Here is a 57360-nt window from a genome sequence, read left to right on the forward strand (position 1 = left end):
CACACATCATGTGAAGCACATGGCCGCCGCCGATGGAGTAGCCTGCCACCATCGCCACCACCGGTTTTGGACAGGTGCGGATCTGGCGCTGGAAATCGAGCACGTTCAGGTGGTGAACGCCAGAGTCATCCTGGTATCCGCCGTAATCGCCGCGCACTTTCTGATCGCCACCGGCACAGAACGCTTTTTCACCTTCGCCGGTCAGGACGATAACACCGATGTTGTCGTCATAGCGCGCGTCTGCCAGCGCCTGAATCATCTCTTTGACGGTCAGCGGACGGAACGCGTTACGCACCTGCGGGCGGTTGATGGTGATTTTGGCAATGCCGTCTGCGGATTTGTGGTAACGAATGTCGGAGTAACCTTCGGAGCAGTCTTGCCATTCAACCGGCGCATAGAGCATGTGTTCATCAGGATAGATCATAGAGAGTCCTTTATTCGAAGACGCAGTATCTGAGCCAGACTCGCAGCAACCGCAGCGGGGTTTTCCCGGTGGGCGTTGTGTCCGGCATGGGGGATCGCATGGCGTACGGCGTGCAGTTCAGCCGCAAGGGCTTTGAACTTCTCATCACGTTCACCATATAAATAATCAAAAGCGACGTTGCAGGCGCTCAGTCCCGGACGCAAATCAGGCTGCACGGCCAGCGAGGTGGCCTCGAGCATCATCGCCAGAGTCGCGCCATTGTTCTGGCTACGCTGACGAATAAGCGCCTGCCGCTGAACGTCCGTCAGGGAAGCAAATACGGGTTGTCGGTACCAGTCAGTGAAAACCACGTCGAGTGCCTCGGTACGAAAGCGCCGCGCCCAGCGGCGATCGGATGCCAGCCGCGCACTCCGCTCACCGGCGTCCTGTAGCCCGGGATGGCCGCCTTCCACAATAATGCCCTTCAGCCCCTCTGGCTGCTGGCAGGCATGGAACATCGCAATGCGGCCGCCGAGGGAGTACCCCACCAGCCAGAAATTCAGTATGTTGTAACTAAGCAGGGTTCGGGTCAGCAAATCGCTCATCTCCTCGAACCCGGTCACGCCAGTATTGCCGGAATCACCGTGCCCCGGCAGGTCGAGATACAGCTGCGGGTAATCGCTCAGCGCCGCCCCGACCGTCTGCCACTCGCGGCAATCCCCGGAAAAACCGTGCAAAAAGACCAGCCAGGGATAACCTGGCTTTCCAGCCTGCTGCACGCCCGCGAGGATCACAGGTGGCTTACCTGGGCCAGCAGGCTTTGCAGTTTCTGCGCGCCGTCAGCATCGTTCACCACCAGCTCGATCAGCGTCGCACCGGGCTGTCGCCAGGCGCTGCTGAGGGCCGCATCAAGCGCCTCCCAGCTTTCCGGGCGATGGTATTTCAGGCTGAACATTGCCGCGGCGTGTTCAAACTGCACGTTCTGGGGCATCAGATAGAAACGCTCACGTTCGCTCTGCGGGGTGGGCAGCAGGGAGAAAATCTGTCCACCGTTGTTGTTAACCACAATCAGCACAAACGGTGCCGAAACCTGACGCAGCAGCGCCAGGGCATTGAGGTCGTACAGTGCGGAGAGATCGCCGACGATCGCCAGCGTAGACTTCGCGCTGGCACGCTGTACGCCCGCCGCCGTGGAGATCAACCCGTCAATGCCGCTGGCCCCCCGGTTACTGTAGACCGGGTAACCGGCTGGCAGCTTTGAAAAGGCATCTATCAGGCGAACCACCAGGCTGTTGCCGACAAACAGCTGCCCCTGCTCGGGCAGATACTGACGAATACGGTGTGCCAGCCCGGCCTCACTGAACGCTTCGCAGCTCGCCTGGGTTAACGCCCAGGCCTGTTCCGAAAGCGCCGGGATCGCAACGGCCCAGGGCTTGCGTTTTTCAGCCGGATGGAGCGCAAGCCAGGCGTCAATCTCACTGACCAGACGACGACCACGATGGTGTGCCGGGTCGAGCCGCCCTTCCAGCGAGTCCACCAGCCAGTACTCTTCTGGATCACAGGTAGCCTGCCACTGCAGTAACCGTTTACCGGTCAGGCTTGAGCCGAGCTGGACAATAATCTGCGCCTGCGAAAGCTCGGTGACCGCCTTCGCATTCCCCAGCCAGAGGTCGGCACACGGCAGCGGCTGACCGGTCTGGGAAAGCACGTCGCCAATCAGCGGCCAGCCAAGGGTTTGCGCCCATTCCGCAACCAGCTTGCCTTGCGCGGCGCTCATGCGCCCGGCAACCACCACGCCACGCTTCTGCCGCCAGAAGAACCAGTCACGTTGTCTGGCGCTTTCAGGATGCGGTTGTGCACGCAGCCACGGCTTTTCACTTTGCCACCACTCACCCAGGGTGCGCTGCCATTCAAGACCGGTGTCATCCATTTCGCCATACAGCGGTTCGGCAAACGGACAGTTAATATGCAGCGCCCCGCTGCGCAGTGTCCCGATGGCATGATCGATTGTCGAGACCAGCCAGCTTGCCGGAATATCCTGAGTAGGACGCGGTAACGCGATTGCCTGTGAAGGATGCGAGGCAAAGATGCCCGGCTGACGAATGGCCTGGTTGGCACCACAGTCGATAAGCTCGGGGGGACGATCCGCGGTCAGCAGGATCAGTTTCTCCCCGGTTAATCCGGCTTCGATCAACGCCGGATAGAGGTTTGCCACCGCGGTACCGGAGGTCACAATCACCGCCACAGGCTCGTTGCTGACTTTCGCCAGCCCCAGCGCCAGATGGCCAAGCCCGCGTTCATCAAAATGAGTGTGGTGAATAAATGCCCGGTTTTCAGCGGCCGCCAGCGTCAGCGGGGTTGAACGAGAACCCGGTGCAATACACACGTGCCTGACGCCATGGCGAGTCAGGGCTTCAAGGATCACCGCCGCCCAGCGTCGGTTAAAAGAACTTACTGACATGAGATTGTCCGGTATCAAGAATGCGACACAGTATAAATAATAGAAAAAATTGGAATTTTGATATGAATCGGGATTGCGCGAATCAGTCTTAATCCCTTAGGAGCAGAGAGCGCAGTCCGGCCGCTTTGTTTTCTATCTCCTGCCACTCCTGCTCCGGGTCAGAGCCGCTGACAATTCCCGCCCCGGCGTACAGCCGCAGGGCGTCTTCGTAAACACGGGCAGAACGCAACGCCACGCAGAACTCGCTTTGTTCAGGGGATAAATACCCGGCAGAACCGGCGTACCACTCGCGGTCGAACGGCTCGTTGTGGTGGATAAAGTCGCGCGCCGCCTGACGCGGCAGACCGGCGACGGCCGCCGTGGGCTGCAGAACATGCAGGCATTGTGCATCGTCAGCGTGTTTGAGCTCGGTCCAGATACAGCGACGCAGATGCTGTACTTTACGCAGCCGAACAACCTGGGCGGGCAGCACCTCCAGCGTCTGGGTATGGTGCTGGAGCCGCTGGCAAATATCTTCCACCACCAGCATATTTTCACGCTGATTTTTGTCGTCGTTCATCAGCCAGTCGCCCAGCCGTTCGGCCTGTTTATCATCGGTATGGCTGGCGACGGTGCCTGCCAGCGCTTCCGTGCGCAGCAGCTTGCCGCGTCTGCGCCACAGGCGCTCGGGGGTCGAGCCGAGAAACGCGTTGCTGGCATCGAACACCATGCAGAAATGGTAGCAGTTCAGGTTCAGGGCGCGGCTGGCAGCCATCAGTGCGACAGGATTAACAGAGTGCTTAAACTGCAGGTCGGTTGCCCGGGCGAGCACCACCTTTTCAAAATCACCGCGTACGATGGTCTGGGTTGCCTTGCGGATAAGGCGCAGCCATTCGGGTTGTTCCGGATGATGCTTTTCCTGCACAACCTCAACGGACAGCGGACGAATGGGTCTCGCCTCACCGAGCTGCTGGAGAAAATCCAGCGCGGCGCGGGCATCATCGTGAAGTGAACTGTCGCTCCACAGCTGCAGGCGTAATGTGGCCTGTCCGGCGGTACGTCGCCACAGCAGACGCGGTAAAAACAGACTGCCCTGCTCGGGATTAAACGCATTCAGGCCGCAGATACGCGTGTCGCGGGCCGCATCATGCGCCTGCAAAAACTGTGAGGCACATGCCAGAGAGGAGAAATGCGCGACGGCACCAAGCGCAGCAAGTTCTTCATCACCGTTACGCTGTTGCCAGTAAAACTGAGGATAGCAATGCTGAACGCCCAGCCAGGCCAGGGGATCGAAGGCGTCGTTTAACGGGAAAGAGACGTCGAAGTGATGTAAACCGGGTGCAGTGGGTAACGCTTGCGTAAGCTGGCTACGCAGATGCTCCAGCGCGGTAGAAATCGAATTCACGCGAACCTCTCCCTGTTAAAACCGCATATTATACGGGGTACTGACCATAAATAGCAGTACCCACGTATAGGGAGTGGTTAACCGTATAAGGAACGTTAACGGCGGGCTAAAAGCAGCCCCAGCACCAGTCCGACAGCTGCCCCTACCCCGATGCCTTGCCATGGTTTTTCATGGACGTAATCATCGGCACGGTATACCGCCTTTTTCGCGCGGTAGTAGTAATTGTCCGAAGCATGGCTGACGCGATTTTTAACATCATCCAGCGCTTTTTCGGCACGGGCTTTCAGCTCAATATATTTCTGATCGGCAGGGTCGCCCGACGAACGTAACACCTCTTCCAGCGTTTCGCTCAGCAAGGCCAGGTCGTCATCGATACGGGTATCCCAGGATTGAAATGACATATTTTTCTCCATGTTAGTACACCAGTCCGCTAACTATAGCCAACGACTCGCCATTACGCCTGTTTCGCTTCCCGCGCCATACCGATGTGTGGAATACCGTCCTCATCGTACACGTCCGTCACGGGCGTAAACCCAAAATGCCCGTAAAACGGTTGCAGGTGCGCCTGCGCGCCCAGATATAACGCCTTGTCCGGCCACTGTTTTTGGCACGCTTCCAGCGTTTTTTCCATCAGCTGATAGCCCAGTTTTTCACCACGCGCGTTGCCGCTGATAATCACGCGACCAATCACGACAGGCTCAAAATCGTCTTCGCTTTTCAGAATCCTCGCATACGCCACCAGCGCGTTGTCCCGCCAGCCAAGAATATGGCGATTCTCGCCAATAAGATCATCGCCATCGATATCCTGATACGGGCAGGTTTGTTCAACAACAAACACTTCGCAGCGCAGTTTGAGCAGCGCGTAAAGTGACGTTACCGTGAGCTCACTATGGTGTAAATCTTGCCACTGGATCATGTCAGTCTCCTTCCTGGGTTCATCACGTTATACTAAACCCCTCCCCGTTCGGCAAAGGGCTGATTACGTTATGGAACTGATTTTTCTCGGTACGTCCGCTGGAGTGCCAACCCGATCACGAAATGTGACCGCGATTCTGCTGGATTTGCAGCACCCGACGCGGGGTGGATTATGGCTTTTTGACTGCGGTGAAGGGACGCAGCATCAGCTGTTACATACCCCGTATCATCCCGGCAAACTGGATAACATTTTCATTACCCATCTGCATGGCGACCATCTGTTTGGCCTGCCTGGCCTGCTGTGCAGCCGCTCAATGGCGGGCAATGCCAACCCGCTGACGATTTACGGGCCTGCGGGTATCCGGGAATTTGTCGACACCACGCTGCGTCTGAGCGGCTCATGGACAGATTATCCCCTGGAGGTGGTGGAGATAACCGCCGGTCTGGTCCTGGATGACGGGGTTTATCGGGTGACAGCCCAACCCCTGAGCCATCCGGTGGAGTGCTATGGTTATCGCATTGAGGAGCAGGATAAACCCGGCGCGCTCAATGCGTCGGCGTTACTGGCCGACGGGATTAAACCCGGGCCGCTGTTCCAGCGCCTGAAGCAGGGCGAAACCGTGACGCTGGAAGACGGGCGCGTCATCAACGGGCAGGATTACCTCGCCGCCCCGCAGCCCGGGAAAAAACTGGCGATTTTTGGCGACACGGCCCCGTGCCCGGCGGCGTTGCTGCTGGCGCAGGGTGTGGATCTCATGGTGCATGAAGCCACCCTCGAGGCTACGATGGAAGAGAAAGCCAACAGCCGGGGCCATAGCTCTACGCACCAGGCGGCGCAGCTTGCGCGTGACGCGGGCGTCGGGAAACTGATCGTCACCCATGTCAGCTCGCGCTACGACGCCCGGGGCTGTGAACGCCTGCTGGCAGAGTGCCGTGAACGTTTCCAGGAATGTGAGCTGGCCGAAGATTTCGCTAAGGTCAGCGTTTAGTCCTTCATTTTTCTCTCAGAGTGCCGATAACGATTAAAAGGTCAGCATTTCTCTCGAGGGTAGAATGGATAATTTCCAGAAAGATATTGATGACAGGGCGAATCTCACCCTGTCGAACCGTTTTGAACTGTTGCTGTTCCGTCTTGGCACCTCTCTGAACGCAAATAAATCCGAGCTGTTTGGCATTAACGTCTTTAAGCTGCGTGAAATTGTGCCGATGCCAGAGTTCACGAAACCCGCCGGGATGAAATCACCGCTGATGGGCATGGTGAATATTCGCGATCAGGTTATCCCGGTAATCGACCTGGCTGCCGTGGCGGGCTGTAAGCCAACCACCGGGCTAAACATCCTGCTGATCACGGAATATGCCCGCAGCGTGCAGGCTTTTGCGGTGGAATCCGTTGAGAACATCATGCGTCTTGACTGGAAGCAGGTGCACGCGGCGGAAACTGCCGTCAGCGGGCGGTATATCACCAGTATCGCCTGTCTGGATGAGAAGACCGACACCAATGAGCTGGCGATGGTGCTCGACGTTGAGCAGATCCTGTATGACATCACCCCGGCCAACCACGACCTGCATGCCACGGATCTGAAGACCACGAAATTCCACATCAAGCCCGGTGCCGTCGCGATTGTCGCCGAAGACTCTAAAGTGGCACGCTCGATGCTGGAAAAAGGTCTGCAGGCGATGGAGATCCCGGCGCAGCTGCATATCACCGGCAAAGATGCGTGGGAGAAAATTAGCGTGCTGGCGGCACAGGCTCAGGCTGAAGGTGTGCCGATTACCGATAAGATTGCACTGGTGCTGACCGACCTGGAAATGCCGGAGATGGACGGCTTTACCCTGACGCGTAAAATCAAAACCGACCCGCTGTTGAAAGATATTCCGGTGGTGATCCACTCTTCCCTCTCCGGCAATGCTAACGAAGATCATATTCGCAAGGTGAAAGCCGACGGTTACGTGGCAAAGTTTGAACTCAATGAACTGTCGTCAGTCATTGAAGAAGTTCTGGATCGGTCAATGAAGAAGATTGACGGTCCGCTGATTAGCCGTAAACAGCTGGCTTAACTTTCAGCAGGCTCACGCTTTTCCGACAGGGCAAGGGCGCAAGCCAACAAAAAACCCGCCGAGGCGGGTTTTTTTATTCACTGCGGTCAAACAGTAACGTGATTACATCAGCGGCATCGCGTGCTGCACGATGGTGATCAGCGGCTGTGGATAGATACCGAAGATCAGTACCAGCAGCGCGGAGATCAGTACCACGATACCACCGGCGCTGTACTGCCAGTTACGCGGCGCATCGCGGTTCAGCTGCTGAGGTGCACTCAGATACAGACTCACGGCCACACGCAGGTAGTAGTAGAGACCGATTGCAGAGCCGATCACCACGCCCGCCGTCAGCCACCACAGGTGTGCCTGCACACCCACTGCCAGCACGTAGAACTTACCGATAAAGCCCAGCGTCATCGGAATACCCGCCAGAGAGAGCATCATCACGGTCATAACGGCGGACAGAATCGGACGGTGCCAGAACAGACCACGGTAGGAGAACAGGGAATCTGCATCCGGACCACGGTACGGGCTGGACATCAGGCTCACCACGCCGAACGCGCCGAGGCTGCTGAACAGATAACCGGCCAGGTAAACACCGACGGTCTCCATCGACATCTCACCGCTCTGCAGCGCAATCAGTGCCACCATCAGGTAGCCCAGGTGGGAGATAGATGAGTAGCCCAGCAGACGTTTAATGTTGGTCTGGCTCAGCGCCATCAGGTTACCGAAGATGATGGAAGCAAACGCGATGATACCCAGCACCACGCGAACCGCTTCGCTGTCACCCACCGGCGCGTACAGGAACAGACGCATCACCACCCCGAAGATAGCGATTTTGCTCGCCGTCGCCAGGAAGGTTGAGACTGGAGCAGGCGCGCCCTGGTAGACGTCTGGCGTCCACAGGTGGAACGGAACCAGAGAGAGCTTAAAGCCAAGGCCAACAATCATCATGCCCAGACCCGCCAGCAGCAGCGGTTCGTGCAGCATACCGTCGCCGAGGCTCTTGCCGAGCGCCATGAAAGAGAGATTACCGGACTGTGCGTACAGCAGCGCGATACCAAACAGCAGGAAAGACGACGCGGCAGCAGACAGAATGGTGTACTTGATGCTCGCTTCCAGAGAACGTTTCTGACGGAAGGCGTAACCAATCAGACCGAACAGCGGCAGAGAGATAAGCTCAATACCGAGGAACAGCGCAGCCAGATGGTTCGCATTCGCCAGCAGAATACCGCCCAGCGCGGCAATCAGTACCAGCAGGTAAAACTCTTCTTTGTTGTCGTTGTAGCCTTCCAGCCATGGGTACGCAAACGTACAGGTTGCCAGGCTCGCCAGCAGAACCAGACCCGAGTACAGCATGGCATAGCCGTCAACGCGCATCAGTGGAGTGACGTCCATCGCCCCGCCCTGGCCAACAAACCAGAGAGAGACTAATGCGGCGTTCAGACCGATGACCGACAGCGTGGCATTCAGGAAGTGATTGCGTCGCCACGCAATGGAGAGCATCACAACCACCACCGTCAATCCGACGATCAGCAGCGGTAGCAGCGCGATCAGTTGTTGTGGAGTTATTGTCATGGCGAATTACGGCCTTGTAGTAGAAGCAGAATTAACAAACCACTGCTGGATATTTCCCATCGCGGAGTGCGAGGTATCCAGAATTGGCTGCGGGAAGAAGCCCAACAGCACCAGCAGTACGACCAGCAGCAGGATGATGAACAGCTCACGCAGCGACATCCCCGGCAGTTCTTTTGCAGCAATTTCGCTCTTCGCTTTACCGAAGTAAGCGCGGTGCAGCATCGCCAGCGAGTAAACGGAAGCGAACACCAGACCAAAGGTGGAGATCACGGTAATGACCGGCACCACTTTGAAGCTGCCGAACAGAATCATAAATTCGCCGACGAAGTTACCGGTGCCTGGCATACCCAGCGTGGCCACCGCGAAGAACATAGAGAGCGCTGGCAGCCATTTAATTTTGCTCCACAGACCGCCCATCATACGCATGTCACGGGTGTGAAGACGTTCGTACAGCTGACCACACAGGATGAAGAGACCGGCTGCGGACAGACCGTGCGCAATCATCTGGATAACCGCCCCCTGGTAAGCCAGCTGGCTGCCGGTGTAGATGGCAATCAGTACAAAGCCCATGTGGGAAACGGAGGTGTACGCAATCAGACGTTTAATGTCGTACTGCGTGAAGGCCATCCAGGCACCGTAGAAGATACCGATCACACCAAGCCACATCGCAATTGGCGCGAACTCAGCAGACGCATTCGGGAATAGCGGCAGAGCGAAACGCAGCAGACCGTAGGCCGCGGTTTTCAGCAAGATCCCCGCCAGGTCAACGGAACCCGCCGTTGGCGCCTGTGAGTGCGCGTCTGGCAGCCAGCCGTGCAGGGGAACCACCGGCATTTTCACCGCGAAGGCAATGAAGAAGCCCAGCATCAGCAGGTATTCCACACCGTGAGACATCGGGGTCTTCAGCAGGTCTTCATAGTTGAAGGTCCAGATACCGGTCGCCGTGTGGTGAACAAACACCAGCGCCAGAATCGCAATCAACATTACCAGACCGCTCGCCTGGGTATAGATGAAGAACTTGGTTGCCGCCGTGATACGCGTTTTACCGTCGGACGCCTTATGGCCCCACAGCGCGATCAGGAAGTACATCGGCACCAGCATCATCTCCCAGAAGAAGAAGAACAGGAACATGTCGATGGCAAGGAACACGCCGATAACGCCGCCCAGGATCCACATCAGGTTCAGGTGGAAGAAGCCCTGGTATTTTTCAATTTCTCGCCAGGAGCACAGTACCGCCAGAACGCCGAGCAGACCCGTCAGCACCACCATCAGCAGCGACAGACCGTCGATAGCCAGGTGAATGGTTATCCCAAAACGCGGGATCCACGGCAGAATAAATTCAGACTGCCACTGCGGAATCCCCGCAGACTGCGTCAGAGAGTAGCCACCCTGCAACCACAGTTGCAGACCAAGCGCGAGCGTCAATCCCATGGTGATCAGCGCGATCCAGCGCGGCATCTTCACGCCAAAGCGTTCAGTCTGCCAGCACAGGAAGCCGCCGATGAAGGGAATTAATATTAGCCAGGGTAGTAACATGGCGATTTACATTCCTTTTTAAGGCCCCCAGCAGGGGCCTGATTTTCAACGAATTCGAATAAAATTCACTTAACGATCAACGCAACACCATCAGCAGCGCCAGCACGACAACCGCACCGATGCTCATGGACGCCACATACCAGCGCAGGTAACCGTTCTCGCTGAACAGCAGGCCTTTACCTGCAAAGCGGGAAAGGATCGCCGGGATATTCATCAGGGAGTTCAGCGGATCGCGTTTTAGCAGCCACGCAATGCCCAGGAACGGCTTGACGAAGATCATGTCGTACAGCCAGTCGAAGCCCCACGCGTTGTACCACCAGGTCCCCAGCAGGCGGCCTGGCGCACTGTTGGCAACGGCAGTCACCAGCGTACGTTTGCCCAGCCACAGCCATGCTGCGATCAGGATGCCCGCGATAGCGACCACACCCGAGGTGATTTCAAGCGTCAGAACGCGACCGTGCTCAAGCTCGGTGGTGTCCGGCAGTACGCCCTGCAGCGGTGGCACAATCAGTGCGCCAACGAAGGTGGAGAGTACCAGCAGCACAATCAGCGGCAGGTGATGAGTAATCCCCTTCCCTGCGTGAGCGTGAATTTGTTCTTTACCGTGGAATACGATGAAAATCATACGGAAGGTATACAGGGAGGTCATGAACGCACCGACCAGACCCGCAACCATCAGATTGATATGACCATTCGCCATGGCACCGGCAAGGATTTCGTCCTTACTGAAGAAGCCCGCGGTAATCAGCGGCAGTGCCGCCAGCGCCGCGCCGCCCACCAGGAAGCAGACATAAACCAGCGGAATGGATTTACGCAGTCCGCCCATCTTGAAGATATTCTGCTCGTGGTGGCAGGCCAGAATCACGGAACCGGATGAGAGGAACAGCAGCGCTTTAAAGAACGCGTGCGTCATCAGGTGGAAAATGGCTGCGTCCCATGCCTGAACACCCAGTGCCAGGAACATATAACCAATCTGGCTCATGGTGGAGTACGCGAGAACGCGTTTGATGTCGGTTTGCACCAGCGCGGCAAAGCCTGCCAGCACCAGCGTTACCGCACCAACGATACCCACCAGATGCAGAATTTCCGGCGTCATCAGGAACAGACCATGCGTACGCGCAATCAGGTAGACCCCAGCGGTAACCATGGTTGCGGCGTGGATCAGCGCGGAGACAGGCGTTGGACCTGCCATCGCGTCGGCCAGCCATGTCTGCAACGGCAGCTGCGCGGATTTACCCACGGCACCACCCAGCAGCATCAGCGTTGCCCACCACAGCATGTCATTGCCGGCAGCGAAGTGCGCTGGCGCCAGTTCCACCATTTCGCGGAAATTCAGCGTGCCCAGTTCGTTGTAGAGAATGAACAGCGCGAAGGCGAGGAAGACGTCACCCACACGGGTCACGACAAACGCTTTCATGGCCGCTGCACCATTCTTCGGATCGGTATAGTAGAAGCCGATCAGCAGATAAGAGCAGAGACCCACGCCTTCCCAGCCGAGATACATCAACAGCAGGTTATCGGCCAGCACCAGAACAACCATGCTCGCGATAAACAGGTTGGTGTAGGCGAAGAAGCGGGAGTAACCCTCTTCACCGCGCATATACCAGGAGGCAAACATGTGGATCAGGAAGCCCACGCCGGTCACCACGGAGAGCATGGTCAGAGAGAGACCATCCAGCACCAGGTTGAAACCGATGTTGAAATCACCGACCGACATCCAGGTCCACAGCGGTACGCTGAAGGCCTGACGCCCGTTATTAAAGAAGTCGATACCCGCATACGCTGTCACCAGCGCAGCCAGACCCACAGAGCCCATGCCGACGGTGGCGGACAGATTCTCAGACCAGCGGCCACGAGAAAACGCCAGCAGCACGAAGCCAATCAGCGGAAAAATAATGGTTAAGGCAAGCATGTTCATCCACGCAACTCACTTACTGAATCGATGTTCAGGTTCTGGCGGCGACGATGGAGCTGCAGTAACAGCGCCAGGCCAATACTCGCTTCGGCAGCCGCGAGGCTGATGGCGAGAATGTACATCACCTGACCATCGGTCTGGCCCCAGTAGCTTCCGGCGACCACGAAGGCCAGCGCGGAGGCGTTAATCATGATTTCCAGACCGATCAGCATAAACAGCAGATTGCGGCGGATAACCAGACCGGTTAAGCCCAGAACGAATAAAATCGCAGCGAGGATCAGTCCATGTGTTAAGGGGATCATGCGCGTTCCTCCGTTTTTCTTTTCGCGCGGTCGTCAGTGCGGTTGCTCAGCAACTCACCAGCACGCTCTTCGCGGCCAACGTGGAAGGCAACAACCAGGCCCGCCAGCAGCAGCATAGAGGCCAGTTCAACCGCCAGGACGTATGGGCCAAACAGTGTAATACCCACCTCTTTAGCGCCGATTGGCGTGCCGTCGATGCCCTGATCATTCACGCCCAGAATGGCGTAAACAATGACCACCAGCATGATGGCCGACAGGATCGCCGGGCCAATCCAGACCTGCGGTTTTAACCACTGACGTTCCTGCTCAATTTCAGAGCCGCCCAGGTTCAGCATCATCACCACGAAGACGAACAGCACCATGATGGCCCCGGCGTAGACGATGATCTCCAGCGCACCAGCAAAGTGCGCGCCCAGCGCAAAGAACACCCCGGAAATAGCCAGCAGCGAGATAATTAAGTACAGCAGCGCATGCACCGGATTGGTGTGCGTAATCACTCGCAGCGTAGCCAGGATGGCGATAAGGCCACAGATATAAAAAGCGAATTCCATTGCCCTCTCCTTACGGTAACAGGCTCTTGACGTCGATAGGCTTAGCTTCGTTCTCTGCTTCGCCCTTATCTTTGCCGTCGATTGCCATACCCGCCATCCGGTAGAAGTTATATTCCGGGTATTTGCCCGGACCGGAAATCAGCAGATCCTCTTTCTCGTACACCAGGTCCTGACGCTTATACTCACCCAGTTCGAAGTCCGGGGTCAGCTGAATCGCCGTGGTTGGGCACGCTTCTTCACACAGACCGCAGAAAATGCAGCGTGAGAAGTTGATGCGGAAGAACTCAGGATACCAGCGGCCATCTACCGTCTCTGCTTTCTGCAGAGAGATACAGCCCACCGGACACGCTACCGCACACAGGTTACAGGCAACGCAGCGCTCTGAACCGTCCGGATCGCGCGTCAGCACGATACGGCCACGGTAGCGCGGCGGCAGATATACCGGCTCTTCCGGGTACATCCGGGTTTCGCGTTTGGCAAACGCGTGCAGGCCGATCATCCAGATACTGCGTACCTGAGTGCCGAAACCTACCAATAATTCTTTTAAGGTCATGGTCTATAGCCCCTTATGGCTGCTGCCAGAGAATGACAGCCGCCGTTACCAGCAAGTTGATGAGCGTCAGCGGCAGGCACACTTTCCAGCCGAAGGACATTACCTGGTCATAACGCGGACGCGGTAACGCTGCGCGAATCAAAATGAACATCATCATGAAGAACGCGGTTTTCAGCGCGAACCAGATGAACGGCGGTAAGAACGGGCCATGCCAGCCACCAAAGAACAGCGTTACCATCAACGCGGAAATGGTGACAATACCGATGTACTCGCCCACGAAGAACAGACCGAATTTCATACCGGAATATTCGATGTGGTAACCGTCGGCCAGTTCCTGTTCGGCTTCTGGCTGGTCAAACGGGTGACGGTGACACACCGCCACGCCCGCGATAGCAAAGGTAATAAAACCAAAGAACTGCGGGATAACGTTCCAGATGTCAGCCTGGTTGTTGACGATGTCGGTCATGTTGAATGAACCGGCTTGCGCCACCACACCCATCAGGGAAAGCCCCAGGAATACTTCGTAGCTCAGCGTCTGCGCAGAAGCACGCATCGCACCCAGCAGGGAGTATTTGTTGTTACTGGACCAGCCCGCGAACAGCACCGCATACACGGCGAGGCCTGCCATCATCAGGAAGAACAGAATGCCGATGTTCAGGTCAGCCACCACCCAGGTCGGGCTGACAGGAACAATCGCGAACGCCAGCAGCAGCGAGGTAAAGGCGATCATCGGTGCCAGAGTAAAGATCACGCGGTCAGAGAAGCGCGGGATCCAGTCCTCTTTAAAGAACATCTTGATCATGTCCGCTACCAGCTGGAGTGAACCACCCCAGCCCACGCGGTTCGGCCCGTAACGGTTCTGGAACAGACCGAGCAGACGACGCTCACCAAAGCTCATGAACGCGCCACAGGTGACGACCACCAGCAGGATAACTATCGCTTTCAGAATGCTCAGCAGGATGTCGATAAGATCCGGCGTTAACCAACTCATGCTTTTGCCTCCTGCAGATTATCAAGACGCGCACCCGCCAGTACCGGCGCGATGCCAGGCATACCCATCGGCAGACCCACCTGCCCTGCTGTCAGACTTTCAGAGATAATCAGCGGCAAGCTGATTGTCTGGCCATCGTAACTAAAGGCGATGTTCGCACCCGCGTTAACGCCAAGCTTCGCGGCATCTGCCGGGTTAAGCTTGATGTACGGCTGCGGCATGCGGCTCTGGAATACCGGAGAACGCTGGGACAATTCGTCACTACCGAACAGATGGTAGTACGGCGCAATACGCCAGTTCCCTTCCTGCGCCTGGAAGCTCGCCGGCACGGTGGTGAAGAAGTCCAGACCGGTGTCGGAAGCTTCAATCAGACGCACGCCCGGGTCACCGTGGCGCAGAGAGCCGCCCACTTCAGCCTGGAATTTGTTCCATGCCTGCGGGGAGTTCCAGCCTGGTGCCCATGCGAACGGAACCTGAGAGCGCGGTGCAGACGGCTGGTTGTTCCCTTCCATTGAGAAGGCAAACATCGTGTCTTTATCCTGCGGCTGACGAGGTTCGTGAACGCTGATGTTGGCACGCATCGCGGTACGACCGCTGTAACGGTGCGGTTCACGCGCCAGTTTCTGGCCACGAATACGGAAGCTTGCGTCAGGAGCCGCATCTTTGATGCCAGCCAGCTGAGGCAGTTTTTCCACGACCGCGTCGATAACATGGTCGAGCTGCGTCCAGTCCACTTCACGGCTCTGAACAGTGCTGTGCAGAGAGTGCAGCCAGCGCCAGCTTTCCAGCATTATGGTGTTGCTGTCGTAGTACGCCGGGTCATACACCTGGAAGAAACGCTGTGCGCGGCCTTCGTTGTTGATAACCGTACCGTCGCTTTCCGCGAAGCTTGCCGCAGAGAGCACCAGGTGCGCTTTGTCCATAATCGCGGTGCGCTGATGGTCAATTACCATCACCAGCGGCGCTTTGGAGAGCGCTGCGTCAACGCGTGCGGCAGAAGCATGGCGATGCAGGTCGTTTTCCAGCACAACAACGGCGTCAGCGGCACCGGATTCCAGTTCGCTTAACGCAGCTTCCAGAGAGCCACCGCCAATCATTCCCAGACCGATGCTGTTCACCGCACGGGCAATCATGGTCACGCCAACGTCTGCACCACGGCCTTTCAGCGCTTTAGCCACGTTCGCGGCAGCCTGGATGATCTCCGCGCTACCGGCGTTAGTGCCGGAAACAATCAGGGGTTTCTTCGCACCCGCCAGGGCCTGAACAATCACATCAACCTTGTTCTGCAGGTCGCGATCGAGACCTTCAACGGCCGGAGAATTGCTGTCCAGCGCATGAGCAATCGCAAAGCCAAGACGGGCCTGGTCTTCAACCGGCGCGCAGTAGGTCCACGCCGCGATATCGTCCAGACGCGTGTTGTCGACGTTGGTCACAAACAGAGGATGCTTCGCACGCTGACCGATGTTGAGGATTGCCGCAATCTGCCAGTCAGCCACTTTCTGAGCCGCCGCCATTTCACGTGCTTTACCTTTGACCGCCTGACGAACCGCCAGGGCAGCGCGAGCGCCGGTCTGCGTCAAATCTTCACCCAGCACCAGAACCGCATCATAAGATTCAATTTCACGCAGCGCTGGGGTATGAATACCGCCTTCACGCAGCACTTTCAGTACCAGCTGCAGACGTTCCTGCTCGCCCTGAGCGATACCGGTGTAGAAGTTTTCCGCCCCAACCAGCTCACGCAGCGCAAAGTTACTTTCGATGCTGGCGCGCGGGGAGCCGATACCGATCACTTTCTTCGACTGGCGCAGAATATCTGCCGCGCCCTGCATCGCCTGTTCAGCGTTCAGGGTGATGAAGTCATCACCACGGCGTTGAACGGGCTGACGTGGGCGGTCTTTCAGGTTCACGTAGCCGTAGCCGAAACGACCGCGGTCGCACAGGAAGTAATGGTTAACGGTACCGTTATAACGGTTTTCAATACGACGCAGTTCGCCATAGCGCTCACCCGGGCTGGTGTTACAGCCCAGCGAACACTGCTGGCAGATGCTTGGTGCAAACTGCATGTCCCACTTACGGTTGTAACGCTCGGAGTGGGTTTTATCGGTGAAGACGCCGGTTGGACAAATCTCGACCAGGTTACCGGAGAATTCGCTTTCCAGCGTACCGTCTTCCGGACGACCAAAGTAGACGTTGTCATGCGCGCCATACACGCCCAGATCTTGTCCGTCTGCGTAATCTTTGTAGTAACGCACGCAGCGGTAGCAGGCGATGCAGCGGTTCATTTCGTGAGAGATGAACGGCCCCAGATCCTGGTTGCGGTGGGTACGTTTGGTAAAGCGATAGCGACGGAAGCTGTGACCGGTCATTACGGTCATATCCTGAAGGTGGCAGTTACCGCCCTCTTCACAGACCGGGCAATCGTGCGGGTGGTTGGTCATCAACCATTCCACAACGCTTTCACGGAACTGTTTGGCTTCTTCGTCATCAATCGAAATAAAAGTGCCTTCGGTGGCTGGCGTCATACAGGACATCACCAGGCGACCACGCGTGTCTTCCGCGTTTTGATATTGCTTCACCGCACACTGGCGGCAAGCACCGACGCTGCCCAGCGCCGGATGCCAGCAAAAATACGGAATATCAAGGCCGAGCGACAGACAAGCTTCCAGCAGGTTGTCCGCCCCGTTGACCTCATACTCTTTGCCGTCTACATGAATCGTAGCCATTAGCATGCTTCCAGTTGGCTCAGTCGTAACTGAGCGTTAATCAAAATTCTGTTTTACCAGCGCGCTTTCAGCAGGTTCGGCTGAATCCCATTGATGGCATGGGTATTGCTGAACGGCTGCTTGATGCCTGCTTCGAATTCGTCGCGGAAATATTTAATCGCGCTCTGCAGTGGCTCAACGGCGCCTGGTGCGTGGGCACAGAAGGTTTTCCCTGGACCCAGGAATCGACACAGTTGCTCAAGTGTCTCGATATCGCCAGGCTGGCCTTCGCCACGTTCGATAGCACGCAGGATCTTCACGCTCCACGGCAGACCATCACGGCACGGTGTACACCAGCCGCAGGACTCGCGGGCAAAGAACTCTTCGAGGTTACGCACCAGCGATACCATGCCGATCTCGTGGTCGACGGCCATCGCCAGCGCCGTACCCAGACGGCTGCCTGCTTTACCAATGCTTTCGAATTCCATCGGCAGATCAAGATGGGCCTCGGTCAGGAAGTCGGTCCCTGCACCGCCTGGCTGCCAGGCTTTGAATTTCAGGCCATCACGCATGCCGCCAGCGTAGTCTTCAAGAATTTCACGTGCGGTGGTGCCAAACGGCAGTTCCCAGACGCCAGGGTTCTTCACACGACCGGAGAAGCCCATCAGCTTGGTACCGGCATCTTTACTGTTCGAGATGCCCTGATACCACTCCACGCCATTGGCGAGGATTGCCGGGACGTTACACAGGGTTTCGACGTTGTTTACACAGGTCGGTTTACCCCAGACGCCAGAGCTTGCCGGGAACGGTGGCTTGGAACGTGGGTTCGCACGGCGGCCTTCCAGGGAGTTAATCAGTGCGGTCTCTTCACCACAGATATAACGCCCTGCCCCGGTGTGCACGAACAGCTCGAAGTCAAAACCGGTGCCAAGGATGTTTTTACCCAGCAGGCCCGCTTCAGTGGCTTCGGCAATCGCGCGACGCAGGTTTTCAGCCGCTTCGATGTATTCACCGCGCAGGAAGATGTAACCCCGGTACGCTTTCAGCGCGAACGCGGAGATCAGCATGCCTTCCACCAGCAGGTGCGGCAGCTGTTCCATCAGCAGGCGGTCTTTATAGGTGCCCGGTTCCATTTCATCAGCGTTACACAGCAGGTAACGGATGTTCATGGATTCGTCTTTTGGCATCAGGCTCCACTTCAGACCGGTGGAAAAGCCTGCGCCGCCGCGCCCTTTCAGGCCAGCGTCTTTGACCGCACTGACGATGTCGTCCGGCGCCATGCCGCCCAGGGCTTTACGCGCACCGGCATAGCCGTTTTTGCTCTGGTATTCGTCGAGCCATACCGGCTGTTTGTCATCACGCAGACGCCAGGTCAGTGGATGAGTTTCAGCAGTACGAATTACAGTTTTCATTTGTACTGCTCCAGCAGGTCAGGAATGGCTTCCGGCGTCAGATAACTGTGAGTATCCTCATCAATCATCATGGTCGGCCCCTTGTCGCAGTTCCCCAGGCAGCAGGTTGGCAGCAGCGTAAAGCGGCCATCGAACGTGGTCTGGCCTGGCTTAATATTGAGTTTTTTCTCAATCGCTGCCTGAATGCCCTGATAACCGGTAATGTGACAAACCACGCTGTCACAGTAGCGGATCACATGGCGACCCACCGGCTGACGGAAGATCTGGCTGTAGAACGTGGCTACGCCTTCTACGTCACTTGCCGGAATGCCCAGCACTTTTGCGATCTCATAGATCGCCCCATCCGGCACCCAACCACGCTGTTTCTGTACGATTTTCAGCGCTTCAATGGACGCCGCACGCGGGTCTTCGTAGTGGTGCATCTCGTGCTCAATGGCGGCACGTTCTGCTTCACTCAGCTCAAAAGCCTCGGTTTGTGGTTGTTGATTCTCGTGCATAATTAGCGGTCCACATCTGACATAACAAAATCGATACTACCCAGATACACAATCAGGTCGGAGACCAGACTGCCGCGGATGGCGGACGGGATCTGCTGCAGGTGCGCAAAGCTTGGTGTACGCACGCGGGTACGGTAGCTCATGGTGCTGCCGTCACTGGTCAGGTAGTAACTGTTAATACCCTTGGTCGCTTCAATCATCTGGAAGGATTCTTGCGCCGGCATGACCGGACCCCAGGAAACCTGCAGGAAGTGGGTGATCAGGGTTTCGATATGTTGCAGCGTGCGCTCTTTCGGCGGCGGCGTCGTCAGCGGGTGATCCGCCTTGAACGGGCCTTCCGGCATGTTGTTGAGGCACTGCTCAAGGATGCGCAGACTCTGGCGCAACTCTTCAACTTTCAGCATCACGCGGGTGTAGCAGTCGGAAACACCGCCGCCAACCGGGACTTCGAAGTCGAAGTTCTCATAGCCAGAGTAAGGACGGGCTTTACGCACGTCGAAATCAATACCGGTTGCGCGCAGACCCGCACCTGTCGTACCCCACTCCAGCGCTTCTTTCGCACCGTAGGCTGCAACGCCCTGGGAACGGCCTTTCAGGATGGTGTTACGCAGTGCGGCTTTCTCGTAAGAAGCCAGACGTTTTGGCATCCAGTCGAGGAATTCACGCAGCAGGCGCTCCCAGCCACGCGGCAGATCGTGTGCCACACCGCCGATACGGAACCAGGCCGGGTGCATACGGAAACCGGTGATGGCTTCTACCAGATCGTAAATTTTCTGACGATCGGTAAAGGCAAAGAAGACCGGGGTCATCGCGCCAACGTCCTGAATGAACGTGGAGATATACAGCAGGTGGCTGTTAATACGGAACAGTTCGGAGAGCATCACGCGGATGACGTTAACGCGATCCGGTACGGTGATACCCGCCAGTTTCTCAACGGCCAGCACGTAAGGCATTTCGTTTACGCAACCGCCGAGGTACTCGATACGGTCGGTATACGGAATGTAGCTGTGCCAGGACTGACGCTCGCCCATCTTCTCAGCACCACGGTGGTGGTAACCGATGTCCGGTACGCAGTCGACAATCTCTTCGCCATCAAGCTGAAGAATAATACGGAAAGCACCGTGCGCAGAGGGGTGGTTTGGACCGAGGTTGAGGAACATGAAGTCCTCGTTTTCCGTCCCGCGTTTCATGCCCCAGTCTTCCGGCTTGAAGGTCAGCGCTTCCATCTCCAGATCCTGCTTGGCTTTCGTCAGCTCAAACGGGTCGAATTCAGTCGCACGTGCCGGATAGTCTTTACGCAGCGGGTGGCCGGTCCACGTCTGCGGCATCATGATGCGCGTCAGATGCGGGTGGCCGTCGAAGGTCATCCCGAACATTTCCCAGGTTTCACGCTCATACCAGTTAGCGTTCGGGAAAAGTTTAGTGATCGTCGGCAGATGCATGTCGTTTTCAGACAATGCCACCTTGAGCATGATATCCGTATTACGGTCTATTGAGATCAGGTGGTAGAAAACGGAAAAATCCGCAGCAGGGAGACCCTGGCGGTGCGTACGCAGACGTTCATCCATGCCGTGTAAGTCAAACAGCATGACGTAAGGTTTTGGCAATTTCTTGAGGAAATCGACCACTTCCAGTAATTGCTCACGCTTCACCCAAACAACGGGTACCCCGGTGCGGGTCGCCTGAACAGTAAAGGCATCCGGCCCAAAACGGTTGCGCAGTTCGCCAATGACAGGGTCATCCAGATGATCCCGTGTTTGCCAGGCGGCTTCTTGCGCGGTTAAGTCGGTCATATTGTTCACCATTGCAAATGGTCCGTGGTGACTGTAGGGCGTGGCTTCGCGCTATTTGAGTAGTGATATGCGAAGGTTTACTCCATGCCCACAGGCGCAAATTAAATTTCGTCAGGCGTACGCAGATTGGTTACTGCAATACGTTCGCCGCGTTTACGCTCGCGCTCAGACTGCATGTTGGCGCGGTAAACACCCTGATCGCCAACCACCCAGGAGAGCGGACGACGTTCTTTACCGATAGACTCCTGCAGCAGCATCAGCGCCTGCATGTAAGCTTCCGGACGCGGCGGACAACCCGGGATGTAAACATCCACTGGAATAAACTTATCTACGCCCTGTACGACGGAATAAATGTCGTACATACCGCCAGAGTTTGCACATGCGCCCATGGAAATAACCCATTTTGGCTCCAGCATCTGGTCATACAGACGCTGAATAACAGGTGCCATCTTGGTAAAGCATGTACCTGCCACCACCATCAGGTCAGCCTGACGTGGGGAAGCACGCAGTACCTCTGCCCCAAAACGCGCAACGTCATGCACCGCAGTGAATGACGTCACCATTTCAACGTAGCAGCAAGAAAGGCCAAAGTTGTAAGGCCAGATGGAGTTCTTACGACCCCAGTTGACCATATCGTGCATGGCATGCTCGAGTTTGCCCATGTACACGCTTTTATTGACTTCTTGCTCCAGGGGGTCGGTTACGATCTCCTGTTTTTGCAGGGGGTAACGGTCATTCTCACCGTTAGGATCTATGCGGGTGAGCGTATAATCCATCTTATTGCCTCGCTGTTACTGCTGACGATTAGAGATACTGTTTTCCGGGTTGATGTGTTCACGACGTGAACGCGCAGGCGTCCAGTCAAGCGCGCCAATACGCACCAGATAAACCAGACCGGCCAGTAACACTAAAATGAAAATTGCGGCCTCGACAAAGCCCACCCAACCACTTTCGCGGATGGAAGTTGACCATGCGAAAAGGTAAAGCGCTTCCACGTCAAAGATGACGAAGAACATGGCTACCAGATAGAACTTGGCAGACAGGCGTAAGCGAGCGGAACCTACTGAATCAATACCTGATTCGAAAGGTGTGTTCTTGTGCCTTGCACGGGCGCGACCGCCCAGGAACCAGCCGCCGACTAACATCAGGCAGCACAGGCCAATGGCTACAATAAGAAAGATTGCGAATGCCCAGTGATGAGCGATGACTTCTGTGGATGTTGACATACTCATTGCTTACTCATCAAAAGTGATACCTACGACACTGCTCTTGCTGGCAGATGGGCATCACATCGATTCATGGGGAGGAACGAAAAACCTTACACTAACTGTCAGAAATGAGACGTAGACAGCAAAATGATGGGGTTTTTTACTCCTTTCTATAACCTTTTGTCAACTTTAACAAAGGTTTCTTCACATTAAATTACATCGAGCGATTCTCATTAACATTTGGTGCCCTTTAACCCTGGTGGGTACCTGAGTTTACGTCAAATGCATGTTGTTGAATCGTGTCCGTTTTGGAAGTAAAAAAAATAACCCTCCTATTTTGACAGGATTTGCCAACGATTCCTCCCCCCAAAGAGGAGTATTTTCTTGATCTGAGACACGCTTTTGTTAATTCACCCAAAAAACCAGCAACATATTTCCTGTTTTATTAACATCGAGGCGAGCTGGAGGGAGACTGAACGGGAAACGCACAACATTTGAACAAAAGCATTTATCTCACTGATAAATAGACACTATCCTAAAAATCCACGCGGTGATCGCGGGTATTACTGCCAAAAAAAAGCCACTGCAGGCGAAAATCGCGTGAGTGGCTTTTTTTTACATTTACAAATTGTTACCAGAATTTTGAGCTGTCGATCACTCAAAGTCCCCTTCAACGATCAGGGAATCATCCCCCCCTTCGGAGGTAACATGTTCGAACTGCCATGGATTATGGTAGTTTTCCATCGCCTCGAACACGACTTTCGCCAGTTCGTTATTGCTGGACGTATTGTGGCAGAGCAGATACTCCGTATCAGGCAAAGCAGGAAGACCATCTGATTTACCCAGTACGCGCAGATCCGGGCTCATCATTTCTACCGGACGGGCCGTTACCCCAAGCCCCGCTTTCACGGCAGCACGTACCGCTGGCAATGTGGAAGCCACATAAGCCAGACGCCATGGAATATTGGCCTCATTGAGCGCCGACAACACCATATCGCGGAACGGGCTCGGATCATCCAGTAATACCAATGGAATTGGCTCACCTTTTTGCAGCACATATTCAGCAGCGCAATACCAATGCGTCGGAGACGTGCGCAACGTCAGGCAATTAAATTGCCCTGGACGGTGCGTGGTCACCACCAGATCGACCTTATTCTCATTTAGCATCTCAATCATAAAAGCATTTCGTTTTACGCTAACGTCCAGCGCAAGCTTCGGATAAACCGAACTAATTCGATTGAGAAGAAATGGCAATATTGTGTCTGCTGACTCATCAGACGCACCTAACGTTAGCACCCCTTGCAGGTTGCTATACATTAATGACATACATGCTTCGTCATTAAAGCGAAGTATTTTCCTGGCATAACCCAGAAGCTGAATACCGTGTTCCGTTAAGAGCTTATTACGCCCGTGACGGGCAAAGAGCTCTTTACCAACCAGTTGTTCCAGCCGTTGCATTTGCTGGCTAACGGCGGACTGGGTTCGGCAAACGGCGGCAGCAGCAGCTGCAAAAGTGTTGAGATCGGCGACCGCAACAAACGTTCTCAGCAGATCGAGGTCGAGATTCATTATCGGACGATTTGCATTTATCATATCTTTTCACTTTCAGGTTGCTCGTGCGGAGCTGCCCGGGTTGAAGCTGTGTGTGTAACAGTTAAGCAATTCCCTCTGAAGGTTTTCCCTCGTATCCCGGCCCGGCAGACTGCCTGACAGATAGTTATTGTGCTGTTTTAATATCAACAGTCAGAAAGCACGTTTCATGACGTTATTTTTATTCTCTTAAACGTTCAGGATATTTAGATGTTTGCAGGTTTATGTAAATTCCATTAAGGGTGATACACCCTTTCTGCCATCTTTCTCGCAGTGCTGTCAACGTAGCAGGAGATGTTTAACCCATTCCGGCCAGAGATAACTCTAACAATAACAATCAATTAATTCAGAAAACCTGTTCCACAAATACAAAACATATGTATCTGCGCCCAGCTTTCCTGAAAGACATCTTAACCCAAATCCACTTTATTTATAAGTCTTATTGCAATATTGCGGATTTATGAGGGTTGTTAAGCTTCTCAACTAATTTTATTAAAATTAACTAAAGTTGCATTTTGTTGGTTAATAATAAATAAATTTTAATTTAGATTAAGGCCATTCATTAATAACACTTAACATTAATTTCACATGAGTAACTTTTAGCCAATGCACACTATTACAACGCCACGTAACGAAGCATTCAGGTTTTACGAAAGGTCACTCAGCGTAACTGCCACGCAGGTTGCGGATATTATTTATTTTTATCAGCACAATATACAACTTTTATATTCTTTAACAGCACAATAAACCTATTATCACACCATTAACCTTACTTTACGTCAGTTAAATTGTTCGTTGATAGCGAAAAAGATTCACACCATTTTCATTCACTACACAAAATCTTCTCCTGCCCGCCCTTCAAAACGAAGCGAGGGGGGAGTACATTATTCCGTGCTGACTTCCACGGCAGGGAGTGGCAACAATCGCGAAAAGGTTAAAGGTTCATGTCCCCTATCGAAAAATCCAGCAAGCTAGATAACGTCTGTTACGACATCCGTGGCCCGGTTCTGAAAGAGGCTAAACGCCTTGAAGAAGAAGGCAATAAGGTTCTAAAACTCAACATTGGTAACCCTGCGCCATTTGGTTTTGAAGCGCCGGATGAAATTCTGGTTGATGTGATCCGCAACCTGCCTACTGCGCAAGGCTATTGCGATTCAAAAGGACTTTACTCCGCACGAAAAGCCATCATGCAGCACTACCAGGCGCGCGATATGCGTGATGTTACCGTTGAAGATATCTATATCGGCAACGGTGTCTCTGAGCTGATCGTGCAGGCCATGCAGGCGCTGCTGAACAGCGGTGACGAAATGCTGGTTCCCGCGCCGGATTATCCGCTGTGGACGGCGGCCGTATCCCTGTCCAGCGGTAAAGCCGTGCACTATCTTTGCGACGAGTCCTCTGACTGGTTCCCGGATCTCGATGATATTCGTGCGAAAATTACCCCACGCACGCGCGGCATCGTCATTATTAACCCGAACAACCCAACGGGCGCGGTCTACTCAAAAGAGCTGCTGATGGAGATCGTGGAGATCGCCCGCCAGCACAACCTGATCATCTTTGCCGACGAAATTTACGACAAGATCCTGTATGACGCGGCGCAGCACCACTCTATCGCCGCACTGGCTCCGGACCTGCTGACCGTGACTTTTAACGGCCTGTCTAAAACCTACCGTGTGGCCGGTTTCCGTCAGGGCTGGATGGTCTTAAACGGCCCGAAAAAACATGCGAAAGGCTATATTGAAGGGCTGGAAATGCTCGCCTCTATGCGTTTATGTGCCAACGTGCCGGCGCAGCATGCTATCCAGACCGCACTCGGCGGCTATCAGAGCATCAGCGAGTTTATCGTGCCGGGCGGGCGTTTATATGAGCAGCGTAACCGCGCGTGGGAGCTTATCAACGATATTCCAGGCGTCTCCTGCGTGAAGCCGAACGGCGCGCTCTACATGTTCCCGAAAATCGACGCGAAACGCTTTAATATTCATGACGACCAGAAGATGGTGCTCGATTTCCTGCTGCAGGAAAAAGTGCTGCTGGTTCAGGGTACCGCCTTTAACTGGCCGTGGCCGGATCACGTGCGTATCGTTACCCTGCCGCGTGAAGATGACCTCGAGATGGCCATCAGCCGCTTTGGACGTTTCCTCTCAGGTTACCACCAGTAATCTTAAAATCAGGCTACTTCGGTAGCCTGATTTGCATCTTGCCTCCCCTCCCCGCACAATGAAGTCTGTCGCAGTGAAGACAAAAGGTAACCTATGAGTCAGAGTCATTTCTTTGCCCACCTCTCCCGCCTTAAACTGATCAACCGCTGGCCGCTGATGCGTAATGTCCGCACTGAGAATGTGTCAGAGCACAGTCTGCAGGTTGCGATGGTCGCTCACGCTCTGGCTGCCATTAAAAACCGGAAATTCAACGGGCAGGTTAACGCTGAGCGTATTGCCCTGCTGGCGATGTATCACGATGCCTCGGAAGTGCTGACCGGGGATTTACCGACACCCGTGAAATATTTCAACTCGCAGATAGCCCAGGAATATAAGGCCATTGAGAAGATTGCTCAGCAGAAACTGATCGACATGGTGCCGGACGAACTGCGCGATATTTTTGAGCCGCTGATTGATGAGCATCAGTACACGGAAGAGGAAAAGTTACTGGTTAAGCAGGCGGATGCGCTATGCGCTTACCTGAAATGTCTGGAAGAGCTGTCCGCGGGGAATAACGAATTTCTGCTGGCGAAAACGCGTCTGGAAAAAACGCTGGAATCACGCCGCAGCGAAGAGATGGATTATTTCATGCAGGTGTTTGTGCCGAGCTTCCATTTGTCGCTGGACGAGATCAGTCAGGACTCCCCTCTCTGACGGTATGCCGGGTCGCGACATCGCTACCCGGCATCAGGGTTTAAAACGGGAACAGTACGGGAATCAGTATCACGCACACCACCATCACCAGCACGGTGAAGGGCACGCCTATCTTCACAAAATCACTGAATTTGTAATTTCCCGGGCCAAGCACCAGCGTATTGACCGGTGACGAGACCGGAGTCATAAACGCTGCAGATGCCGCCATAGCGACGATCATGGCAAACGGGTACGGCGAAACCCCCATTGATTTCGCCATCGCCAGTGCAATGGGTGCCATCAGGACGGCCGTGGCCGTATTGGAGATAAACAGGCCTATCGTGGCGCACATGATAAACAGGCAGACCAGCATCATGTAAGGCCCGTATCCACCGCCTGCGTCCATGAGTCCCTTGACGATCAAATCCACCCCACCGGTTTTTTGTAACGCCAGGGCAAAGGGCATCATCCCGACAATCAGAATGATGCTCGGCCAGTGAATGGCTTTGTAGGCGCTTTCGGCATCAATACAGCGGAATTTCCCCATCAGAAGACAGGCGATAATGGCCGCAATGGGGTTTGGAATTTCGTCAGTCAGCATCAGTGCGACCATCAACACCAGGCAAAAAATCGCATGCGGTGCCTGGCTGTGCGCCGGAGAAGCATCGCTCTCTTCAACCGGCATATTGAGTACAACAAAGTCGCGGCCTTTCTGCCCAAGCTGACCGATCAGTTTCCAGTTGCCGACGACCAGGAAGATATCACCGAGCAGGATAGGCTCATCCACTACCGCCCCTTCCATCGCCACGCCATCACGCTTTAAACCCACCACATTCAGCCCATAGCGGGTCCTGAAGCCGATTTCGCGCACGGTTTTACCCAGTAATTCAGATTCCGGGATCAGCGACACTTCGGCCATGCCGACATCCAGCGCCTGGTCTGAAAAATACTCCCCACGTAGCACCATGGGTTCCAGCAACTGTTCACTGCAAAACTCGCGCAAATCGACATCGGCGGTGGACATATCAATCAGCAAAACGTCGCGTGCACGGAATTCCGACACCCCGTTGACGTTAACAATCACCCGCCGAAAACGACGCCAGCGCTCTACGCCGATCACGTTCGCGCCATAGCGCTCGCGCAGCTTCAGGTCGTCAAGACGCTGGCCAATGAGGGGCGAGCCGGGGCGGATAGCCAGACGGCGCGCCCGCCCGGTCAGACGGTACTCTTTGATCAGATCGCGGAAAGTCCGTCGTTTCCAGCCGTCTTTGCTTTTATCCTGTTTTTCCCCCTTCAGAGCAAAACGGGTTAACAGCATGTAGACCACGCCCAGCACCAGAATCACCAGTCCAAGTGGGGTCACGCTGAAAAAGCTAAAGCCTTCAAACCCTTCGCGGATTAGCTCACTGTTGACGACCAGGTTCGGTGGGGTCGCCACCAGCGTCATCATCCCGCTGATAAGACCGGCAAAGCTCAGAGGCATCATCAGGCGCGACGGCGAGGTTTGCATCCGCATGGAGACGCTCAGCACCACCGGGATAAAGATGGCGACGACGCCCGTGGAGCTCATAAACGCCCCCAGCCCGGCAACCGTCAGCATCAGGTAGATCAACATTTTGGTTTCGCTGTTGCCGGCCACCTTGACCAGCCACGACCCCATAATGGTCGCCACGCCGGTGCGCACCAGCCCGTCGCCAATAATAAACAGGGCGGCAATCAGGATAACGTTGGGATCACTAAATCCGGAGAAAGCCTCCGGCAGCGTGAGCGTACCGCTCAGCACAAAGGCAACGATGACAAACAAGGCGATGGCATCCATGCGCACCTTGCCTGAGGCAAAGAGAAGGATGGCGATTAAAAGCAGGCTCAGGACCCAAATCAGTTCACCGTTCACAACATATCCTTGTCAGTGGAGGAGACAAAATTTTGCCATAAAAAAGCCCCAACAATGTGGGGCTATATCATGGGATTACATTTTAAGCGAGACGGTTACAACTCCGTCCGGTGCCTTCGCAACGTTAATCGCCGTCAGCGTGTTAAGCACCAGATCCGCCTCGTTCAGGCGGGGTGAACCCGCCGGAACGTTAACGGCGATGACGTGGCTTCCGGCGTTCAACCCCGCCAGGACGCCTGCTGCCGCATCCTCCACCACCACGCAATCGGCTGGTGCCAGGCCAAGCAGTTCGGCACCGAGTAAAAAGGCATCCGGTTCAGGCTTGCCGCGCTTCACGCGCTCTGCCGTGATAAACACTTCGGGCGTCGGTAACCCTGCGGCCTTGTGGCGGGCATGGGCAACGGGCACCGAGCCGGAGGTGACGATCGCCCACGGGATTTGTGCTTCGTTCAGATGTTCAAGCAGTTCACGCGCCCCCGGCAGCGCTGTGATGCCATCCGTGTCGGTGGCTTCAATGTGCTCAAGATAGCTGAACTCCGCCTGAATCTCTTCCTCAGAACGTCCTGCTAAGAAGTGCCGCAATGAGGTTATGGCCTGTTTGCCATGGATAAAATTCAGTACTTCCTGATGGTCAATGCCATGTCTGTCCGCCCAATGGCACCATGAACGCTCCACAACCGGCAGCGAATCCACCAGCGTACCGTCCAAATCAAACAGAAAACCTCTACACTGCACAAGCACCTCCGTCAGGCATTAATAATTTGTTGAATCTCATTGTTACTTAAATGGTACTGGCGCGGGCAGGCGTGCCAGACGCTCAGCATGCGCTGATATTTTTCCCACATTGGGGTCTGCGCATTGAAGCCGTGTGTGCCCGCGTCAAAATGGGTATAGCGCCCTTCCGTGTTCACCATAAAACGCACATAGCTCAGATAACGCGCTTCCGTTGCGGCATCAAAGCCCAGGAAGGTGACGCGACGTTCGTCAATGGACTGCTGATCTTTGAGATTGGTCCAGGAAACATGCAGGGCGTGATACATCTCCATAATGTCGATCACGGTGCGGCAGGTTTCTTCTTTCATCTCACCAAACTCACGGTCCAGTTCACGCATCTGCAAACCAAAGCCACGTTCGACGATTGTCTGCAGGCGGCTGTAGCGCTCAGCGTTATCGGGATCAAGCATAGTCATCATTTTGTACTGGTTGGACAAAATCAGACGTTGAGCATGGGTCATTTCCATCTTTCGACTCCTGTAGCGCATTGCACTGTAAAAAAAAGACACGGTAACGGTGAGTTACTGTGCCTTCTTTTATTCGTCGTTTCGATGATCAATCACAAGTCATCGAGGAATGTTTTGTCGAGTTGCTTAAAAGCGCGCTTGAGCGTGTCAGCAAGCGCCTGGTAATCGGGCTTGCCTTCGACCGGGGCAAGCGCCTGCCCGGCTTCCTCCAGTTTCCCGCGAACTTCATAAAACCAGTGTAAAATAGAAGGCGGGAGTGGCGTGATAGAACGTTTACCTAACCACCACAGACCCTGCATCGGCAGACTTAACGCGAAAAGTGCCGTCGCAACGGCCGGGCCAAGCTGCCCGCCCAGCGCGATTTGCCAGCAGAGCGTAAAGATGGCGACAGGTGGCATAAAGCGAATCGCATAGCGCGTGGCGCGGATCGTGCGGTTCTCAATAAACATGGGCGCAAGGCGCTTTTCCATTGGCCACGTCTTTGCGTAATGCTGTCCCCGACGAAACAGACTGAAAAAATTCACGGACGGGTTCTCTGGTGTCGACATGGCTGTACCTCAACTTCACATATAAAAATTAAAATTTTCGTGCAAAACCACAACAGGCTATGACAACGTTCAAAATATTTTGTCATCAGCACCCCGTATCGGGTATTCTGTGCCAGCCTGATAGGCCCTTAGACGAGAACCATTAACTCGTCAAATTATCGCATATTATGCCATTGGCTGAAAAATGTTCAAAATGGCATAAAATCATATGTATTTCTTCCATCATGCCACAATGTTCGTTTGGCATGATGTTAATCATAAATGTCTGAGTCATTATGCGTTACGCTTTTAGACTCCCTGACGTTTTTTTAGCCACGTATCAATAATAGGTACTTCCATGTCGAGTAAGTTAGTACTGGTTCTGAACTGCGGTAGCTCCTCACTGAAATTCGCCATCATCGATGCGCTCAACGGTGACGAATACCTCTCTGGTTTGGCCGAATGTTTCCATCTGCCTGAAGCACGTATCAAGTGGAAGATGGACGGCAGCAAACAGGAAGCGGCTTTAGGTGCAGGCGCCGCTCACAGTGAAGCGCTGAACTTTATCGTTAACACTATTCTGGCACAAAAACCAGAACTGTCTGCTCAGCTGACTGCGATTGGTCACCGTATCGTCCACGGCGGCGAAAAATACACCCGTTCCGTCGTTATCGACGAAACGGTTATCCAGGGCATTAAAGACTCTGCCTCTTTCGCACCGCTGCACAACCCAGCTCACCTGATCGGTATCGCTGAAGCGCTGAAATCCTTCCCGCAGCTGAAAGACAAAAACGTGGCTGTGTTCGACACTGCGTTCCACCAGACCATGCCGGAAGAATCTTACCTCTATGCCCTGCCGTACAGCCTCTACAAAGAGCACGGCGTTCGTCGCTACGGCGCGCACGGCACCAGCCACTTCTATGTGACTCAGGAAGCCGCTAAAGTGCTGAACAAGCCGGTTGAAGAAGTTAACATCATCACCTGCCACCTGGGCAACGGTGGTTCTGTTTCTGCTATCCGCAACGGTAAATGTGTTGATACATCCATGGGTCTGACCCCGCTGGAAGGTCTGGTGATGGGTACCCGTTCCGGTGACATCGACCCGGCGATCATCTTCCACCTGCACGACACCCTGGGCATGAGCGTTGATCAGATCAACAAAATGCTGACCAAAGAGTCTGGCCTGCTGGGTCTGACCGAAGTCACCAGCGACTGCCGTTATGTTGAAGACAACTACGCAGAAAAAGCAGACGCTAAACGTGCAATGGACGTTTACTGCCACCGTCTGGCGAAGTACATCGGCTCTTACACTGCGCTGATGGACGGTCGTCTGGACGCGGTTATCTTCACCGGTGGTATCGGTGAGAACGCGGCAATGGTTCGTGAACTGTCCCTGGGTAAACTGGGCGTTCTGGGCTTCGAAGTTGACCACGAGCGTAACCTGGCTGCCCGCTTCGGCAAGTCTGGCTTCATCAACAAAGAAGGCACCCGTCCGGCTATCGTTATCCCAACTAACGAAGAGCTGGTCATCGCGCAAGACGCGCACCGCCTGACTGCCTGATTCCACACCGCCAGCAATGCTGGCGGTGCTGTTTTGTAGCCCGCCCCCCTGTCGGCGGTAACGAAAGAGGATAAACCGTGTCCCGTACTATTATGCTGATCCCTACCGGAACCAGCGTCGGTCTGACCAGCGTCAGCCTTGGCGTTATCCGTGCTATGGAACGCAAAGGCGTTCGTCTGAGCGTCTTTAAGCCTATCGCCCAGCCTCGTGCCGGTGGCGATGCGCCAGACCAGACCACCACCATCGTGCGTAAGAACTCCAATCTGCCAGCGGCTGAACCGCTGAAGATGAGCCACGTTGAATCTCTGCTGTCCAGCAACCAGAAAGACGTGCTGATGGAAGAGATCATCGCCAACTACCACGCTAACACGCAAGACGCGGAAGTGGTGCTGGTTGAAGGCCTGGTCCCGACCCGCAAACACCAGTTCGCTCAGTCTCTGAACTTCGAAATCGCGAAAACGCTGAATGCGGAAATCGTGTTCGTCATGTCCCAGGGTACCGATAACCAGGAACAGCTGAAAGAGCGTATCGAACTGACCCGCAGCAGCTTCGGCGGCGCGAAGAATACCAACATCACCGGCGTTATCGTTAACAAACTGAACGCACCGGTTGATGAACAAGGTCGTACCCGTCCTGACCTGTCCGAAATCTTCGATGACTCTTCTAAAGCGAAAGTGGTTAAAGTTGATCCGGCGACTCTTCAGGATTCCAGCCCGCTGCCAGTACTGGGCGTGGTGCCATGGAGCTTCGACCTGATTGCTACCCGTGCAATCGACATGGCGCGTCACCTGAACGCTACCGTGATTAACGAAGGCGACATCAACACCCGCCGCGTGAAGTCTGTGACCTTCTGTGCGCGTAGCATTCCGCACATGCTGGAACACTTCCGCGCAGGCTCTCTGCTCGTGACCTCCGCTGACCGTCCTGACGTGCTGGTTGCTGCGTGTCTGGCCGCGATGAACGGTGTGGAAATCGGTGCCATTCTGCTGACCGGTGCTTACGAGATGGATCCACGCGTAAGCAAGCTGTGCGAGCGTGCGTTCGCCACTGGCCTGCCAGTCTTTATGGTGAACACCAACACCTGGCAGACCTCTCTGAGCCTGCAGAGCTTCAACCTGGAAGTGCCGGTTGATGACCATGAACGTATCGAGAAAGTGCAGGAATACGTGGCGGGCTACATCAACGCAGACTGGATTGAATCCCTGACGGCGACCTCCGAGCGCAGCCGTCGTCTGTCTCCTCCGGCCTTCCGTTACCAGCTGACCGAGCTGGCGCGTAAAGCGGGCAAACGTGTTGTTCTGCCAGAAGGCGACGAACCACGTACCGTTAAAGCGGCTGCCATCTGTGCAGAGCGCGGCATCGCGACCTGTGTGCTGCTGGGTAACCCGGATGAAATTAACCGCGTTGCTGCCTCTCAGGGCGTTGAGCTGGGTGCAGGCATTGAAATCGTCGACCCGGAAGTGGTTCGCGAAAGCTACGTTGCACGTCTGGTTGAACTGCGTAAGAGCAAGGGCATGACCGAAGCCGTAGCGCGTGAGCAGCTTGAAGACAACGTTGTGCTGGGCACGCTGATGCTGGAGCAGGACGAAGTTGACGGTCTGGTTTCCGGTGCGGTTCACACCACGGCGAACACCATCCGTCCACCGCTGCAGCTGATCAAAACGGCGCCAGGCAGTTCTCTGGTATCTTCCGTGTTCTTCATGCTGCTGCCTGAACAGGTTTACGTTTACGGTGACTGTGCGATCAACCCGGATCCAACTGCAGAGCAGCTGGCTGAGATTGCTATTCAGTCTGCCGATTCCGCGATTGCCTTCGGTATTGAACCTCGCGTGGCAATGCTCTCCTACTCCACCGGTACTTCTGGTGCAGGTAGCGATGTAGAGAAAGTCCGTGAAGCGACGCGTCTGGCGCAGGAAAAACGTCCTGACCTGATGATCGACGGTCCACTGCAGTATGATGCCGCGGTTATGGCTGACGTTGCGAAATCCAAAGCACCGAACTCACCGGTTGCGGGTCGCGCTACCGTGTTCATCTTCCCGGATCTGAACACCGGTAACACCACCTACAAAGCGGTACAGCGTTCTGCAGACCTGATCTCCATCGGGCCAATGCTGCAGGGTATGCGCAAACCTGTGAACGACCTGTCCCGTGGCGCGCTGGTTGACGATATCGTCTACACCATCGCTCTGACCGCGATCCAGTCTTCACAACAGCAGTAATACGTTACTGACTAAAAAGGCGACCCGAAGGTCGCCTTTTTTATTTACAACAACTCCCTCGCCGCCGACACAATGTCGTGTGCCGTCAGGCCATACTCCTTCTGCAGGAAGTCCTGTGTCCCCACCTGGCCGTAACGCTCCTTCACGCCCACCCGACGCATCGGCACCGGACAGGTTTCCACCAGCACTTCCGCCACTGCCGATCCCAGCCCGTTATGAATGCTGTGGTTTTCGCAGGTCACGATACGTCCGGTTTTCTCGGCGTAGTTTTTCACCAGCATCCGGTCAATCGGCTTAAGGGTAAACATGTCGATCACCGCGGCGCTGACGCCCTCCTGTTCGAGCTGACGCGCCGCTTCAAGCGCTTCCGCCACCATAATGCCGTTGGCAATCAGGGTGATGTCACTGCCTTCGCGCAGTACGTTGCCCTTGCCAAGCGTAAATGTCGAACCCGGCGCATACACGCTCGGGGCCTGCTTACGGATGGTACGCACCCAGTAGAAACCTTCGAGGTCAATAAGCTGGCGCAGTACATCTTCAAACATCACCGCATCCGTTACCTCCAGCACCACCGAATGGGCCAGCCCCCGCACGATGCCCATATCTTCAAACGACATATGCGTGCCGCCGTTATGACAGGCCGTCACGCCGGCATCTGAAGCAATGACCTTCACATTGTTACGCTGGTAGTCCAGGGACATAAACAACTGGTCGAAACAGCGACGGCTGGCGAAGGCGGTAAAGGTATGCACGAACGGCTTGCGTCCGGTCAGCGACAGCCCCGCCGCCGTCCCCATAACGTTCGCTTCCATGATGCCGCAGTTAATCACATGCTGCGGATAATCACGCGCCACGCCATCCATCGCCATTGAACTCATCAGATCCGCCTCGAGGGCGATAATGTCGCTCCCGGCTTCAATCTGCTGTGCCACAAACCCCGCGTAGACTTTACGCATCTCAACGGCGTCTTTCTGACCTGCAGGTGCAACCTTAATCATGTGAAGCCTCCAGTTGGCGAATCGTCTCGTTGAGGGCCGCCTTGCTCTCGGCGGTTAATCGCAGATGGTGCGAGTTACTCAGTTGCTCCAGATACGGCACGCCCTGCCCTTTGATACTGTCGAGGATCACCACCAGCGGGCGAGCATCCGCCGCCGGAACCAGCGATGTCACCTCCAGCAGTGCCGGAATGTCATCTCCTTTCACCGTCACCACGTCAAATCCGAAGGCACGGAATTTTCCTTCCAGATCGAACGCACAGATAATGTCGTCGAGTTCGCCATCAAGCTGCTGTTTGTTCCAGTCAACGAATACTGTCAGGTTATTCAGGCGATGGTGTGCAATAAACTGGAACGCTTCCCAGCACTGCCCTTCGTTCAGCTCGCCGTCGCCGACGATACAGAAAACCCGGTTGGGGCGTCCCGCCAGCTTATGCGACAGCGCCATTCCACCGGCGATGGAAATCCCCTGCCCCAGCGAGCCGGTGGTGGCATCCACGCCGCGCGTTTTTAGCCGGTCCGGATGGCTCGGCAGACGCGTACCGTTCTGGTTCAGCGTGCTCAGCTCTTCCATCGGGAAATAACCTTTGATCGCCAGGGTGCTGTACAGCGCCGGACCAGCATGTCCTTTTGACAAGACAAAGTAGTCACGCTCTGGCCAGTCCGGGTCGGCCGGGTCAATTTTCATCACTGCGCCGTACAACACGGCCAGGGTTTCAACAACCGACATACTGCCGCCGTAGTGACCAAAGCCCAGCTGGGTCAGCATTTTCAGCGTTTCAAGGCGGATCTGACGCGCCAGATGGGTTATCTCATTCTCATTCATGATTTGGCTCCGGTGTTTTCCTGCGCGTTATCGCCCGCAGATTTGTTTTTAGCGAACACGTTGTACGCCACCAGCAGTGCGAACAACGCCACAACAAGGCCGGTGATGGCAAGCGGCGACAGGAAGCGCGCCAGGTTACCCAGCACGATCCCGGCAGCGCCAAAGTCAGCGTCCGAGAACGTGGTATTGGCAAATCCAATTGCCCCCAGCACCGGCAGCAGCAGAACCGGCAGGAAGGTGATCAGCAGGCCGTTGGCAAACGCACCAATCATCGCTCCACGACGCCCCCCGGTGGCGTTACCAAACACGCCCGCGGTGGCGCCGGTGAAGAAGTGCGGCACCACACCAGGCAGAATCAGCACCCAGCTGAATTGCCCACAGATAAACAGCCCCACCAGCCCACCAAGGAAGCTAAACAGGAAGCCAATCAGCACCGCATTTGGCGCATACGGATAGACAACCGGGCAGTCCAGAGCCGGACGTGCATTCGGCACCAGTTTTTCAGAAAAGCCGGTAAAGGCCGGGACGATTTCCGCCAGAATCAGGCGCACACCCTGCAGGATGATGAACACCCCCGCGGCGAACGTGATGGCCATGATGATGGCATAGACCAGGTAGTTCTGACCGCCGCTAAAGGTCGCCTCAACGTAGTCACGCCCGGCGCTCACCGCCATGATCAGGTAGATGATCATCATGGTCAGCGAGATGGAGATAGAGCTGTCGCGCAGGAAGCTCAGGTTCTTCGGCAGGTTCATCTCTTCAGTCGAGCGAGAGCCTTTGCCGAACTTGCTGCCAATCCAGCCGGAGAGAACATAGCCCAGGGTACCGAAGTGACCAAAAGCAATGTCATCGTTGCCGGTAATGCGCTTCATGTAACGCTGCGCCAGCGCCGGGAAGAAGGCCATTACCAGACCGAGGATCAGCGACCCGGTAAAGACCAGACCAACGCCCTCAAAGCCCGCCACGGTGAGGATGACCCCAATCATGCATGCCATGTAGAAGGTGTGATGCCCGGTCAGGAAGATATACTTCAGACGCGTAAAGCGGGCGACAATGATATTTGCCACCATACCGAATGCCATAATCAGCGCGGTAGAGGCACCGTATTTCTCCAGCGCAATGGAAACAATTGCCTCGTTATTGGGAATAATTCCCTGAATATTAAAGGCGTGTTCAAACATTCCGCCTAACGGATTTAATGACCCAACCAGCACCGTGGCCCCGCCGCCAAGCACAATAAAACCGAGTATGGTTTTAATGGTCCCTTTCACCACATCAGAAAAAGATTTCTTTTGAGCGACCAGGCCAATTAAGGCTATTAAGCCCACCAGCACCGACGGGACTTTTAATATATCAACAACGAAATTCAGCGTTTCAAGGATAAACATATCCACCTCGCCTTATCAGGATTATTGTCTGTCGAACCAGGCGCGGAGCTGCGCTTCGAGTTCGTTGATATCAATGATGTTGTTGATCACCACCAGCTGGCTTTCCGGCACGCTGGCGCTGGCGGCAATGTCCTTCGCCATCACGAAAAGATCGGCGGCACCCGGCGTTGCCGAGGAGAGATCGGAGTGTTCAACGTCGGCGTCAATGGCCAGCTTCTTGAGCACCTTTTTAATATTCATTTCGACCATAAAACTACTGCCCAGGCCTGAACCGCAAATAGCCATAATTTTCATTGTTGTCCCCTTTTTTTTGAGTAGAGCACGCCCCATCACGCTAAGCGTAATGTTGTGATAAATCGGATGAGAGAATTAAATCAGAAGCGGTCAATAATCGTTTTAATGTCCTCCAGGGTATTCGCCTGATGCAATTCAGCCATATCGTCGTCGCTGGAAAATAATTCAGCGAGGGCAGAGATCATGTCGATGTGGCTGTGTTTATCCGGCGCCGCGAGCATAATAATAACATCCACGGGATCGAACTCACCGGCACCAAAAGAGACTCCCTTTTTCAGTTTTAATAATGAGAGGCCTAATCCTTTGGCCCCCTCTTCCGGCCGCGCATGCGGCATGGCCAGCCCTGGTGCCAGCACATAATAAGGTCCTAATGCATGATGCTGCTCAACGATGGCCGTCACGTATTCCGGGCCAATCACCTGCAGATCCAGCAACGGTTTCGCACATATTTCCAGCGCCTGCGGCCAGCTTTCCACGCTCTCCTGCAGCGTGATGGTTGTATCATATATCCACTTTTTCAGCATTTCTCCGTCCCGCCACAATGCAAAAGATGAGCAAACTTTATTCAACACATCCCTTATTGACTGCGATCGGGATCACAAAGATAGCGCTACCAATCGCTAACATTCAGAAGTGTGATAGCGCTATCAAATTGTAATCATGGTGTGAATTCACAGCAAAAAAAGGGATTTAAGGCGTATACTGCGTTTCACGTGAAACGAAGGATGATAATAAAAACGCGTCTGGTCAGCAGGAAGGTGTATGTCTCTAACCCGAAAACGGCGCAGTACCGGTAAAGTGACACTCGCCGATGTCGCACAGCTTGCCGGGGTGGGCACGATGACCGTGTCCCGTGCACTCCGCACGCCTGAACAGGTTTCCGATAAACTGCGAGAAAAAATAGAAGCCGCTGTACAGGAATTGGGTTACATGCCTAATCTCGCTGCCAGCGCGCTGGCCTCGGCATCGTCATGGACGATTGCGATGGTCGTTCCTAATCTCTCCGAATCCGGTTGCTCGGAGATGTTCGCCGGGCTTCAGCAGGTGCTGCAGCCTGCCGGCTACCAGATCATGCTGGCCGAATCACAGCATCGACTCGAGCAGGAAGAAAAATTGCTGGAGACGCTGCTGGCGTCGAACATTGCCGCTGCGATTTTGCTCAGTGTTGAACACTCCGATACTGTCCGCCACTGGCTGAAAAACGCGTCCATTCCGGTCATGGAGATGGGGGCCATGCGCGCCGATCCTATTGATATGAATATCGGGATTGATAACGTCGCGGCGATGTACGAACTGACGGAGATGGTTATTAAGCGCGGCTACCAGAATATTGGCCTGCTGTGCGCTAACCAGGAGCAGTGGATTTTCCAGCAGCATTTACAGGGCTGGTACAAAGCGATGCTTCGCCACCATATGTCACCAAACCGGGTGATTAACGCCGCCATGCCACCGAGTTTTTCCACGGGTGCGGCGCAACTGCCGGAGTTCCTGCTGGCGTGGCCAGAGCTGGATGCACTGGTGTGCGTGTCGGATGAACTGGCCTGCGGGGCACTTTATGAATGCCAGCGTCGGCGTATAAAAGTACCGGACGATCTGGCCGTGGTGGGTTTTGGCGATAGCGACGTCAGCCGGGTCTGTCAGCCACCGCTGACGACCATGGCAGTGCCACATCGTAAGATTGGGATTGAAGCGGGACGCGCGTTACTGGAACGTCTGAATGATGGAGACTGGCGCGACCATAAACCCATCGCGTCCAGCCTGTGTTTGCGGGAGAGCTGTTGAGGCTTACTCCGCCTCTTCCTCTTTTTCCGCTTTCGTGGATTCGTTTTTAGCGTTGCGGGTCATCCACAGCGCCAGCGCTTTTAACGAATCCGGGGTGAACTCGTCGCAACGCGCGGTAATTTCTTCCGGCGTCATCCAGTTCACTTCGCTCACTTCTTCTTCCTGCAGGGCGAACGGGCCATGGGAAACGCAGCTAAACAGCCCGCCCCAGACGCGGCAATGCTCGTCCTCGAAATAGAACTGACCATGCTCGGCAAACGGCACGCCGGCAATCCCTAACTCTTCTTCCGCTTCACGACGCGCGGAGTCCAGCAGAACTTCATCCGCCTGAACAACGCCGCCTGCAGTTGCATCCAGCATACCAGGGAGAAAATCTTTGGTGTCCGTGCGGCGCTGGACCAGAATTTTGCCCATCCCGTCATGCACAACGATGTATGTCGCACGGTGACGCAGACGCTCCGCGCGCATTTGTTCGCGGCTGGCCTGCGCGATCACTTCATTCTCTTCGTTGACAATGTCAACCCACTCTGTACTTGCCAAATGACTCTGCTCCACCATCGGGAAACCTTCTCGTCTAAGCGCTCTTTCGGCGCGTTTGCAGTTGAGGTGTAACTTACGGATTAATCGCTATTTGCGCAATAACTTGCTGATCATTAAGTGCGATTACGCTTAACGTATTCTCATCGAGCATGCCATAGCTTGCTGGATTTCCACCTTTCGGTATGCTGACCGAACCGGGGTTAAAGTGATACATCTCGCCGCGTTTTTCTGCCACCGGAATATGAGTATGACCGTAAACCAGGACATCGCCAGCCGCCAGTGCCGGGAGATTTTCCGGGCTAAAAAGATGACCATGGGTCAGGAACAGACGGCTATTTTCCATCAGCACCTGTTGCCAGGGGGCAGTGATGGGAAAATCCAGCAGCATCTGGTCCACTTCACTGTCGCAGTTACCGCGAACGGCGATAATGCGCGAAGCATACTGGTTGAGTTTTTCCGCTACCTGCGCCGGTGCATAGCCTTCCGGCAGCGCATTGCGCGGACCATGATTTAACACATCCCCCAGAATCACCAGCCATTGCGCTCCGCTTTGAGCAAACAGAGAAAGAACACGCTCGGTCGCGGGCAGCGAACCATGGATATCAGACGCAAACATCAGTTTCATCAGTCACTCCCTGGAAATCAGACTGCCCTATCATACCTGAAGCGTCAGGCTATATCAGCCCGCCCGCTTAGCGGAGAGTGCCACATAGCGCTGCACTGAGGCGCGCTGCCACTGAAACGCAGCATAATCCACCAGCAGCTGAGGCACCTCATCCCCATTGAGGATCAGACGGTTCAGCATCAGCGCCAGATCGGTATCGGCAATACACCACTCGCCGAATAAATTCGGATTACCATGAGCCAGCAGAGAAGTCGCGGTATCGATCAGTTTTTGGGCACTGGCCGCACCGTCTTTACTCAGCGCCGGTTTTTTCACCCCGGCAAACACCACATCCGTGGAGCGTTCCACGCGAATCGGCACCAGATCGCTGCGCAGCCACGCCTGGATCTGACGTGCGCGGGCACGTTTTTGCAGATCGTGAGGGTAGATGCGCTCCCACTCAGGTGGTGCGAACCGATCTTCCAGATACTCATCGATCGCCGACGATTCACTCAGCGCGAAGCCATCAATGTCCAGCACCGGTACGCGACGGGTCAGGGCGTAGCCCTGCCACTGGGGTTTCAGATGTTCACCGCCGCCCAGATCCACCGTCTTTAGCGTAAATGACAGTCCTTTTTCGGCCAGCGCCACGTACGCGCTCAGAACATAGGGAGAAAAGAAATCTGCATCGGACCATAACGTGATTACGGGCTGGTTCATAACATCCTCATCGGCTGATCGGTTTTCATTCAACATATAATCTCTTTGCCTCGCTGTCACTTGATGAAAACTCACGATTTACAACAACCACCTATACTCATTTTTCATGGCGTCACTATTTTCACTGACAGGAGTTGAGAATGATCGACCTTTATTATGCCCCTACCCCGAACGGCCATAAGATCACCCTCTTTCTTGAGGAAGCCGAACTGGATTACAGGATCATTCGCGTGGATATCAGCAAAGGCGATCAGTTCAGTCCTCTCTTTCTGGCTATATCGCCAAACAATAAAATCCCGGCCATTATTGATAACCATCCTGCCGATGGGGGCAAGCCGTTGAGCCTGTTTGAATCCGGAGAAATATTGCTCTATCTGGCAGAGAAGACTGGCAAATTGCTGAGCGGAGAGTTGCGCGAGCGTCACCACACGCTGCAGTGGCTTTTCTGGCAGACGAGCGGTCTGGGGCCGATGCTCGGACAAAACCACCATTTTACCGCCTACGCACCGCAGCCGATTCCTTATGCTATCGAACGCTATCAGGTGGAAACCCAGCGGTTATACGGCGTTCTGAACCGTCGGCTGGAGAAAGCACCGTGGCTCGGTGGGGATCATTACAGCATCGCCGACATTGCCTGCTGGCCCTGGGTGAATACCCATGAAAAGCACCGCATTGACCTGGCGTCTTACCCGGCGGTGAACAACTGGTTTGAACGAATCCGCACGCGTCCGGCCACCGAACGCGCCATGCAAAAAATCCAGCAAATTTAAGCCGGTGGCTGGTGTGTGCCGGAGAGGCTCTCATGTATTATGTGAAGGAAATTCTGACACGGAGAAGACCTGCAATGTCACAGCATGACGCTATTATTCGTATAAAAAATTTACGCCTACGCACCTTCATCGGAATCAAAGAGGAAGAGATCGCCAACCGTCAGGATATCGTGATTAATGTGGTTATCCACTACCCGGCTGAGAAAGCGCGGGCCAGCGAAGATATTAATGATGCGCTGAACTACCGCACGATAACCAAAAAAATCATCCAGTACGTGGAAAACAACCGCTTCTCTTTACTGGAAAAATTAACTCAGGATGTGCTCGACATCGCACGCGATCATCACTGGGTCACTTATGCTGAAGTAGAGATTGATAAACTTCACGCCCTGCGTTACGCCGATTCCGTCTCGATGACGTTAAGCTGGCAACGCCAGGCGTAACCCTGGAGGTTGTATGAAGATTTTGCTGACCGGCGGTACCGGCCTGATTGGTCGCCATCTCATTGCGCGTCTGCAGGCGTTGCATCACGACATCACCGTGGTGACGCGCAGTCCAGAGAAAGCGCGCCAGGTGCTGGGCGCAGGTATCGACATCTGGAGAAATCTGGCCGAGCAGCAGAATCTGGACGGGTTTGACGCCGTCATCAACCTGGCAGGCGAACCGATCGCCGATAAGCGCTGGACGGAAGAACAAAAACAGCTCCTGTGCAGCAGCCGGTGGACCCTTACCGAGAAGCTGGTTGAGCTTATCCGCAACAGTCATACCCCGCCGTCGGTTCTCATTTCGGGTTCTGCCGTAGGGTATTACGGCGATCTCGGCGAGGTGGTGGTAACGGAAGAAGAGCCGCCGCACAACGAGTTCACCCATAAACTTTGCGCCCAGTGGGAGCGTATCGCCTGTGCTGCGCAAAGCGATCATACCCGCGTCTGCCTGCTACGCACCGGTGTGGTCCTTGCCCCGAAAGGCGGCATTCTGGCGAAGATGCTCCCCCCTTTCAGGCTCGGTCTTGGCGGGCCAATCGGCAATGGCCGTCAGTATCTGGCGTGGATCCATATCGACGATATGGTCAACGGTATTCTCTGGCTGCTGGATAACGATCTGCGCGGGCCGTTTAATATGGTTGCGCCCTACCCGGTACGAAATGAACAGTTTGCCCATGCTCTCGGACATGCCCTGCATCGCCCGGCGATTTTGCGCGTGCCTGCTACGGTGATCCGCCTGATGATGGGTGAAGCATCCGTGCTGGTGTTAGGCGGGCAACGGGCCCTGCCAAAACGGCTGGAAGCGGCCGGGTTTGCGTTCCGCTGGTATGACTTAGAAGAGGCGCTGGGGGATGTGGTGAGATAATGTTACAGTGATATGCCATGTTCCGACGAAATGGCATATCTATGGCAACCATTACCACTCCCCGGCTCCACCTCACGCCCTTCGAACCCACTGACTGGCCTTTTTTCCGTGCCCTGCGCGAGGATCGCGCCATCATGCAGTATATGGCCGCTATCGCCCCGGAAAAAGAGACCCGACGCCTGTTTGCCGCACGTCTGACGGCAGCGCATGTGTTCGTTATCCGCTTACGCGATGAAGAGACCCCGCTGGGCGATATCGGCCTGCAAATCAGCGCTGAAAATCGTGAAGAGGCGGATATCGGCTATACGGTCGTGCCTGCCGCGCAGGGCCAGGGCATCGCCAGTGAGGCACTGCGCGCGGTGTGTGACTATGCATTTAACCAGACGGGCGTAAAGGCGATTAACGCATATGTGCTGGCAGACAACGGCGGGTCAGTCCGGGTACTGGAGAAAGCGGGTTTTGTGCGCACGCAGGTGCTGGAAAAAGCGTATGAGATTAACGGTGTGCGGTATGACGACTGGGTGTATCGACTGGAGTGTGGTGCGGTCTGATGCCCACACTCCGGCCCTCTCCCACAGGGAGAGGGGAAAGGCAAAACCTACTTCAAAGACCCCTTCAGGAACTGCTGCAAACGCGGGCTTTGCGGGTTCGCTAACACCTCATCGGGATGCCCCTGCTCTTCGATTTTCCCCTGATGCAGGAAGATGACGTGGTTAGAGACGTTCCGGGCAAAGCCCATCTCGTGCGTCACCACCACCATCGTTTTGCCCTCTTCGGCGAGCTTCTGCATGATGCGCAGCACTTCGCCAACGAGTTCCGGGTCCAGCGCGGAGGTCGGTTCGTCGAACAGCAAGACTTCCGGCTCCATCGCCAGCGCGCGGGCAATGGATACACGCTGCTGCTGCCCGCCGGACAGATGTACCGGATACTTCATCTGCTGGCGCTCATCAATACCCACTTTCGCCAGGTATTTCACCGCACGGTCGCGGGCGTCCTGTTTGCTGAGACCCAGCACCTGGATTGGCGCTTCCATTACGTTCTCCAGCACCGTCATATGGCTCCAGAGATTAAAATGCTGGAAAACCATCGTCAGGCGCGTACGCAACAGACGTAGCTGATTTTTATCCGCCACCTTCAGCTGGCCGTCTTTGTCACGCACCAGATTGATGTTCTGCCCGCTCACCACAATTGAGCCTTCGCTCGGTTTTTCGAGGAAGTTAATGCAGCGCAGGAAAGTACTTTTACCGGAGCCGGATGAGCCGATAATACTGATGACATCGCCCGCGTTTGCCTGCAGCGACACCCCTTTCAGCACTTCATGTTCGCCATAGCGTTTGTGCAGATCAATAACGTTTAATTTGTTCTCAGCCATCATCATTCTCAGTGCGTCGAAGAAGGTTTTATATGCTGCAACCAGCGTTTTTCTGCCTTACGGAACAGGCTAATCAGGACGTATGAAATTATCAAATAAAGCACTGCCGCAATACCGAATGCGGTAAACGGCTGATAGGTTGCCGAGTTAATATCCCGGGCAATCTTCAGTAAGTCCGGCACCGTGGCGGTAAAGGCCAGCGCCGTGGAATGCAGCATCAGAATTACTTCGTTACTGTACGCCGGTAACGCAATACGCAGCGCCGACGGCAGAATGATGCAACGGTAAAGCTTCACGGAGGAGAAGCCGTACGCACGCGCCGCTTCAATTTCACCGTACGGGACAGAGCGAATCGCCCCTGCGAAAATCTCGGTGGTATAGGCGCAGGTATTGAGCGTCAATGCCAGCACCGTACAATTCAGACCGCTGCGGAAGAACGCATTGAGCATTTCAGTGCCTTTTACGATCTCAAGCGTGTACATCCCCGAATAGAACACCAGCAGTTGCACGTACAGCGGCGTACCGCGAAACACATAGGTAAACAGCCAGATTGGGAACTGGATAAATTTATTGTTCGACACACGACCAATGGCGAGAAATACCGCCAGAATGCCGCCCATCACCACGGAGGAGATCAGAAGCCAGAGCGTAATGGCGACGCCGGTGAAGCGATAGCCATCTGTCCACAGCAGCGATTTCCAGTATTCCTGAATAATCTCAATCACAGATCAGCCCTCTTCACACCCACGGAGTAGCGACGTTCGAGCAGAAGCAGCACACCATTGGAGGCGGTCGTAAAGACCAGATAGATTACGCCACATACCACCGCAAAGTAGAACGGCTCCCAGGTGCTTTTGCCGGCAAGCTGGGTCGCTTTCACCACATCTTCCAGGCCAAGCAGAGAGACCAGCGCGGTTGCCTTAAGAATAACCTGCCAGTTGTTACCGATACCTGGAAGCGCATAGCGCATCATGGCCGGGAACATGATTCGACGAAACGTCTGTGAGGAGGTGAAACCGAATGCGGTTGCCGCTTCAATGTGGCCTTTCGGCACAGCCATATACGCGCCGCGGAAGGTTTCGGTGAAGTAGGCCCCGTAGATAAAACCGAGCGTAATAATACCGGCCACCATCGGGTCGATATCGATTTGTCCCATACCCATTGCGTCCGTCACGCTGTTAAGCGCAATCTGCAGACCGTAAAAGATCAGAAGCATCAGCACCAGATCGGGAACACCGCGAATCAGCGTCGTATAGCCTTCAAAAATCAGCGCCAGCGGCTTGTTAGCCGAAAGCTTCGCCCCTGCGCCCGCCAGACCTATCAGCACCGCCAGCACCACGGAGCTGAGAGCCAGCTCAAGGGTGACAAGCGCGCCCTGTAAAATAACGCCAGAAAATCCGTACAGCATACCGCGAGCCCTGTCGTATCGTGAGTGGTGGAACCGTGTCTTTTCCCCTCCCACAGTGGGAGGGGCTGCACGTTATTTGACGGGGCGATTAGCCGCCGTAAACATTAAAATCGAAGTATTTTTTCGCAATTTTCTCGTACGTGCCGTCAGCGCGCATTTCGGCAAACGCTTTGTTCAGCGCTTCACGCAGTTCGTTGTCTTCCTTGCGCAGGCCCATACCGGTGCCTACACCAAACAACTTCACATCCTTGATGGATGGACCGCCAAACTTATAGTCTTTGCCGACCGGCTGCTTCAGGAAGCCTTCGCTCGCCGCGACTTCATCCTGGAATGCCGCGTCAATGCGGCCTGCCGTCAGGTCAGCGTAGATATTTTCCTGGCCCTGATAAGAGACGATTTCAATCCCTTTCGGTGCCCAGTGTTCGTTACCGTAGGTTTCCTGAGTGGTCCCCTGCAGCACGCCCACGCGTTTGCCTTTCAGCGACTCGAGAGTGGGCTGAATGTCGGAAGATTTGGCGACAACCAGACGTGAATCTGCCGCGTAGAGTTTGTCCGTGAAAGCAATCTCCTGCTGGCGTTTTTCAGTGATGGAGAGCGAGGACATAATCACGTCGATTTTTTTCGCTTTCAGCGACGGGATCAGCGCGTCCAGTGGGTTCTCAACGTAGGTACACTGCGCTTTGATGCGTTTGCACAGTTCGTTGGCCAGATCGATGTCAAAACCAACCAATTCACCTTTAGAATTCTTCGATTCGAACGGTGCATAGGTAGGATCGGTACCGATTCGAATTTTCTGCGGAATTGCTGCGAATGCCGCGGTGGCGCTGGAAAAGGCCAGCACCAGAGAAAGTGACAATACTAGTTTTTTCATATCTGTCCTCAACAAACTGTCTACATACGGGATTTTTACGACGACGGGGTGGTGCTAATGTGCCATCAATCCCCTCCGTCAGGCAAAGAATAATGCCTTTGAGCCGGGATTTTTTGCATTATAAATGCGTAAGTATGCACACAGCGATCCAATACAGTGCATTAATTGCACCATATTGGATCATCCCGCCCGACAATGCACCTCAGCAGTGCATTGTCGTCAGGTATTAGTCACCGTAGACGTTGAAGTCGAAGTATTTCTTCGCCAGTTTGTCGTAGGTACCGTCTTTACGCAGCTCAGCAAACGCTTTGTCGAAGGCGGCTTTCAGCTCGGTATCGTCCTTACGCAGGCCGATACCCGTACCGTCACCAAAGTACTTTTTGTCTTTCACGGATGGGCCAGCAAAAGCGTACTCTTTGCCCGCTGGCTGTTTCAGGAAGCCTTCGCTCGCGGCGACTTCATCCTGGAATGCCGCATCCAGACGGCCTGCCGCCAGGTCAGAGTAGATCAGATCCTGGTTCTGGTACGCCACCACGTCGACGCCCTTCTCACGCCAGTTCGCATTGGCAAACCCTTCCTGCGTTGAGCCCTGAAGCACGCCGACATGCTTGCCTTTCAGCGAGTCGATGGTGGGTTGAATCGGGGAGCCTTTAGCGGCAATCAGACGTGAATCTGCAGCGTAAAGCTTGTCAGAGAAGGCAATCTCCTGCTGCCGTTTTTCGGTGATAGAGAGAGAAGAGATAATGGCGTCGATTTTCTTGGCTTTCAGCGACGGGATTAACGCATCAAAGTCGCTGCCCACCCATGTGCATTTCACCGCAATGCGTTTGCACATTTCATTTCCCAGATCGATATCAAACCCAACGAAATCGCCTTTCGCATCCTTGGAAGAGAATGGCGCGTAGGTTGCGTCTGTACCGATACGAACTGTCTGTGGAAGCGCTGCGTAGCTACCTGCTGCCGCACTTAACCCCACCAGCAAAGACAGAGCCAGAACCGTCTTCTTCATACATTTACCCTCAAGTACCGTGATTTTATTATGTATTGTGTTGTGTGTTGTGTTGCAGGCTTCTCTTGCAGGTCTTATGCCACATTGCCGTCTGGTGAAAAGTTCGACGTTAAATATGTTAATAAAACGTTGCGATATTGCCTTAATGGTGAAAGATAGCAGGTCTGCCGAACGAACCGGAAAGAGAAAAAGGGAAAAAGCGAATTAAATGTCGAGGATATGATCGCCGTTGCATAATTGCCCTGAAACAGGGCACGTTATCTTTTCATGCACGCTGTGAGTGCACAGATTCAGGCACCCTGCCAGCGGGTGAAAAGGTCTTCAGGCAGGTCGATATCAAACTGATCGAGAACGCGGTTAACCGTCTGATTAATCACATCATCCAGTGAAACGGGTCGGTGATAGAACGCCGGTACCGGTGGCATGATCACCGCGCCGAGTTCAGCAGCCTGAGTCATTAAACGCAGATGTCCCAGATGCAGCGGCGTTTCCCGCACGCAGAGAACCAGAGGACGTCGCTCCTTCAGCACCACGTCCGCGGCGCGGGTGACCAGCGTGTCGGTATAGCTGTTTACAATGGCGGAGAGCGTTTTAATGGAACAAGGCAGGATAACCATGCCCGCCGTTTTAAACGAGCCAGAGGAGATGCTGGCGGCGATATCGCGGGCATCGTGGACCACATCCGCCAGCGCCTGGACATCACGCAGTGAGAGGTCGGTTTCTAGAGAGAGGGTCTGACGTGCCGCCTGGCTCATGACCAGATGCGTTTCCACTTCTGCCACGTCGCGCAGCACCTGTAACAGACGTACGCCGTAAATCGCGCCACTGGCACCACTGAGCCCAACAATGAGTCGTTTCATGATTTTCGCCCTAACTGATTTCAGGGCAGACTGTGCAGGATTTTGCGGGGAGTTGCAAGTGAGGGCAAATGCCCTCACTTGCACAGACATCAACCTTCGTTGTGCATCTCTAAACTTTCGAGATCGTTTTGCAGCTGGACGGCCTTCGCATCGTCGTTGCGCAGCGAATCAAGGTAGTCGAGGTACTGCTGGTCAACGTCTTTCGTCACGTAGACGCCATTAAACACGGAGCATTCGAACTGCTGAATATCCGGGTTCTCAGCGCGTACTGCGTCGATAAGATCGTTCAGATCCTGGAAAATCAGGCCGTCGGCACCGATGATCTGACGAATTTCGTCCACTTCACGACCGTGAGCGATCAGCTCGTTGGCGGTTGGCATATCGATGCCGTACACGTTCGGGAAACGAATTTCCGGTGCGGCTGAGGCCAGATACACTTTCTTCGCACCCGCTTCGCGCGCCATCTCAATAATCTGTTCTGAGGTGGTGCCGCGAACGATGGAGTCATCCACCAGCAGGACGTTTTTATCGCGGAACTCAGCGCGGTTTGCGTTCAGTTTACGACGCACGGACTTACGGCGCAGCTGCTGACCCGGCATGATAAAGGTACGACCAACGTAGCGGTTTTTCACAAACCCCTGACGGTATGGCTTGTCCAGAATGCGGGCGATTTCCAGAGCGATATCGCAGGACGTTTCCGGAATAGGAATAACGACGTCGATATCCAGATCGTCCCACTCGCGGGCAATCTTCTCGCCAAGTTTTGTCCCCATGTTCACGCGCGCGCTGTAAACGGAAATCTTGTCGATAAACGAGTCCGGACGGGCGAAGTAAACATATTCAAACAGGCACGGATTGCTCACCGGGTTGTCAGCACACTGGCGGGTGAACAGCTGGCCCTTCTCAGTGATATAGACCGCTTCGCCAGGCGCAACATCACGCAGGAACTCGAAGCCCAGGGTATCCAGCGCCACGCTTTCAGAGGCAACCATGTATTCGGTACGACCATCACCGAGATCGCGCTTACCGAGTACCAGCGGGCGGATGCCGTTTGGATCGCGGAAGGCAACCATCCCGTGGCCGATAATCATCGCCACGCAGGCATACGCACCACGGATCTGGCGGTTAGTCGCGGCAACGGCGGCAAAAATGTTGTCTGCTTCCAGCGGGTAGTGACGGAAGTTATCCAGCTCGCTGGCAAAGATATTGAGCAGAATTTCAGAATCAGAGGTGGTGTTAATGTGGCGACGTTTCTCTTCGAACAACTTCTTACGCAGCTCGTGCGCGTTGGTCAGGTTGCCATTGTGGGCAAGCGTGATGCCATACGGTGAGTTGACGTAGAAAGGCTGAGCCTCAGAGGCGCTGGAACTGCCAGCAGTAGGATAACGAACGTGACCGATCCCCATATTACCTTGCAGACGCTGCATATGGCGGGCTTCAAACACATCATTTACCAGACCATTCGCCTTACGTAAACGGAAGCAGTTGTTTGCATCAATGGTGATGATACCCGCAGCATCCTGCCCACGGTGCTGAAGCACCGTTAACGCGTCATAAATCGACTGGTTTACCGGCATGAAACCGGCGATACCGACAATACCGCACATTCGTCTTTTCCTCGTTAAGCCACATCTCAGAGCGCATTAGGCTCTGGGCAAGAAACTCGACGAGCTTTGCAGATAGTCAAAGAACCATCTGATGATGAAACTGAACTCTGGAATGAGCTGCGATTTTTGCCAGTCTTCACTTTTGGAGAACCCGGTAAAGGTATCCAGGAAGAACAGGATCGCGGCCACAATCAGCACGCCTCGTAGTGCGCCGAAACAGATCCCGAGTACCCTGTCTGTTCCTGACAGACCGGTTTTCTCGACCAGCTGACCTATCACGTAATTTACGATAGCGCCGACAATCAGCGTCGCGATAAACAGCACCGCGATAGCGATTCCATTTCGGACCAGTTCATCTTCAAAGCCCGTGAACCAGACAGACAGGTAAGTGTAGTAATGACTGGCAACAAAGAAAGCACAACCCCAGGTTACCAGCGATAACGCTTCACGAACAAAGCCACGGATCAGGCTAACCAGACAGGAAAAACCAATCACCGCAATGATGGCGTAATCAATCCAGACCATATGTGTCCCACGATTTAACGCCCTGTCATCCAGTTCGGGGCGAATTCTAACAGAAAAAGAAAACGTTTGCGTAGGGATTTCCTTCCCGCGCGTAAATAAAAAAGGCGCTGAAAAAATGTTCAACGCCGTGGCTTTTTACGTCTCTGTGGACGTCTGCCGTCACTCTTCCCCCCCACCCTCTCCTCATAGAAAGGATAAGGGTGAGGGAGGGGTTAGTTCGCGCTGTAGCTCATCACCACACCGCTCAGGCCGGAGATCTGCTTCAGCTCACCCAGCGATCCTTTAAGCTTATCTTTGGACGCTTCTGGCCCCACGAGAATACGGGTAATTTTACCCTGTACCGGCGTGGAAGGTGAAGTGTAAACACGATATCCCGCACTGCGCAGTTTACCCACCACCTCATTGACCTTATCGGCATTTTTCAGCGCACCCAGCTGCACGACGTAGGCTTTGCCCGTCGGTGCGGCTTCCTGCTGAGCCGGTTTCGCCGGAGGCGGTGTCTCTGTCGCTGCGGCAAGCTGTTCGCTCGTTTTATCACGCTGCGGTTTCGGCTGCGTTTTTTCGACCGGCTTCGGTTTCTCAGCCGGTTTAGGCTGCACGACCGGAACCGTTACAGGATCGATATCGTTGGTGTTGCTCGCCGCCAGACGAGACGGATCAAGAGACGGCGCAGCCGCATCACCCGCGCGAACCTCTTCCGCTGCGCCTTCCGGCGGCTGAGCAGGAAGGGCCTGTGTCGCCGCAGGCAGCATATCCGGCTCGTCGCGATCGCCCGGTTTCGGTACCAGTGGAATGGCTGCAAACTCATCCTGATAGTGCTTTTTCTGCCCGTCGAGCAGGCCCGGGAGAATAATGACTCCCAGCGCCACCAGCACTATTGTTCCTGCTAAACGGTTCTGAAACTTACTCGCCACCGGTTCTCCCCGCGTCCATCACTTCCATGACATGTGCCACCGTGTGGAACGAACCACACACCAGCACGGTATCTTCTGGTTTAGCATCCGCCATCGCGGCATGCCAGGCCTGAGCCACGCTATTATAGATTGCGCCTTTGCCGAGATGTTCCATCAACTGCTCAGCGGTCGCCCCGCGTGGCCCCTCCAGAGGAGCACAATACCAGCTATCGACCACACTCTCCATGCAGGCCAGCGTACCGCCAATATCTTTATCATGAAGCATACCGATAACCGCCAGCACGCGCCCGGTTTTTGGTAACGATTTGAGACGTCCCGCGAGATACGCCGCGGCATGCGGGTTATGCGCCACATCGAGGATCAGGCGCGGTGACTCGCTGACAATCTGGAAACGCCCGGGCAGGATCGCCCGCTCAATGCCCTCGCGAATCGCCTGCTCGCTCACCGCCAGACCGCTTGCGCGCAGTGCCGCCAGCGCGGTTGCCGCGTTAGGCTGCGGCACCTGCGGCAATGGCAGGTTGTCCAGTGCGCCCTGCGCATCGCTAAAGCGCCAGCCGTCTGCCTGAACCTCATACTGCCAGTCTACGCCACGGCGCAGCAGACGCGCACCCGTCTCATTCGCCACCTCTGCAATGGTGTGCGGCATATCCGGCTCGCCGACCACGCCAGGTTTATTCGCCCGGAAAATCCCGGCTTTCTCGCGACCAATGCTTTCGCGATCCGGCCCCAGCCAGTCGGTATGATCCAGCGCAATGCTGGTCACGACGGCCACATCCGCATCCACCATGTTGGTGGCATCAAGACGCCCGCCGAGGCCGACTTCCAGAATCACCACGTCCAGCTGCGCCTGCTTAAACAACCACAGTGCCGACAGGGTACCGTATTCAAAATAGGTTAATGAAATTTCACCGCGCGCGGCTTCAATTTCCGCGAAAGAGGCAGTATGCGCTGATTCCGGCAGCTCGCGGTTTTGCACACGCACCCGCTCGGTATACCGCACGAGGTGTGGAGAGCTGTAAACGCCAACCTTATAGCCTGCTGCCATCAGGACAAATTCCAGCGTGCGGCACGTCGTGCCTTTACCGTTCGTTCCGGCAACGGTGAACACAAACGGCGCTGGTTTCAGTACGTCGAGACGCGCGGCAACCTGGCTTACGCGCTCAAGCCCCATATCGATGGTTTTACTGTGCAGGTTTTCCAGATAAGAAAGCCACGCGGCCAGGGGCGACGTGGCTTGGGGAATGCTTTTATTTTCCATGATGCCCGGTCATTAACAGTTGAGAAAGCAAAAGGGCAGCGCCATCCGGCCCTGCCCTTTTCAGTTATCAGGCCTCGGGTTCCTGATCCGGTACCACCACGCCTTCGCGCGGCTCATCCGGGTTCGGCGCTGGCAGATTCATCAGCTTCGCCAGGATGCTTGCCAGTTTCAGGCGCATCTCCGGACGGCGGACGATCATGTCGATAGCGCCTTTCTCGATGAGGAACTCACTGCGCTGGAAGCCCGGCGGCAGTTTTTCACGTACGGTCTGTTCGATGACGCGTGGACCCGCAAAACCGATCAGCGCTTTCGGCTCAGCGATGTTCAGATCGCCCAGCATGGCAAAGCTTGCGGAAACGCCACCCATCGTCGGGTCGGTCAGCACGGAGATGTACGGCAAACCGCGCTCCTGCATTTTCGCCAGCGCAGCAGAGGTTTTCGCCATCTGCATCAGCGACATCAGCGCTTCCTGCATACGTGCACCACCGGAGGCGGAGAAGCAGATCAGCGGGCAGTTGTCTTCCAGCGCCTGCTCAACGGCACGCACAAAGCGCGCACCCACGACAGAGCCCATTGAGCCCCCCATAAAGGAGAACTCAAACGCGGCAGCCACCACCGGCATCGTGTGCAGGGTGCCTTTCATGACGATCAGCGCGTCTTTCTCGCCGGTCTCTTTCTGTGCAGAGGCCAGACGGTCTTTGTATTTTTTGGAATCACGGAACTTCAGCACGTCTTTTGGCTCAAGCTCGCTACCCAGTTCTACCAGAGAACCTTCGTCCAGCAGGCTATGCAGGCGATTACGCGCCGTCATACGCATATGGTGGTCACATTTCGGACACACCTCAAGATTGCGTTCCAGCTCTGCGCGGTACAGAACCTGGCCGCAGCTATCACACTTCGTCCATACCCCTTCAGGAATGCTCGCTTTACGAGTCGGGGTTATGTTGCTTTTAATTCGTTCAATCCAGCTCATTGATAACCTTTCTGCCTGAACCTGGTCGTATGCCAGTTTTGCTATAAGAGGCGAATAATGCCATTTTTGCCTCCAACAGACCATGAATGTTGCACATTAAAACATAACAGCCCGAAACTTTGGATAAAAAAGTGGTCGAACCGCCAGTATGCATTTACTTCGCTTGCTTTGCTGCCGCACGTCGGTGACGAATAATCTCAATAACCCCAGGCAGTACCGAAAGCACAATAATCGCTACAATCAGTAACTTAAGGTTTTCCTGGACCACCGGGAGATCGCCAAACAGGTAGCCGGCATAGGTAAACAGCAACACCCACAGCAGCGCGCCAACAACGTTATATGCCGCAAAGTGACGATAGGACATATGCCCCATTCCTGCCACAAACGGTGCAAATGTACGCACAATAGGCACAAAACGGGCAAGGATAATGGTTTTGCCGCCATGACGTTCATAGAATGCATGGGTTTTGTCGAGATAGCTGCGACGGAAAATTTTCGAGTCCGGATTGCTGAAAAGCCGCTCACCAAACACCCGTCCAATCGTGTAGTTCACCGCATCACCAATAATCGCGGCGATAACCATCAACACAACCATCAGATGCACATTCAAATCGTTAGTCGGTAACGCGGATAACGCGCCGGCCACGAACAGCAGTGAATCCCCCGGCAGGAACGGGGTGACAACCAGACCGGTTTCACAGAACAGAATGAGGAACAGAATAGCGTAAACCCAGACGCCGTACTGCGCGACCAGCTCCGCCAGGTGAACATCAATATGCAGGATGAAATCAATCAAAAAACGTATTACGTCCATTTTGTCTAAGCCTTAATTGCACCTTTGATTAGTCCGCTAAAAACAGCGGGCCCATTGGCGGTTTCGGCAGGTCAAACCGATCCGGATAGTCTACCGAGACCAGATACAGCCCTTCCGCTTTCGCCGTGGCTGCCGCAAGCGTTCTGTCCTTCGCTGCCAGCAGTTCTGCAATCCAGCTCTCCGGCTGGTGTCCGGCGCCCACTTCCATCAGGCTGCCCACAATATTCCGCACCATATGATGTACAAAGGCATTGGCTTTGATATCCACCACCACATACGCGCCATAACGGCTGACGTTTATGTGCATGACATTACGCCACGGCGTACGGGACTGGCACTGCACCGCACGGAACGAGGTAAAGTCATTTTCACCAATCAGACACTGCGCCGCACGATGCATACGTTCAGCATCAAGCGGTTCATAAAAATGCGTCACGCCCTGGCTTAACACCGCCGGACGCAGACGCTGATTGTAGATGACGTAGCGGTAACGGCGCGCGGTGGCGCTGAAACGCGCATGAAAATCATCGGGAACATCTTTAACCCAACGAACCGCAATGTCTCCAGGTAAATTCGCATTCACCCCCAGCGTCCATGCAGCGTCCTTTCGCACAGCGGTGGTTTCAAAATGAACCACCTGCCCCGTGCCGTGAACGCCGGCATCCGTACGCCCGGCACAGAAAACGCTTATCGGTTCATTCGCCACCTGAGAGAGCGCTTTTTCCAGTTTTTCCTGGACGCTGCGCACCTCATTTTGACGCTGCCAGCCATAATACTTACTGCCATCGTACTCAATACCGAGGGCAATTTTATGAACGGGCTTGTGATCCACTTCTGACATCAGTACAGGTACTCCTGCACGAGTTTCTCCGCAATTTTCACCGCCATCAGCGCGCCGCCAAAGCGAACGTTATCGGCAACTGACCAGAACTGGATCTGCTCAGGCATTCCGTAATCGTTACGCACGCAGCCAACAGACAGATGTGCACTACCGGTCGCATCACCAACCTGCGTCGGGAACTCACTCTCTTCGGAGAGGGCGATATCCTCACCACGACCAAACGCGTCACGCGCTTCTTCGGCGGCGAGCGGGCGCAGCGCTTCAAAACCAACCATCTGCGCGTGGCCGTAGAAGACCGGAGACTGCACGCAGCTGGCAGAGATCATCAGGCCATCATCCTGCAGGATTTTGCGGACTTCATCGACAATACGGCGCTCTTCGCGCACGCTGCCTTCGCGATCCGGCAGCAGTGGCAGCATGTTAAACGCCAGCTGGCGACCAAAATAGTCGTCTTCATCAATCGGAACGCCGCTCAGCAATTTCGCGCTCTGCCCGGCCAGTGCGTTAACCGCTTGCTTGCCGTTGGCTGACGCAGACAGCAGGCTGGTAACGAAGATACGCGACAGGCCGCCTTCGTCGATCAGCGGTTTCAGCGCGGTAAGCAGCTGACTGGTCAGGCTGTTCGGTACGGCGATAACGTTGCGGTTACGGTAGTCTGCCAGCACAAACGGGTTCACATCCGGCACCACCAGCGGCACATCCGGCTCAAGCGCGAACAGGCCGCTTAAATCAATCACCAGACAACCCGAGTTGGTGGCCTCTTCAATGTAAGACGCCGTAGCCTCAGCACCGGCTGCAAAAAACGCCAGCTGCGCCTGAGTCCAGTCGAACCCCGCCGCATCCTGAACCATGACAGATTTACCGCCAAAACGCAGATGTTCACCCGCGCTATCTGTACGCGCCAGCGCATAGATATCACCCACCGGGAACTGACGCTCAGCAAGGGTTTCGAGCAGGGCTTCACCCACGGCACCCGTGGCACCTAAAATGGCAATGTTCCAGCCTTCAGACATGGTGGTTTACTCCAGAAATAAAAAAGCGTCCCTGTCGGAGTATCCAACAGGGAGCATTAAGAAGACATTAATGTGCCGGGTGATGAACGGCATTAAAACCCAGTTTATGCAGCTGCGTCGCAGCCGTTGCGTCGTCGCAAATCACATACAGGGAAGACCACTCGCGGCGCTCAACATAGTTCTTGCGCAGCTTATCAAACTCACCCGGAATACCCGCCACTTTACGCAGCAGCGCGTCATCGCGGCGCACATCATACACCAAATGGACCAGTCGTTTCAGCGTTGCCTGATCGAGTGGTCCGTGCAGGGTAATGCGGCCAAATTCAGGCGCAGGCAGTAAAGTATCCAGCGCCACCTGCTGTGGATGGCCGATAAAGGCGCTATAGGCCTCAAAGACCTGCGTCGTGCCGCGGGCTTTTCCTTCAAGGGTATAACCGGCAATATGCGCCGTTGCGACGTCCACCTTGTTAAGCAGCGCAACGTTAAGCTCAGGCTCCGGCTCCCAGACGTCCAGCACCACGC

Annotated in this window: 58 protein-coding genes (2 of these 58 cut by a window edge); 11 read left to right on the forward strand and 47 right to left on the reverse strand. The window is 54.9% G+C overall.

The genetic code is table 11. The features are described from left to right. The 6 genes from menB to QMG44_RS11655 all read right to left on the reverse strand — a co-directional run. Positions 1-424, reverse strand: the start of a protein-coding gene (gene menB, locus QMG44_RS11630) for a 1,4-dihydroxy-2-naphthoyl-CoA synthase (protein ID WP_014170982.1). It extends 434 nt beyond the left edge of the window; only the first 424 of its 858 coding nucleotides appear in the window; its start codon is at positions 422-424; its stop codon lies beyond the left edge, outside the window. Then, complete coding sequence (gene menH, locus QMG44_RS11635; RefSeq protein WP_086532271.1) at positions 421-1197, reverse strand: 2-succinyl-6-hydroxy-2,4-cyclohexadiene-1-carboxylate synthase; 777 nt, start codon at positions 1195-1197, stop codon at positions 421-423. The genes menB and menH overlap by 4 nt, the downstream gene beginning before the upstream one ends. Then, positions 1194-2864, reverse strand: coding sequence for a 2-succinyl-5-enolpyruvyl-6-hydroxy-3-cyclohexene-1-carboxylic-acid synthase (gene menD / locus QMG44_RS11640; protein WP_032678608.1), 1671 nt, complete (start codon positions 2862-2864; stop codon positions 1194-1196). The genes menH and menD overlap by 4 nt, the downstream gene beginning before the upstream one ends. A gap of 88 nt (positions 2865-2952) precedes the next feature. Beyond that, the gene (gene menF / locus QMG44_RS11645) at positions 2953-4248 is read right to left on the reverse strand and encodes an isochorismate synthase MenF (protein ID WP_086532270.1); all 1296 of its coding nucleotides are present in this window, start codon (positions 4246-4248) and stop codon (positions 2953-2955) included. A gap of 95 nt (positions 4249-4343) precedes the next feature. Continuing rightward, positions 4344-4649: a stress response protein ElaB gene (gene elaB, locus QMG44_RS11650; RefSeq protein ID WP_020883147.1), complete on the reverse strand. Its 306-nt coding sequence runs from the start codon at positions 4647-4649 to the stop codon at positions 4344-4346. A 53-nt stretch (positions 4650-4702) separates the two neighbouring features. Beyond that, positions 4703-5164, reverse strand: coding sequence for a GNAT family N-acetyltransferase (locus tag QMG44_RS11655; protein WP_014170987.1), 462 nt, complete (start codon positions 5162-5164; stop codon positions 4703-4705). A gap of 70 nt (positions 5165-5234) precedes the next feature. Between QMG44_RS11655 and rbn the strand changes: the two genes are divergently transcribed. Together rbn and QMG44_RS11665 are read left to right on the forward strand one after the other, a co-directional pair. Further along, positions 5235-6152: a ribonuclease BN gene (rbn, locus tag QMG44_RS11660; protein ID WP_086532269.1), complete on the forward strand. Its 918-nt coding sequence runs from the start codon at positions 5235-5237 to the stop codon at positions 6150-6152. A 64-nt stretch (positions 6153-6216) separates the two neighbouring features. Beyond that, positions 6217-7221: a chemotaxis protein gene (locus QMG44_RS11665; protein ID WP_014170989.1), complete on the forward strand. Its 1005-nt coding sequence runs from the start codon at positions 6217-6219 to the stop codon at positions 7219-7221. Positions 7222-7323: 102 nt separating this feature from the next. On the opposite strand, the gene nuoN is transcribed toward QMG44_RS11665, so the two are convergent. The 14 genes from nuoN to lrhA all read right to left on the reverse strand — a co-directional run bounded on the left by nuoN (position 7324) and on the right by lrhA (position 23834). Further along, positions 7324-8781 (reverse strand): NADH-quinone oxidoreductase subunit NuoN, encoded by a 1458-nt coding sequence (nuoN, locus tag QMG44_RS11670; RefSeq protein WP_014170990.1) that lies wholly within the window; start codon positions 8779-8781, stop codon positions 7324-7326. A 6-nt stretch (positions 8782-8787) separates the two neighbouring features. Next, complete coding sequence (gene nuoM / locus QMG44_RS11675; protein WP_014170991.1) at positions 8788-10317, reverse strand: NADH-quinone oxidoreductase subunit M; 1530 nt, start codon at positions 10315-10317, stop codon at positions 8788-8790. 76 nt (positions 10318-10393) lie between these two features. After that, entirely contained in the window at positions 10394-12235 is a 1842-nt protein-coding gene (gene nuoL, locus QMG44_RS11680; protein WP_014170992.1) for an NADH-quinone oxidoreductase subunit L, read from the reverse strand. After that, a complete protein-coding gene (gene nuoK / locus QMG44_RS11685) occupies positions 12232-12534 on the reverse strand; it encodes an NADH-quinone oxidoreductase subunit NuoK (protein ID WP_003861496.1) in 303 nt (100 codons plus the stop codon). The genes nuoL and nuoK overlap by 4 nt, the downstream gene beginning before the upstream one ends. Then, complete coding sequence (gene nuoJ / locus QMG44_RS11690) at positions 12531-13085, reverse strand: NADH-quinone oxidoreductase subunit J (protein WP_014170993.1); 555 nt, start codon at positions 13083-13085, stop codon at positions 12531-12533. Before nuoJ ends, nuoK begins: the two co-directional genes overlap by 4 nt. A gap of 10 nt (positions 13086-13095) precedes the next feature. Further along, positions 13096-13638 (reverse strand): NADH-quinone oxidoreductase subunit NuoI, encoded by a 543-nt coding sequence (nuoI, locus tag QMG44_RS11695; RefSeq protein WP_003861491.1) that lies wholly within the window; start codon positions 13636-13638, stop codon positions 13096-13098. 13 nt (positions 13639-13651) lie between these two features. Continuing rightward, complete coding sequence (gene nuoH, locus QMG44_RS11700; protein ID WP_014170994.1) at positions 13652-14629, reverse strand: NADH-quinone oxidoreductase subunit NuoH; 978 nt, start codon at positions 14627-14629, stop codon at positions 13652-13654. After that, positions 14626-17352 (reverse strand): NADH-quinone oxidoreductase subunit NuoG, encoded by a 2727-nt coding sequence (nuoG, locus tag QMG44_RS11705; RefSeq protein WP_040018032.1) that lies wholly within the window; start codon positions 17350-17352, stop codon positions 14626-14628. The genes nuoH and nuoG overlap by 4 nt, the downstream gene beginning before the upstream one ends. A 53-nt stretch (positions 17353-17405) precedes the next feature. Further along, positions 17406-18743: an NADH-quinone oxidoreductase subunit NuoF gene (nuoF, locus tag QMG44_RS11710; protein ID WP_014170996.1), complete on the reverse strand. Its 1338-nt coding sequence runs from the start codon at positions 18741-18743 to the stop codon at positions 17406-17408. After that, the gene (nuoE, locus tag QMG44_RS11715) at positions 18740-19240 is read right to left on the reverse strand and encodes an NADH-quinone oxidoreductase subunit NuoE (protein ID WP_014170998.1); all 501 of its coding nucleotides are present in this window, start codon (positions 19238-19240) and stop codon (positions 18740-18742) included. Before nuoE ends, nuoF begins: the two co-directional genes overlap by 4 nt. A 2-nt stretch (positions 19241-19242) precedes the next feature. Next, the gene (gene nuoC, locus QMG44_RS11720) at positions 19243-21045 is read right to left on the reverse strand and encodes an NADH-quinone oxidoreductase subunit C/D (protein WP_014170999.1); all 1803 of its coding nucleotides are present in this window, start codon (positions 21043-21045) and stop codon (positions 19243-19245) included. Between the two features lie 89 nt (positions 21046-21134). Then, entirely contained in the window at positions 21135-21809 is a 675-nt protein-coding gene (gene nuoB, locus QMG44_RS11725) for an NADH-quinone oxidoreductase subunit NuoB (RefSeq protein WP_003861482.1), read from the reverse strand. A 15-nt stretch (positions 21810-21824) separates the two neighbouring features. Continuing rightward, on the reverse strand, positions 21825-22265 hold the full coding sequence (nuoA, locus tag QMG44_RS11730) for an NADH-quinone oxidoreductase subunit NuoA (protein ID WP_014171000.1): 441 nt from the start codon (positions 22263-22265) through the stop codon (positions 21825-21827). 630 nt (positions 22266-22895) lie between these two features. After that, positions 22896-23834 (reverse strand): transcriptional regulator LrhA, encoded by a 939-nt coding sequence (gene lrhA, locus QMG44_RS11735; RefSeq protein ID WP_014171001.1) that lies wholly within the window; start codon positions 23832-23834, stop codon positions 22896-22898. A 941-nt stretch (positions 23835-24775) separates the two neighbouring features. Here lrhA and alaA point away from each other — a divergent pair. Both alaA and yfbR read left to right on the forward strand, forming a co-directional pair. Then, positions 24776-25990, forward strand: coding sequence for an alanine transaminase AlaA (alaA, locus tag QMG44_RS11740; protein WP_014171002.1), 1215 nt, complete (start codon positions 24776-24778; stop codon positions 25988-25990). A 93-nt stretch (positions 25991-26083) separates the two neighbouring features. Further along, a complete protein-coding gene (gene yfbR, locus QMG44_RS11745; protein WP_014171003.1) occupies positions 26084-26683 on the forward strand; it encodes a 5'-deoxynucleotidase in 600 nt (199 codons plus the stop codon). A 40-nt stretch (positions 26684-26723) separates the two neighbouring features. Here yfbR and QMG44_RS11750 read toward each other — a convergent pair whose 3' ends face one another. The 4 genes from QMG44_RS11750 to yfbV all read right to left on the reverse strand — a co-directional run bounded on the left by QMG44_RS11750 (position 26724) and on the right by yfbV (position 30345). Continuing rightward, positions 26724-28556, reverse strand: a complete 1833-nt coding sequence (locus QMG44_RS11750; protein ID WP_014171004.1) for an SLC13 family permease — start codon at positions 28554-28556, stop codon at positions 26724-26726. 75 nt (positions 28557-28631) lie between these two features. Next, positions 28632-29291 carry a sugar phosphatase gene (locus QMG44_RS11755; protein WP_047356572.1) on the reverse strand — a complete coding sequence of 220 codons (660 nt, stop codon included), beginning with the start codon at positions 29289-29291 and terminating at the stop codon, positions 28632-28634. A gap of 11 nt (positions 29292-29302) precedes the next feature. After that, a complete protein-coding gene (locus QMG44_RS11760; RefSeq protein ID WP_020883140.1) occupies positions 29303-29797 on the reverse strand; it encodes a YfbU family protein in 495 nt (164 codons plus the stop codon). A gap of 92 nt (positions 29798-29889) precedes the next feature. Then, positions 29890-30345, reverse strand: coding sequence for a terminus macrodomain insulation protein YfbV (gene yfbV / locus QMG44_RS11765; protein WP_008502875.1), 456 nt, complete (start codon positions 30343-30345; stop codon positions 29890-29892). A gap of 337 nt (positions 30346-30682) precedes the next feature. Here yfbV and ackA point away from each other — a divergent pair, with 337 nt between their 5' ends. Together ackA and pta are read left to right on the forward strand one after the other, a co-directional pair. Then, positions 30683-31885, forward strand: a complete 1203-nt coding sequence (gene ackA / locus QMG44_RS11770; protein WP_014171008.1) for an acetate kinase — start codon at positions 30683-30685, stop codon at positions 31883-31885. 77 nt (positions 31886-31962) lie between these two features. Further along, positions 31963-34104, forward strand: coding sequence for a phosphate acetyltransferase (gene pta, locus QMG44_RS11775; RefSeq protein ID WP_014171009.1), 2142 nt, complete (start codon positions 31963-31965; stop codon positions 34102-34104). A gap of 44 nt (positions 34105-34148) precedes the next feature. Here pta and QMG44_RS11780 read toward each other — a convergent pair whose 3' ends face one another. The 5 genes from QMG44_RS11780 to QMG44_RS11800 all read right to left on the reverse strand — a co-directional run bounded on the left by QMG44_RS11780 (position 34149) and on the right by QMG44_RS11800 (position 38131). Next, on the reverse strand, positions 34149-35102 hold the full coding sequence (locus tag QMG44_RS11780; RefSeq protein ID WP_025203581.1) for a transketolase family protein: 954 nt from the start codon (positions 35100-35102) through the stop codon (positions 34149-34151). Then, positions 35095-35925, reverse strand: coding sequence for a transketolase (locus tag QMG44_RS11785; protein ID WP_014171011.1), 831 nt, complete (start codon positions 35923-35925; stop codon positions 35095-35097). The genes QMG44_RS11780 and QMG44_RS11785 overlap by 8 nt, the downstream gene beginning before the upstream one ends. Continuing rightward, positions 35922-37313 carry a PTS ascorbate transporter subunit IIC gene (locus QMG44_RS11790; RefSeq protein WP_281853083.1) on the reverse strand — a complete coding sequence of 464 codons (1392 nt, stop codon included), beginning with the start codon at positions 37311-37313 and terminating at the stop codon, positions 35922-35924. Before QMG44_RS11790 ends, QMG44_RS11785 begins: the two co-directional genes overlap by 4 nt. A gap of 21 nt (positions 37314-37334) precedes the next feature. After that, positions 37335-37607: a PTS sugar transporter subunit IIB gene (locus QMG44_RS11795; RefSeq protein ID WP_014171013.1), complete on the reverse strand. Its 273-nt coding sequence runs from the start codon at positions 37605-37607 to the stop codon at positions 37335-37337. 80 nt (positions 37608-37687) lie between these two features. Next, positions 37688-38131, reverse strand: coding sequence for a PTS sugar transporter subunit IIA (locus QMG44_RS11800; protein ID WP_047356573.1), 444 nt, complete (start codon positions 38129-38131; stop codon positions 37688-37690). Positions 38132-38369: 238 nt separating this feature from the next. Between QMG44_RS11800 and QMG44_RS11805 the strand changes: the two genes are divergently transcribed. After that, a complete protein-coding gene (locus QMG44_RS11805; RefSeq protein ID WP_014171015.1) occupies positions 38370-39389 on the forward strand; it encodes a LacI family DNA-binding transcriptional regulator in 1020 nt (339 codons plus the stop codon). A gap of 3 nt (positions 39390-39392) precedes the next feature. Here the strand turns inward: QMG44_RS11805 and yfcD are convergent, their stop codons facing one another. From yfcD to yfcF, 3 genes are read right to left on the reverse strand one after another with little or no spacing between them, the layout of a single operon-like run. Beyond that, a complete protein-coding gene (gene yfcD / locus QMG44_RS11810) occupies positions 39393-39947 on the reverse strand; it encodes an NUDIX hydrolase YfcD (protein ID WP_014171016.1) in 555 nt (184 codons plus the stop codon). 55 nt (positions 39948-40002) lie between these two features. Continuing rightward, complete coding sequence (yfcE, locus tag QMG44_RS11815; protein ID WP_014171017.1) at positions 40003-40554, reverse strand: phosphodiesterase; 552 nt, start codon at positions 40552-40554, stop codon at positions 40003-40005. Positions 40555-40608: 54 nt separating this feature from the next. Continuing rightward, positions 40609-41253 carry a glutathione transferase gene (yfcF, locus tag QMG44_RS11820; RefSeq protein WP_032681959.1) on the reverse strand — a complete coding sequence of 215 codons (645 nt, stop codon included), beginning with the start codon at positions 41251-41253 and terminating at the stop codon, positions 40609-40611. 140 nt (positions 41254-41393) lie between these two features. Here yfcF and yfcG point away from each other — a divergent pair, with 140 nt between their 5' ends. From yfcG to QMG44_RS11840, 4 genes are all read left to right on the forward strand, one after another. Beyond that, positions 41394-42023, forward strand: a complete 630-nt coding sequence (gene yfcG / locus QMG44_RS11825) for a GSH-dependent disulfide bond oxidoreductase (RefSeq protein ID WP_020883132.1) — start codon at positions 41394-41396, stop codon at positions 42021-42023. A 74-nt stretch (positions 42024-42097) separates the two neighbouring features. Further along, the gene (folX, locus tag QMG44_RS11830; RefSeq protein WP_020883131.1) at positions 42098-42466 is read left to right on the forward strand and encodes a dihydroneopterin triphosphate 2'-epimerase; all 369 of its coding nucleotides are present in this window, start codon (positions 42098-42100) and stop codon (positions 42464-42466) included. A gap of 13 nt (positions 42467-42479) precedes the next feature. Next, positions 42480-43373: a TIGR01777 family oxidoreductase gene (locus tag QMG44_RS11835; protein WP_014171021.1), complete on the forward strand. Its 894-nt coding sequence runs from the start codon at positions 42480-42482 to the stop codon at positions 43371-43373. 41 nt (positions 43374-43414) lie between these two features. Beyond that, positions 43415-43924, forward strand: coding sequence for a GNAT family N-acetyltransferase (locus QMG44_RS11840; RefSeq protein ID WP_032678617.1), 510 nt, complete (start codon positions 43415-43417; stop codon positions 43922-43924). 47 nt (positions 43925-43971) lie between these two features. Here QMG44_RS11840 and hisP read toward each other — a convergent pair whose 3' ends face one another. From hisP to pdxB, 15 genes are all read right to left on the reverse strand, one after another. Beyond that, positions 43972-44745 carry a histidine ABC transporter ATP-binding protein HisP gene (gene hisP, locus QMG44_RS11845; protein ID WP_020883129.1) on the reverse strand — a complete coding sequence of 258 codons (774 nt, stop codon included), beginning with the start codon at positions 44743-44745 and terminating at the stop codon, positions 43972-43974. A gap of 8 nt (positions 44746-44753) precedes the next feature. Next, the gene (locus tag QMG44_RS11850) at positions 44754-45470 is read right to left on the reverse strand and encodes an ABC transporter permease (protein ID WP_008502590.1); all 717 of its coding nucleotides are present in this window, start codon (positions 45468-45470) and stop codon (positions 44754-44756) included. Beyond that, the gene (locus QMG44_RS11855; protein ID WP_020883127.1) at positions 45467-46153 is read right to left on the reverse strand and encodes a histidine ABC transporter permease HisQ; all 687 of its coding nucleotides are present in this window, start codon (positions 46151-46153) and stop codon (positions 45467-45469) included. Before QMG44_RS11855 ends, QMG44_RS11850 begins: the two co-directional genes overlap by 4 nt. Positions 46154-46241: 88 nt before the next feature. Further along, on the reverse strand, positions 46242-47024 hold the full coding sequence (hisJ, locus tag QMG44_RS11860) for a histidine ABC transporter substrate-binding protein HisJ (protein WP_020883126.1): 783 nt from the start codon (positions 47022-47024) through the stop codon (positions 46242-46244). 226 nt (positions 47025-47250) lie between these two features. Then, positions 47251-48033 carry a lysine/arginine/ornithine ABC transporter substrate-binding protein ArgT gene (gene argT, locus QMG44_RS11865; protein WP_014171026.1) on the reverse strand — a complete coding sequence of 261 codons (783 nt, stop codon included), beginning with the start codon at positions 48031-48033 and terminating at the stop codon, positions 47251-47253. A 290-nt stretch (positions 48034-48323) separates the two neighbouring features. Then, positions 48324-48893, reverse strand: coding sequence for a UbiX family flavin prenyltransferase (locus tag QMG44_RS11870; protein WP_086532266.1), 570 nt, complete (start codon positions 48891-48893; stop codon positions 48324-48326). 89 nt (positions 48894-48982) lie between these two features. Next, entirely contained in the window at positions 48983-50500 is a 1518-nt protein-coding gene (gene purF / locus QMG44_RS11875) for an amidophosphoribosyltransferase (RefSeq protein ID WP_014171028.1), read from the reverse strand. Between the two features lie 36 nt (positions 50501-50536). Continuing rightward, entirely contained in the window at positions 50537-51025 is a 489-nt protein-coding gene (gene cvpA / locus QMG44_RS11880) for a colicin V production protein (protein WP_000262116.1), read from the reverse strand. A 212-nt stretch (positions 51026-51237) separates the two neighbouring features. After that, positions 51238-51939, reverse strand: coding sequence for a cell division protein DedD (gene dedD, locus QMG44_RS11885; RefSeq protein ID WP_086532265.1), 702 nt, complete (start codon positions 51937-51939; stop codon positions 51238-51240). Continuing rightward, the gene (gene folC, locus QMG44_RS11890; RefSeq protein ID WP_086532264.1) at positions 51929-53197 is read right to left on the reverse strand and encodes a bifunctional tetrahydrofolate synthase/dihydrofolate synthase; all 1269 of its coding nucleotides are present in this window, start codon (positions 53195-53197) and stop codon (positions 51929-51931) included. The genes dedD and folC overlap by 11 nt, the downstream gene beginning before the upstream one ends. A 67-nt stretch (positions 53198-53264) precedes the next feature. Further along, positions 53265-54170, reverse strand: a complete 906-nt coding sequence (gene accD, locus QMG44_RS11895) for an acetyl-CoA carboxylase, carboxyltransferase subunit beta (protein WP_020883123.1) — start codon at positions 54168-54170, stop codon at positions 53265-53267. Between the two features lie 154 nt (positions 54171-54324). After that, entirely contained in the window at positions 54325-54984 is a 660-nt protein-coding gene (locus QMG44_RS11900; RefSeq protein ID WP_020883122.1) for a DedA family protein, read from the reverse strand. 28 nt (positions 54985-55012) lie between these two features. Next, positions 55013-55825 carry a tRNA pseudouridine(38-40) synthase TruA gene (gene truA, locus QMG44_RS11905; protein WP_025203571.1) on the reverse strand — a complete coding sequence of 271 codons (813 nt, stop codon included), beginning with the start codon at positions 55823-55825 and terminating at the stop codon, positions 55013-55015. Continuing rightward, complete coding sequence (locus QMG44_RS11910) at positions 55825-56838, reverse strand: aspartate-semialdehyde dehydrogenase (protein WP_014171035.1); 1014 nt, start codon at positions 56836-56838, stop codon at positions 55825-55827. The genes truA and QMG44_RS11910 overlap by 1 nt, the downstream gene beginning before the upstream one ends. 67 nt (positions 56839-56905) lie before the next feature. Then, positions 56906-57360 carry the end of a 4-phosphoerythronate dehydrogenase PdxB gene (gene pdxB, locus QMG44_RS11915; RefSeq protein ID WP_025203570.1) on the reverse strand. It continues 682 nt past the right edge of the window, so the window shows 455 of its 1137 coding nt (coding positions 683-1137); the start codon falls outside the window, past its right edge; it ends in the stop codon at positions 56906-56908.

The organism is Enterobacter sp. 200527-13, assembly GCF_027924865.1.
Classification (GTDB): domain Bacteria; phylum Pseudomonadota; class Gammaproteobacteria; order Enterobacterales; family Enterobacteriaceae; genus Enterobacter; species Enterobacter ludwigii.

Excerpts from the sequence above, each read along its gene's own strand:
- menD (WP_032678608.1), bottom strand. The coding sequence starts at position 2,864 with ATGTCAGTAAGTTCTTTTAACCGACGCTGGGCGGCGGTGATCCTTGAA.
- elaB (WP_020883147.1), bottom strand. The coding sequence starts at position 4,649 with ATGTCATTTCAATCCTGGGATACCCGTATCGATGACGACCTGGCCTTG.
- QMG44_RS11655 (WP_014170987.1), bottom strand. The coding sequence starts at position 5,164 with ATGATCCAGTGGCAAGATTTACACCATAGTGAGCTCACGGTAACGTCA.
- rbn (WP_086532269.1), top strand. The coding sequence starts at position 5,235 with ATGGAACTGATTTTTCTCGGTACGTCCGCTGGAGTGCCAACCCGATCA.
- QMG44_RS11665 (WP_014170989.1), top strand. The coding sequence starts at position 6,217 with ATGGATAATTTCCAGAAAGATATTGATGACAGGGCGAATCTCACCCTG.
- nuoN (WP_014170990.1), bottom strand. The coding sequence starts at position 8,781 with ATGACAATAACTCCACAACAACTGATCGCGCTGCTACCGCTGCTGATC.
- nuoM (WP_014170991.1), bottom strand. The coding sequence starts at position 10,317 with ATGTTACTACCCTGGCTAATATTAATTCCCTTCATCGGCGGCTTCCTG.
- nuoL (WP_014170992.1), bottom strand. The coding sequence starts at position 12,235 with ATGAACATGCTTGCCTTAACCATTATTTTTCCGCTGATTGGCTTCGTG.
- nuoK (WP_003861496.1), bottom strand. The coding sequence starts at position 12,534 with ATGATCCCCTTAACACATGGACTGATCCTCGCTGCGATTTTATTCGTT.
- nuoJ (WP_014170993.1), bottom strand. The coding sequence starts at position 13,085 with ATGGAATTCGCTTTTTATATCTGTGGCCTTATCGCCATCCTGGCTACG.
- nuoI (WP_003861491.1), bottom strand. The coding sequence starts at position 13,638 with ATGACCTTAAAAGAATTATTGGTAGGTTTCGGCACTCAGGTACGCAGT.
- nuoH (WP_014170994.1), bottom strand. The coding sequence starts at position 14,629 with ATGAGTTGGTTAACGCCGGATCTTATCGACATCCTGCTGAGCATTCTG.
- nuoG (WP_040018032.1), bottom strand. The coding sequence starts at position 17,352 with ATGGCTACGATTCATGTAGACGGCAAAGAGTATGAGGTCAACGGGGCG.
- nuoF (WP_014170996.1), bottom strand. The coding sequence starts at position 18,743 with ATGAAAACTGTAATTCGTACTGCTGAAACTCATCCACTGACCTGGCGT.
- nuoE (WP_014170998.1), bottom strand. The coding sequence starts at position 19,240 with ATGCACGAGAATCAACAACCACAAACCGAGGCTTTTGAGCTGAGTGAA.
- nuoC (WP_014170999.1), bottom strand. The coding sequence starts at position 21,045 with ATGGTGAACAATATGACCGACTTAACCGCGCAAGAAGCCGCCTGGCAA.
- nuoB (WP_003861482.1), bottom strand. The coding sequence starts at position 21,809 with ATGGATTATACGCTCACCCGCATAGATCCTAACGGTGAGAATGACCGT.
- nuoA (WP_014171000.1), bottom strand. The coding sequence starts at position 22,265 with ATGAGTATGTCAACATCCACAGAAGTCATCGCTCATCACTGGGCATTC.
- lrhA (WP_014171001.1), bottom strand. The coding sequence starts at position 23,834 with ATGATAAATGCAAATCGTCCGATAATGAATCTCGACCTCGATCTGCTG.
- alaA (WP_014171002.1), top strand. The coding sequence starts at position 24,776 with ATGTCCCCTATCGAAAAATCCAGCAAGCTAGATAACGTCTGTTACGAC.
- yfbR (WP_014171003.1), top strand. The coding sequence starts at position 26,084 with ATGAGTCAGAGTCATTTCTTTGCCCACCTCTCCCGCCTTAAACTGATC.
- QMG44_RS11760 (WP_020883140.1), bottom strand. The coding sequence starts at position 29,797 with ATGGAAATGACCCATGCTCAACGTCTGATTTTGTCCAACCAGTACAAA.
- yfbV (WP_008502875.1), bottom strand. The coding sequence starts at position 30,345 with ATGTCGACACCAGAGAACCCGTCCGTGAATTTTTTCAGTCTGTTTCGT.
- ackA (WP_014171008.1), top strand. The coding sequence starts at position 30,683 with ATGTCGAGTAAGTTAGTACTGGTTCTGAACTGCGGTAGCTCCTCACTG.
- QMG44_RS11780 (WP_025203581.1), bottom strand. The coding sequence starts at position 35,102 with ATGATTAAGGTTGCACCTGCAGGTCAGAAAGACGCCGTTGAGATGCGT.
- QMG44_RS11785 (WP_014171011.1), bottom strand. The coding sequence starts at position 35,925 with ATGAATGAGAATGAGATAACCCATCTGGCGCGTCAGATCCGCCTTGAA.
- QMG44_RS11790 (WP_281853083.1), bottom strand. The coding sequence starts at position 37,313 with ATGTTTATCCTTGAAACGCTGAATTTCGTTGTTGATATATTAAAAGTC.
- QMG44_RS11795 (WP_014171013.1), bottom strand. The coding sequence starts at position 37,607 with ATGAAAATTATGGCTATTTGCGGTTCAGGCCTGGGCAGTAGTTTTATG.
- QMG44_RS11800 (WP_047356573.1), bottom strand. The coding sequence starts at position 38,131 with ATGCTGAAAAAGTGGATATATGATACAACCATCACGCTGCAGGAGAGC.
- QMG44_RS11805 (WP_014171015.1), top strand. The coding sequence starts at position 38,370 with ATGTCTCTAACCCGAAAACGGCGCAGTACCGGTAAAGTGACACTCGCC.
- yfcD (WP_014171016.1), bottom strand. The coding sequence starts at position 39,947 with ATGGTGGAGCAGAGTCATTTGGCAAGTACAGAGTGGGTTGACATTGTC.
- yfcE (WP_014171017.1), bottom strand. The coding sequence starts at position 40,554 with ATGAAACTGATGTTTGCGTCTGATATCCATGGTTCGCTGCCCGCGACC.
- yfcF (WP_032681959.1), bottom strand. The coding sequence starts at position 41,253 with ATGAACCAGCCCGTAATCACGTTATGGTCCGATGCAGATTTCTTTTCT.
- yfcG (WP_020883132.1), top strand. The coding sequence starts at position 41,394 with ATGATCGACCTTTATTATGCCCCTACCCCGAACGGCCATAAGATCACC.
- folX (WP_020883131.1), top strand. The coding sequence starts at position 42,098 with ATGTCACAGCATGACGCTATTATTCGTATAAAAAATTTACGCCTACGC.
- QMG44_RS11835 (WP_014171021.1), top strand. The coding sequence starts at position 42,480 with ATGAAGATTTTGCTGACCGGCGGTACCGGCCTGATTGGTCGCCATCTC.
- QMG44_RS11840 (WP_032678617.1), top strand. The coding sequence starts at position 43,415 with ATGGCAACCATTACCACTCCCCGGCTCCACCTCACGCCCTTCGAACCC.
- hisP (WP_020883129.1), bottom strand. The coding sequence starts at position 44,745 with ATGGCTGAGAACAAATTAAACGTTATTGATCTGCACAAACGCTATGGC.
- QMG44_RS11855 (WP_020883127.1), bottom strand. The coding sequence starts at position 46,153 with ATGCTGTACGGATTTTCTGGCGTTATTTTACAGGGCGCGCTTGTCACC.
- hisJ (WP_020883126.1), bottom strand. The coding sequence starts at position 47,024 with ATGAAAAAACTAGTATTGTCACTTTCTCTGGTGCTGGCCTTTTCCAGC.
- argT (WP_014171026.1), bottom strand. The coding sequence starts at position 48,033 with ATGAAGAAGACGGTTCTGGCTCTGTCTTTGCTGGTGGGGTTAAGTGCG.
- QMG44_RS11870 (WP_086532266.1), bottom strand. The coding sequence starts at position 48,893 with ATGAAACGACTCATTGTTGGGCTCAGTGGTGCCAGTGGCGCGATTTAC.
- purF (WP_014171028.1), bottom strand. The coding sequence starts at position 50,500 with ATGTGCGGTATTGTCGGTATCGCCGGTTTCATGCCGGTAAACCAGTCG.
- cvpA (WP_000262116.1), bottom strand. The coding sequence starts at position 51,025 with ATGGTCTGGATTGATTACGCCATCATTGCGGTGATTGGTTTTTCCTGT.
- folC (WP_086532264.1), bottom strand. The coding sequence starts at position 53,197 with ATGGAAAATAAAAGCATTCCCCAAGCCACGTCGCCCCTGGCCGCGTGG.
- accD (WP_020883123.1), bottom strand. The coding sequence starts at position 54,170 with ATGAGCTGGATTGAACGAATTAAAAGCAACATAACCCCGACTCGTAAA.
- QMG44_RS11900 (WP_020883122.1), bottom strand. The coding sequence starts at position 54,984 with ATGGACGTAATACGTTTTTTGATTGATTTCATCCTGCATATTGATGTT.
- truA (WP_025203571.1), bottom strand. The coding sequence starts at position 55,825 with ATGTCAGAAGTGGATCACAAGCCCGTTCATAAAATTGCCCTCGGTATT.
- QMG44_RS11910 (WP_014171035.1), bottom strand. The coding sequence starts at position 56,838 with ATGTCTGAAGGCTGGAACATTGCCATTTTAGGTGCCACGGGTGCCGTG.